53 protein-coding genes and 2 tRNA genes (1 of these 55 only partly in view) are annotated in these 56,451 nt (G+C 60.6%); 34 read left to right on the top strand and 21 right to left on the bottom strand.

Annotated elements, in window-relative coordinates; all coding sequences use genetic code 11:
* Positions 1–5 carry the 5' portion of a YkvI family membrane protein gene (locus tag ABRP66_RS07505; RefSeq protein ID WP_284783227.1) on the bottom strand. 1,354 nt of this gene lie to the left of the window's left edge, so 5 of the gene's 1,359 nt are visible here — the first part of the coding sequence; it begins with the start codon at positions 3–5; its stop codon lies off the left edge, out of view.
* Positions 6–265: 260 nt separating this feature from the next.
* The gene (locus tag ABRP66_RS07500) at positions 266–808 is read right to left on the bottom strand and encodes an RNA polymerase sigma factor (protein ID WP_284783226.1); all 543 of its coding nucleotides are present in this window, start codon (positions 806–808) and stop codon (positions 266–268) included.
* Positions 809–991: 183 nt separating this feature from the next.
* Here ABRP66_RS07500 and ABRP66_RS07495 point away from each other — a divergent pair, with 183 nt between their 5' ends.
* Positions 992–2,542: a catalase gene (locus ABRP66_RS07495; protein ID WP_284783225.1), complete on the top strand. Its 1,551-nt coding sequence runs from the start codon at positions 992–994 to the stop codon at positions 2,540–2,542.
* A 145-nt stretch (positions 2,543–2,687) separates the two neighbouring features.
* Here the strand turns inward: ABRP66_RS07495 and ABRP66_RS07490 are convergent, their stop codons facing one another.
* Positions 2,688–3,242: a hypothetical protein gene (locus ABRP66_RS07490; RefSeq protein WP_284783224.1), complete on the bottom strand. Its 555-nt coding sequence runs from the start codon at positions 3,240–3,242 to the stop codon at positions 2,688–2,690.
* Between the two features lie 84 nt (positions 3,243–3,326).
* On the opposite strand from ABRP66_RS07490, the gene ABRP66_RS07485 reads away from it, so the two are divergent.
* Entirely contained in the window at positions 3,327–4,790 is a 1,464-nt protein-coding gene (locus tag ABRP66_RS07485) for a hypothetical protein (protein WP_284783223.1), read from the top strand.
* Between the two features lie 353 nt (positions 4,791–5,143).
* Complete coding sequence (locus ABRP66_RS07480) at positions 5,144–6,508, top strand: CitMHS family transporter (RefSeq protein ID WP_284783222.1); 1,365 nt, start codon at positions 5,144–5,146, stop codon at positions 6,506–6,508.
* Between the two features lie 64 nt (positions 6,509–6,572).
* On the opposite strand, the gene ABRP66_RS07475 is transcribed toward ABRP66_RS07480, so the two are convergent.
* Positions 6,573–6,646: transfer RNA gene (locus ABRP66_RS07475), tRNA-Pro, on the bottom strand.
* A 67-nt stretch (positions 6,647–6,713) separates the two neighbouring features.
* Positions 6,714–7,601 carry a metallophosphoesterase gene (locus ABRP66_RS07470; RefSeq protein ID WP_284770738.1) on the bottom strand — a complete coding sequence of 296 codons (888 nt, stop codon included), beginning with the start codon at positions 7,599–7,601 and terminating at the stop codon, positions 6,714–6,716.
* Positions 7,602–7,644: 43 nt separating this feature from the next.
* Between ABRP66_RS07470 and ABRP66_RS07465 the strand changes: the two genes are divergently transcribed.
* Positions 7,645–8,109, top strand: a complete 465-nt coding sequence (locus tag ABRP66_RS07465; RefSeq protein ID WP_284819527.1) for a GatB/YqeY domain-containing protein — start codon at positions 7,645–7,647, stop codon at positions 8,107–8,109.
* 3 nt (positions 8,110–8,112) lie between these two features.
* Here ABRP66_RS07465 and ABRP66_RS07460 read toward each other — a convergent pair whose 3' ends face one another.
* Positions 8,113–10,584: a transglycosylase domain-containing protein gene (locus tag ABRP66_RS07460; RefSeq protein ID WP_284796623.1), complete on the bottom strand. Its 2,472-nt coding sequence runs from the start codon at positions 10,582–10,584 to the stop codon at positions 8,113–8,115.
* A 145-nt stretch (positions 10,585–10,729) separates the two neighbouring features.
* Here ABRP66_RS07460 and ABRP66_RS07455 point away from each other — a divergent pair, with 145 nt between their 5' ends.
* The 4 genes from ABRP66_RS07455 to ABRP66_RS07440 all read left to right on the top strand — a co-directional run bounded on the left by ABRP66_RS07455 (position 10,730) and on the right by ABRP66_RS07440 (position 12,607).
* Positions 10,730–11,053, top strand: coding sequence for a WhiB family transcriptional regulator (locus ABRP66_RS07455; protein WP_005276491.1), 324 nt, complete (start codon positions 10,730–10,732; stop codon positions 11,051–11,053).
* A 90-nt stretch (positions 11,054–11,143) separates the two neighbouring features.
* A complete protein-coding gene (sp36, locus tag ABRP66_RS07450; protein ID WP_126318073.1) occupies positions 11,144–11,302 on the top strand; it encodes a Sp36 family protein in 159 nt (52 codons plus the stop codon).
* Positions 11,303–11,761, top strand: coding sequence for a RidA family protein (locus tag ABRP66_RS07445; RefSeq protein ID WP_284629567.1), 459 nt, complete (start codon positions 11,303–11,305; stop codon positions 11,759–11,761).
* Between the two features lie 18 nt (positions 11,762–11,779).
* Positions 11,780–12,607, top strand: coding sequence for an MBL fold metallo-hydrolase (locus tag ABRP66_RS07440; RefSeq protein WP_284623994.1), 828 nt, complete (start codon positions 11,780–11,782; stop codon positions 12,605–12,607).
* 87 nt (positions 12,608–12,694) lie between these two features.
* On the opposite strand, the gene glxR is transcribed toward ABRP66_RS07440, so the two are convergent.
* Positions 12,695–13,378, bottom strand: a complete 684-nt coding sequence (gene glxR, locus ABRP66_RS07435) for a CRP-like cAMP-activated global transcriptional regulator GlxR (protein ID WP_005276495.1) — start codon at positions 13,376–13,378, stop codon at positions 12,695–12,697.
* A gap of 342 nt (positions 13,379–13,720) precedes the next feature.
* Between glxR and nth the strand changes: the two genes are divergently transcribed.
* From nth to ABRP66_RS07415, 4 genes are all read left to right on the top strand, one after another.
* A complete protein-coding gene (gene nth, locus ABRP66_RS07430) occupies positions 13,721–14,374 on the top strand; it encodes an endonuclease III (RefSeq protein WP_284783220.1) in 654 nt (217 codons plus the stop codon).
* Positions 14,375–14,378: 4 nt separating this feature from the next.
* Entirely contained in the window at positions 14,379–14,969 is a 591-nt protein-coding gene (locus ABRP66_RS07425) for a TlpA family protein disulfide reductase (RefSeq protein WP_284770744.1), read from the top strand.
* The gene (locus tag ABRP66_RS07420) at positions 14,966–15,667 is read left to right on the top strand and encodes an NUDIX hydrolase (RefSeq protein WP_349838532.1); all 702 of its coding nucleotides are present in this window, start codon (positions 14,966–14,968) and stop codon (positions 15,665–15,667) included. Before ABRP66_RS07425 ends, ABRP66_RS07420 begins: the two co-directional genes overlap by 4 nt.
* 62 nt (positions 15,668–15,729) lie before the next feature.
* Positions 15,730–16,926: a MarP family serine protease gene (locus ABRP66_RS07415; protein ID WP_005280895.1), complete on the top strand. Its 1,197-nt coding sequence runs from the start codon at positions 15,730–15,732 to the stop codon at positions 16,924–16,926.
* A 44-nt stretch (positions 16,927–16,970) separates the two neighbouring features.
* On the opposite strand, the gene ABRP66_RS07410 is transcribed toward ABRP66_RS07415, so the two are convergent.
* Both ABRP66_RS07410 and ABRP66_RS07405 read right to left on the bottom strand, forming a co-directional pair.
* The gene (locus ABRP66_RS07410; RefSeq protein ID WP_284785454.1) at positions 16,971–17,879 is read right to left on the bottom strand and encodes an alpha/beta fold hydrolase; all 909 of its coding nucleotides are present in this window, start codon (positions 17,877–17,879) and stop codon (positions 16,971–16,973) included.
* 78 nt (positions 17,880–17,957) lie between these two features.
* Complete coding sequence (locus tag ABRP66_RS07405) at positions 17,958–18,461, bottom strand: phage holin family protein (protein WP_410757377.1); 504 nt, start codon at positions 18,459–18,461, stop codon at positions 17,958–17,960.
* A 127-nt stretch (positions 18,462–18,588) separates the two neighbouring features.
* Between ABRP66_RS07405 and ABRP66_RS07400 the strand changes: the two genes are divergently transcribed.
* The 8 genes from ABRP66_RS07400 (at position 18,589) to ABRP66_RS07365 (ending at position 24,243) form a co-directional block, all read left to right on the top strand.
* Entirely contained in the window at positions 18,589–19,305 is a 717-nt protein-coding gene (locus ABRP66_RS07400; RefSeq protein ID WP_349838531.1) for an oxidoreductase, read from the top strand.
* Positions 19,306–19,655: 350 nt separating this feature from the next.
* Positions 19,656–20,726, top strand: coding sequence for a septum site-determining protein Ssd (gene ssd / locus ABRP66_RS07395; RefSeq protein ID WP_349838530.1), 1,071 nt, complete (start codon positions 19,656–19,658; stop codon positions 20,724–20,726).
* A complete protein-coding gene (locus tag ABRP66_RS07390) occupies positions 20,723–21,925 on the top strand; it encodes a TadA family conjugal transfer-associated ATPase (RefSeq protein ID WP_284783213.1) in 1,203 nt (400 codons plus the stop codon). The genes ssd and ABRP66_RS07390 overlap by 4 nt, the downstream gene beginning before the upstream one ends.
* On the top strand, positions 21,918–22,697 hold the full coding sequence (locus ABRP66_RS07385; protein ID WP_284785461.1) for a type II secretion system F family protein: 780 nt from the start codon (positions 21,918–21,920) through the stop codon (positions 22,695–22,697). The genes ABRP66_RS07390 and ABRP66_RS07385 overlap by 8 nt, the downstream gene beginning before the upstream one ends.
* Positions 22,694–23,317 carry a type II secretion system F family protein gene (locus ABRP66_RS07380; protein ID WP_284785463.1) on the top strand — a complete coding sequence of 208 codons (624 nt, stop codon included), beginning with the start codon at positions 22,694–22,696 and terminating at the stop codon, positions 23,315–23,317. The genes ABRP66_RS07385 and ABRP66_RS07380 overlap by 4 nt, the downstream gene beginning before the upstream one ends.
* 58 nt (positions 23,318–23,375) lie before the next feature.
* The gene (locus ABRP66_RS07375) at positions 23,376–23,579 is read left to right on the top strand and encodes a DUF4244 domain-containing protein (protein WP_005276515.1); all 204 of its coding nucleotides are present in this window, start codon (positions 23,376–23,378) and stop codon (positions 23,577–23,579) included.
* Between the two features lie 33 nt (positions 23,580–23,612).
* Complete coding sequence (locus ABRP66_RS07370) at positions 23,613–23,927, top strand: hypothetical protein (RefSeq protein WP_023016597.1); 315 nt, start codon at positions 23,613–23,615, stop codon at positions 23,925–23,927.
* Complete coding sequence (locus ABRP66_RS07365; protein ID WP_237791613.1) at positions 23,920–24,243, top strand: Rv3654c family TadE-like protein; 324 nt, start codon at positions 23,920–23,922, stop codon at positions 24,241–24,243. The genes ABRP66_RS07370 and ABRP66_RS07365 overlap by 8 nt, the downstream gene beginning before the upstream one ends.
* On the opposite strand, the gene ABRP66_RS07360 is transcribed toward ABRP66_RS07365, so the two are convergent.
* Positions 24,240–26,612, bottom strand: coding sequence for a DEAD/DEAH box helicase (locus ABRP66_RS07360; RefSeq protein ID WP_349838529.1), 2,373 nt, complete (start codon positions 26,610–26,612; stop codon positions 24,240–24,242). The genes ABRP66_RS07365 and ABRP66_RS07360 overlap by 4 nt on opposite strands.
* A gap of 182 nt (positions 26,613–26,794) precedes the next feature.
* On the opposite strand from ABRP66_RS07360, the gene ABRP66_RS07355 reads away from it, so the two are divergent.
* Positions 26,795–26,998, top strand: a complete 204-nt coding sequence (locus ABRP66_RS07355; protein ID WP_005276524.1) for a cold-shock protein — start codon at positions 26,795–26,797, stop codon at positions 26,996–26,998.
* Positions 26,999–27,021: 23 nt separating this feature from the next.
* On the opposite strand, the gene ABRP66_RS07350 is transcribed toward ABRP66_RS07355, so the two are convergent.
* The gene (locus ABRP66_RS07350) at positions 27,022–27,651 is read right to left on the bottom strand and encodes a DedA family protein (protein WP_284783204.1); all 630 of its coding nucleotides are present in this window, start codon (positions 27,649–27,651) and stop codon (positions 27,022–27,024) included.
* Between the two features lie 246 nt (positions 27,652–27,897).
* Here ABRP66_RS07350 and topA point away from each other — a divergent pair, with 246 nt between their 5' ends.
* Complete coding sequence (gene topA / locus ABRP66_RS07345) at positions 27,898–30,891, top strand: type I DNA topoisomerase (RefSeq protein ID WP_349838528.1); 2,994 nt, start codon at positions 27,898–27,900, stop codon at positions 30,889–30,891.
* 26 nt (positions 30,892–30,917) lie between these two features.
* A complete protein-coding gene (locus ABRP66_RS07340; protein ID WP_349838527.1) occupies positions 30,918–31,655 on the top strand; it encodes a hypothetical protein in 738 nt (245 codons plus the stop codon).
* On the opposite strand, the gene ABRP66_RS07335 is transcribed toward ABRP66_RS07340, so the two are convergent.
* Together ABRP66_RS07335 and ABRP66_RS07330 are read right to left on the bottom strand one after the other, a co-directional pair.
* Entirely contained in the window at positions 31,648–32,856 is a 1,209-nt protein-coding gene (locus tag ABRP66_RS07335) for a DUF418 domain-containing protein (RefSeq protein WP_349838526.1), read from the bottom strand. The genes ABRP66_RS07340 and ABRP66_RS07335 overlap by 8 nt on opposite strands.
* Positions 32,856–34,388 (bottom strand): adenylate/guanylate cyclase domain-containing protein, encoded by a 1,533-nt coding sequence (locus tag ABRP66_RS07330; RefSeq protein ID WP_349838525.1) that lies wholly within the window; start codon positions 34,386–34,388, stop codon positions 32,856–32,858. Before ABRP66_RS07330 ends, ABRP66_RS07335 begins: the two co-directional genes overlap by 1 nt.
* Positions 34,389–34,425: 37 nt before the next feature.
* Between ABRP66_RS07330 and ABRP66_RS07325 the strand changes: the two genes are divergently transcribed.
* From ABRP66_RS07325 to ABRP66_RS07315, 3 genes are all read left to right on the top strand, one after another.
* Positions 34,426–35,625 (top strand): DNA polymerase III subunit delta', encoded by a 1,200-nt coding sequence (locus tag ABRP66_RS07325; protein ID WP_284785471.1) that lies wholly within the window; start codon positions 34,426–34,428, stop codon positions 35,623–35,625.
* Positions 35,626–35,766: 141 nt separating this feature from the next.
* Positions 35,767–35,842 (top strand) — tRNA-Thr (locus tag ABRP66_RS07320).
* Between the two features lie 88 nt (positions 35,843–35,930).
* Positions 35,931–36,407, top strand: a complete 477-nt coding sequence (locus ABRP66_RS07315; RefSeq protein ID WP_284770760.1) for a hypothetical protein — start codon at positions 35,931–35,933, stop codon at positions 36,405–36,407.
* On the opposite strand, the gene ABRP66_RS07310 is transcribed toward ABRP66_RS07315, so the two are convergent.
* Positions 36,391–38,013, bottom strand: a complete 1,623-nt coding sequence (locus ABRP66_RS07310) for an AMP-binding protein (protein ID WP_296088657.1) — start codon at positions 38,011–38,013, stop codon at positions 36,391–36,393. The genes ABRP66_RS07315 and ABRP66_RS07310 overlap by 17 nt on opposite strands.
* Before the next feature lie 151 nt (positions 38,014–38,164).
* Between ABRP66_RS07310 and ABRP66_RS07305 the strand changes: the two genes are divergently transcribed.
* Genes ABRP66_RS07305 through ABRP66_RS07295 form a run of 3 tightly spaced genes read left to right on the top strand, consistent with a single transcriptional unit; the run spans position 38,165 to position 40,735 of the window.
* Positions 38,165–38,983 (top strand): GDSL-type esterase/lipase family protein, encoded by an 819-nt coding sequence (locus ABRP66_RS07305; RefSeq protein ID WP_349838524.1) that lies wholly within the window; start codon positions 38,165–38,167, stop codon positions 38,981–38,983.
* 52 nt (positions 38,984–39,035) lie between these two features.
* The gene (locus ABRP66_RS07300) at positions 39,036–40,121 is read left to right on the top strand and encodes an S-(hydroxymethyl)mycothiol dehydrogenase (protein WP_284770763.1); all 1,086 of its coding nucleotides are present in this window, start codon (positions 39,036–39,038) and stop codon (positions 40,119–40,121) included.
* A complete protein-coding gene (locus tag ABRP66_RS07295; protein ID WP_284770764.1) occupies positions 40,121–40,735 on the top strand; it encodes an MBL fold metallo-hydrolase in 615 nt (204 codons plus the stop codon). Before ABRP66_RS07300 ends, ABRP66_RS07295 begins: the two co-directional genes overlap by 1 nt.
* Here the strand turns inward: ABRP66_RS07295 and rfbA are convergent.
* From rfbA to ABRP66_RS07265, 6 genes are all read right to left on the bottom strand, one after another.
* Positions 40,732–41,580, bottom strand: a complete 849-nt coding sequence (gene rfbA, locus ABRP66_RS07290; RefSeq protein WP_284783188.1) for a glucose-1-phosphate thymidylyltransferase RfbA — start codon at positions 41,578–41,580, stop codon at positions 40,732–40,734. The genes ABRP66_RS07295 and rfbA overlap by 4 nt on opposite strands.
* 2 nt (positions 41,581–41,582) lie before the next feature.
* Positions 41,583–42,959 (bottom strand): dTDP-4-dehydrorhamnose reductase, encoded by a 1,377-nt coding sequence (rfbD, locus tag ABRP66_RS07285; protein ID WP_284770766.1) that lies wholly within the window; start codon positions 42,957–42,959, stop codon positions 41,583–41,585.
* Between the two features lie 2 nt (positions 42,960–42,961).
* Entirely contained in the window at positions 42,962–43,966 is a 1,005-nt protein-coding gene (rfbB, locus tag ABRP66_RS07280; RefSeq protein WP_284770767.1) for a dTDP-glucose 4,6-dehydratase, read from the bottom strand.
* 134 nt (positions 43,967–44,100) lie between these two features.
* The gene (locus ABRP66_RS07275) at positions 44,101–45,657 is read right to left on the bottom strand and encodes an HNH endonuclease signature motif containing protein (protein WP_284770768.1); all 1,557 of its coding nucleotides are present in this window, start codon (positions 45,655–45,657) and stop codon (positions 44,101–44,103) included.
* Positions 45,658–45,820: 163 nt separating this feature from the next.
* Positions 45,821–47,146: a M1 family metallopeptidase gene (locus ABRP66_RS07270; RefSeq protein WP_284785482.1), complete on the bottom strand. Its 1,326-nt coding sequence runs from the start codon at positions 47,144–47,146 to the stop codon at positions 45,821–45,823.
* 39 nt (positions 47,147–47,185) lie between these two features.
* Positions 47,186–48,265: an alpha/beta hydrolase gene (locus tag ABRP66_RS07265; RefSeq protein WP_284783180.1), complete on the bottom strand. Its 1,080-nt coding sequence runs from the start codon at positions 48,263–48,265 to the stop codon at positions 47,186–47,188.
* A 645-nt stretch (positions 48,266–48,910) separates the two neighbouring features.
* Here ABRP66_RS07265 and lpdA point away from each other — a divergent pair.
* Entirely contained in the window at positions 48,911–50,323 is a 1,413-nt protein-coding gene (gene lpdA / locus ABRP66_RS07260; protein ID WP_005276561.1) for a dihydrolipoyl dehydrogenase, read from the top strand.
* A gap of 91 nt (positions 50,324–50,414) precedes the next feature.
* Here the strand turns inward: lpdA and ramB are convergent, their stop codons facing one another.
* Positions 50,415–51,824 carry an acetate metabolism transcriptional regulator RamB gene (gene ramB / locus ABRP66_RS07255; RefSeq protein WP_284770771.1) on the bottom strand — a complete coding sequence of 470 codons (1,410 nt, stop codon included), beginning with the start codon at positions 51,822–51,824 and terminating at the stop codon, positions 50,415–50,417.
* A 372-nt stretch (positions 51,825–52,196) separates the two neighbouring features.
* On the opposite strand from ramB, the gene ABRP66_RS07250 reads away from it, so the two are divergent.
* The 4 genes from ABRP66_RS07250 to ABRP66_RS07235 are packed head-to-tail and all read left to right on the top strand — an operon-like array spanning position 52,197 to position 56,163.
* The gene (locus ABRP66_RS07250; protein ID WP_284770772.1) at positions 52,197–52,952 is read left to right on the top strand and encodes a succinate dehydrogenase cytochrome b subunit; all 756 of its coding nucleotides are present in this window, start codon (positions 52,197–52,199) and stop codon (positions 52,950–52,952) included.
* Positions 52,953–52,967: 15 nt separating this feature from the next.
* Entirely contained in the window at positions 52,968–54,983 is a 2,016-nt protein-coding gene (locus ABRP66_RS07245) for a fumarate reductase/succinate dehydrogenase flavoprotein subunit (protein WP_284770773.1), read from the top strand.
* Positions 54,983–55,732, top strand: a complete 750-nt coding sequence (locus ABRP66_RS07240; protein WP_284628488.1) for a succinate dehydrogenase/fumarate reductase iron-sulfur subunit — start codon at positions 54,983–54,985, stop codon at positions 55,730–55,732. The genes ABRP66_RS07245 and ABRP66_RS07240 overlap by 1 nt, the downstream gene beginning before the upstream one ends.
* 56 nt (positions 55,733–55,788) lie before the next feature.
* Positions 55,789–56,163, top strand: coding sequence for a hypothetical protein (locus ABRP66_RS07235; protein WP_005276566.1), 375 nt, complete (start codon positions 55,789–55,791; stop codon positions 56,161–56,163).
* Positions 56,164–56,451 lie beyond the last annotated feature (288 nt).

The raw sequence follows: 56,451 nt of genomic DNA, 5'->3' as shown, positions 1-56,451 counted from the left end.
ATCATGAGGGGAGAAACTCTCTTACTCACACTCGCCGGGCCCGGCTTTGGGAACGCGCGGGCCCGGATCGACGGTCGATTTATCACGTGTGTGTATCTAATAGAATCACATTTCACCCGTGACTTCACAGCTGAAATCGTGTCACTTTAGTATTTTTCTACCCCGCCCTAGGCCCGCAGGATCCCGCTGCACTGCCCTAAGTACCTGCACGTTGTTAAGTATTAGGGCGAAAGTATGCGTCCAAGCGCTCGAACATTCGGGGGTATTAATTTGCGCCCTCGATGAGGTCCTTGCGGGCGCGCGCCACGCGGGAGCGGATGGTGCCAACGCGCACCCCGGCGATCTTGGCCGCTTCCTCATAGGTATAGCCCAGTACCTGGGTGAGGATGAGGGCTTCGCGGCGGTCGGCTGGCAGGGCATCGATAAGCGCACGGGCATCGATCCAATCGCTCCAGGAACCGGAGTTTTCCGCGGCGGAGCTCATGGCGTCCTCGTATTGCGTGGCGGATTTGCGGGGCCGGGCCATATCGTGGCGGATATTATCCACCCACACGCGCCGGGCCAGCGAGAGCAGCCAGGTGCGCGCGGAAGAGCGGGCGGCAAAGCGTGGCAGGGCGCTGATGACGCGCAGGTAGGTCTCCTGGGTGAGGTCGTCGGCGATTTCGGGGCCACCCAGGTGGGCGAGGAGGCGCCAGACATCATCCTGGGTGGCCTTGATGAACTCCGTAAGCGCTGCTCGGTCGCCGCGCCCAGCCCGGAGGGCGAGCTCGGTGACGCGGGCGTCGTCTGCTGCGGAGTGGTGTGTCACCTGAATGAATCTACCAGTAGCTCCTGCATTTCTTATCCAAGGTTGCGGTGGCTGGGGCAAAAGCAAGCGGCTTATGCGCGGAAAAGGTAGCGCAGCGCCGTTATACGTAGTAAGCTATGGGTTGTCCGTGATTGATAATTGACCCCAAATTATCGACTGATTGCCAGGAGGCAAAGACATACCATGACTGATTCCACCGCTGATGACATCTTGAACAAGGGACAGCGTCCCGCAGGCAAGGGCACCACGACCCGCCCTTCCGGCCAGCCCGTTCCTTCTGAGAATACGTCCGTGACCGCCGGACCCCAGGGTCCGGTCGCGCTTAACGATATTCACCTCATTGAAAAGCTCGCCCACTTCAACCGCGAGCGCGTGCCCGAGCGTACCCCGCACGCCAAGGGCCACGGCGCCTACGGTGAGCTGCACATCACCGAAGATGTGTCCGCCTACACCAAGGCTAAGGTCTTCCAGAAGGGCACCGTCACCCCGATGATGGGCCGTTTTTCCACCGTTGCCGGCGAGCAGGGCTCCCCGGATACCTGGCGCGATGTGCACGGCTTTGCCCTCCGCTTCTACACCGAAGACGGCAACTTCGACATCGTGGGCAATAACACCCCGGTATTCTTCCTGCGCGATGGCATGAAGTTCCCGGACTTCATCCACTCCCAAAAGCGCCTGGGTTCCAATGGCCTGCGCGATGCCGATATGCAGTGGGATTTCTGGACCCGCAACCCGGAATCCGCCCACCAGGTGACCTACCTGATGGGTGACCGCGGCACCCCGAAGACCACCCGCCACCAAAATGGCTACGGTTCCCACACCTTCCAGTGGGTCAACGAAGACGGCGAGGCATTCTGGGTGAAATACCACTTCATCTCCCGCCAGGGCGTAGAGAATTTCACCGATGAAGAGGCCACCGTAGAAGCCGGCCAGAACCCGGATAGCCACCGCGCGGATCTCTACAACGCCATCGAAGAGGGCAACTACCCCATCTGGGATGTCAAGGTGCAGATCATGCCGCTTGCTGAGGCTGAAGATTACCGCTTCAACCCCTTCGATCTGACCAAGGTCTGGTCCAAGAAGGACTACCCGCTGCACGATGTGGGCTACTTCGAGCTCAACCGCAACCCGCGCAACTTCTTTGCCCAGATCGAGCAGGTTGCACTCGATCCCTCCAATATCGTGCCGGGTGTTGGCCTATCTCCGGATAAGATGCTTCAGGCCCGCGTCTTTGCCTATGCAGATCAGCAGCGCTATCGCATCGGGCCGAACTACAAGCACTTGCCGGTCAACCAGCCTCGTAATGCGGAGAAGGTCAATACCTACGAGCACGAGGGTCCAATGCAGTACTTCTACAATGCACCAGAGGATCCGGTGTACTCGCCCAACCGCCATGCGAAGGGCACGGGCGTGCTTGATGATGCCTCCGTCAACAACCGCGAGGACCTAGAGACCACCACTGCGGCGGACCTCTACGTGAACCCGGATTCCCACGGTCAGGACTTGGTCCGCGCGCCGTACGTACGCCATGCGGAAGACGATGACTTCGTCCAAGCGCGCGACCTGTACGAAAACGTCTACGACGACGGCGCCAAGGAGCGCTTGGTCACCAATATCACCAACGCGATGGCCGGCGTGTCCGAGGAAACCGAAGAGCGCGTTTACCAGTACTGGACCAACGTCCACCCGGATCTGGGCCAGCGCGTGCGCGAGGTCTTTGCCGAAAAGAAGTAGCCCGCCACTGCGGTTGTACTGCTTCTTAGAGGCATAAAACACAGGCCGCCTTCGACCAACCCCGCGTCCTCAACCCACAGCGAGTTGCTGTGAGTTGGGTGCAGCGGAGACAGTTGGTCGAAGGCGGCCTGTACGTTAGGCGGTATTAATCGCAGCGGCGCATATTGTCTGAGACAAAGCTAGGAGCGCCCTGCTTGATCCATTTGTCCACGTCATAGCATGGCTCGCTCATCCCTGAGGTGGCTTGACCGATCGCGCGGATGGCCGTCCACTCGCCATCGCTATAACGCGCCCATACGGTCCAATCTGTTTGGTCTTTGCCAAAGTGAGCCCAGGCACCGTCACAATCTATCACCACAATGTTGTCCATTTTGGGAACAATGGGAGCAAAGGACGCGGGGGAGCAATCGCCCTTGGCCTGCGTGGTGGTTGTGGTGACCGTGACTTCCTTTGGAGTGGGTTGTTGTGCCTGCGTCTTTTTGGGTGAGGTCGCAGGGGCATCGGTTGTAGTGGCTGCCGTGTCTTCCGCGGAGCTTGCAGATCCGGAACTGGATTGCGCCACGGCATCAGAAAACTGGGGCTCACTGGGGTGGGCGGAGGTATCGGCATCATCGGCGCAGGACACCAATGCCATGCACAGCGGAAACGCGGCCGCGCACGCTAGCGTGCGGGAGAACGGGGATTTCAGGGGGATAGGCATGTCTTAATAGTAGATTCTCTTTGTTATGCGTGGGGATCGGCGCGCCTGCGGAAAGGGAATGACCTGCAGCGATAGGTTACTAGCATGACCAAACGCCTTGCCTCGACCGCGCCCACCGCGTCCGCGAGCTCTTCGCGGTGGCGCACCTTCTTCCTGCTCGTATTGCTCGCCGTACCGCTTATCGTTGGTACCGCAGTGGCGGCCTGGGCGCAGTGGGAACCGGCGCATGCGTGGTCGAGCGCCGCGCAGCCTTATGGCGCACCGCAGGCGAATTCGGCATCGCCGGAGCTCAAGGAAGCCGCCGAGGCCGCCAGCCGCGCCCAAGCGCAGGCCAGCATCCTGAAATCCGGCGCGGATCGCCTGAACAAGGGCACAAGCGAGCTGGATAAGGGTGCCGGGGAATTAGGCGAGGGCGTCGAAAAGCTCGCCGGCGGCTCGCAAGAGCTGGTCTCGGGCCTTAACCAGCTGCAGTCCGGGACCAATACCCTCGGCGGAGGGGCGACGGAGCTGGCAAATACCGTCGGCGGGGCCGTCGACCAGGTCGTGGGCCTGGGGGCCGTCCAAGGCCAAATCTTGGAAGCCATCGATGGTACGGTGCGCGACCTGGAGGGAAATGATTCCAAGGAAGCGAAACAAGTCCGCTCCCAGCTGGGAGATCTGCGCAAGCAGGTGGAAAACTTCCGCCTCGATGAATCCCTGACCGGGGAGTTGAAAAAGCTGAAGGATGGCTCGCGCGATCTCTCCAATCAGCTGGCGGTAAGCGGTTATGCCTATCACGATGGCATCAACCAGGCTGTGGCAGGCGCGCAGCAGCTCAACCAGTCCATCGCGGAGCTCAATAGCCGCGTGGATGAGGCGCTCGATGGGGTGGGCCAGCTTGACGATGGCGCCGGCAAGCTCACCGGCATGGCCGAACAAAACCAATCGAACCTGGGGGAGGTGCAGCGCGCCCTGCCTCCCGCGCACGTGGCTGCAGAGGAAGATGCGCGCCAGCTGAGCCCGGTCATCGCCATGCTCATTTCCGCGCTCGTCCTCTTGGCTGGATCCGCGGCCGGGGTGGCGTGGAAATTGGGATTCCGCCCGTGGCTGATGGTTCTCGGCGGATCGCTGGCAGCGGTGGCCATCGGGGAGATCCTGCTCTTCGTCTTGTCCATCGGCCTTACCCCCATCGCCGCCGTGGCCGCCGGAGGAGCCCTGTTCTTGGGTGCCCTGTCCTCCGCGCTTATCGTGCGTGGCTTGCTCGAACTGTGTGGCATGACCGTGGGATCGATCCTCGCCGCGATCTTTGGCATTGGGCAGACCGCGTTGGTGGGGTGGCTGTGGAAATCCGCGGCCATCGCCGGGGTGGATAAGGTATGGCAGGTAGTAGCTAACCTTTTGCCGCTCAACTGGACAACGGCCGCCGTCACCGTGGCGGGCAACGATGGTGAGGCAGTGGTGCTGTGGACCGGCCTTGCCGTTTTGGGCGCTATCACTCTTGTAGGTCTGAGTGCAGTGAAATGGCTCGTGCCTGCCAGGGAGAACCCAAAAACAGCCGCTAAAGTCTGAAATTTAATACTTAAATGGCCAAAAGCTTGTATAAAGCTGGCAATGGTTTGCCAGCGCTATGGCTGGAATACGAGGAGTGTTATTCTTACTAGTGCTCACACCGCCTACTTAGGGGGTAGGCGAACGGCTTGCGCCGTTGTGAGTGATAGGGAATAGGGGCGACGCGGTGCTGTAGGGGCGCCGCGTCGTTTCCCGTTTTTACCCAAAGGTATATATTCACGGCGGGCCAGGGTTGATAAATGCGGCCCACGGCAGGAATGTGCGCTACCACACAGCAATGTTTAGCATTAGCCATACGTCTTTTGGCTAATGGCGTGCGCCATGCGGGCGCCAGTGACTTTTAAAGGAGCGCAATGCAGACCTCCCTAGGGCTGACCCTGATGGGACTGGCCATCATCTTTGTGACGGTGGGAATCCTCATCCGTGGCCGCGTTAATCCCATTATTCCCATGACCTTGGTGCCCGTCATCGGCGCTGTGATAGCCGGTTTTGGGGTAGAAGATATCGCGGATTTCTTTGGCGAAGGCTTAAGTTCTGTCATCAACGTCGTGGTGATGTTCATCTTCGCCATCATTTTCTTCGGCATTTTGCAGGATGTGGGGCTTTTTACCCCGGTGATCCGCAGCCTCATCAAGGCGACCCGTGGCAATGTCATGGCCGTGACTATAGGCACGGCCGCCATCGGCATCGTGGCGCACCTCGATGGATCGGGTTCCACGACCTTCCTTATTACGATTCCCGCATTGCTGCCGCTGTACCGGGCGCTGCACATGTCGCGTTATGTGCTGATTACCATCGTGGCCCTAGCCGCTTCGGTGATGAATATGGTCCCGTGGGGCGGACCACTGGGGCGTGCCGGTGCGGTGGTTGAGCAAGACCCGAACGATATCTGGCTGCACTTATTGCCCATCCAAGGTGTGGCAGTGGTCCTGATCTTCGCCATTGCCGCCCTGTTGGGATGGCGCGAAAAGAGCCGCTTAGCCAAGCTGCAGGAAAGCGGCGAGATTAAGGGCACCATCTCAGTGGACGTGAATTCCTTGGCGGATGATTTTTCCGCCAAGCAGGCTGAGGAACAACAAAAACTCGGGTTCAGGTACCGGAAATCCCGGTGGGTTACTATCGCGAATATCGTCGTTGCCTTCGCCGTGCTCGCCGCCCTGCTTTCGGGCTTGCTGCCACCGGCACCCGCGTTCCTTATTGCTACCACCATTGCCTTGGTAGTGAACTTCGACGGCGCGATGGAGCAGGGCGATGCCTTGCGGCGTCACGCCCCCAACGCCTTGTCCATGGCCGGAGTGATCATTGCAGCCGCGATGTTTTTGGGCGTGCTCAATGAGACCAAGATGCTAGAAGAAATCGCGCTGAGCCTGGTGAATATTCTCCCGGAAGGAGTGGCGCCGTATCTGCACGTCATCGTGGGATTCTTTGGGGTTCCGCTAGATCTGTTGACCTCCACGGATGCGTATTACTTCTCAGTACTGCCCATCGTGCAGGGCACGGTGGAATCCTTCGGCGTCAGCGGTATGGGCGCTGCGAGCGCCCTCATTATCGGCAACGTGGTGGGAACCTTCGTCTCCCCATTTTCGCCAGCACTGTGGCTGGCGCTGGGACTGGCGGACGGCCAGATGGGCAAGTACCTCAAGATAGCTTTCCCCATTGCATGGGTATTTTCCATCATTCTCGTCGCCATCGCATTCTTTACCGGCATGCTGGCTTAAGCGGGCCCTGGAATCCAGGGCTCTGTAGGCATGGAAAAAGCCCGCAGTTTCCTGCGGGCTACTGTCGGGATAACAGGATTTGAACCTGCGACCTCTTCGTCCCGAACGAAGCGCGCTACCAACCTGCGCCATATCCCGGTCACTGCTTAAAAGCAGTACTGAAATACCTTAACGCATGGTGAATGAGATCGACAAAACGGCAGGTCTAGTCCACCTCAGTGATCCTCAGCAGGGTGGCCGAGGGGCGGCAGAATAAACGCACCGGGGCGAATTTGGACGTGCCCAAGCCATTGGAGACGTGCATCTTCATAGGGCCGAAATCATGCAGGCCCTGTGCGCGCGGGCGGTCGATGCCGCAATTGGTCACGATGGCGCGCGACCCAGGAAGGCACACCTGTCCACCGTGGGTATGGCCAGAAAGGGAGAGCTGGTAACCATCGGCGGCGAACTTTTCGAGCACGCGCGGCTCGGGGGCGTGGAGCAGGGCAAGCGATAGATCGGCATCCTCGTGGGGCGGGCCGGCGATTTCGGAATAATCGTCCAAGTCGTGGTGCGGATCGTCCACTCCGGCCACGGCAAGGCGAACATTGCCCACCTTGAACTCGTGACGGGCCTGGTTGCCGTCGTACCAACCGTGCTCCACGAAGGCCGCGCGCATGCCGCGCCAAGGAAGGTCAACGTAGGAGGGCTCGCGCTTTTTCCCTAGCAGGTATTTGAAGGGGTTGACCGGGCGCGGCGCCCAATAATCATTGGTGCCGAACACGAAGACGCCAGGCCGGGCGAGCAGCGGGCCGAGCGCGCGCAGGGTATCGGGCACGGCCTGCTTATCGGAGAGGTTGTCGCCGGTATTGACCACGAGGTCTGGCTCCAGCGCATCGAGGGCGGAGACCCAGTCGATCTTGGTCTGCTGTCCCGGGATCATGTGCAGGTCAGAAATGTGCAGCAGGCGGAACTCTTCTTCGCCGCGCAGGGTGCCCTTGGGAAGGAGCGGAAGGGTAAATTCCTTGAGCTCGAATTTCGTGAGCTCGCTAAAGCCCCAAGCAGCAACACCTAGGCCTGCGGCGACGCCGCCAAGAATCCGTTGAAGTTTCACAGCTTCTACACTACCTGCCTTAAATGGACGTATATTGAAAGGCATGAGCGAGCTAAAAGATACTATCCGAGCAGATCTGAAAACGTCGATGAAGGCCAAGGAAAAGCAGCGCACCAGCGCCATTCGCGCGTTGCTCGCGGCAATCCAGGCCGAAGAAACCACTGGCTCCCGCCACGAGCTGGAGGATGAAGACATCCTCAAGGTCATCGCGCGCGAGATTAAAAAGCGCCGCGAGTCCGCAGAGGTCTATGAAGAAAATGGCCGCCCGGAATTGGCAGAGGCCGAGCTTGTCGATGTCCCCTTCTTCGAGGCCTACCAGCCGCGCCAGCTCGATGATGCGGAGCTTAAGGCTTTGGTAGAAGAAGCAATTGCTGAGGTAGAAAAAGAAAAAGGCGAAGCACCCACTATGAAGCAGATGGGTGCGGTCATGAAGGTTGCCAATGCAAAAGCCGCCGGCCAAGCCGACGGCAAGCGCCTTTCCGCGGAGGTAAAAGGCCAGCTTAACTAATCTTTAGCGGCCGAGGAGATTGCGGATATCGTTGCGGAAGTTATCGATATCTTCCTGGCGGATTCCAAAGTCCTCTGGGCTGAGGTTCAATCCGCCGCCGTTATTTCCTCCCCAGTTGCTCACGCCGGTAGTGTTCCCGCTGCCGGTGTTATTTTGTGCGCCGGTCGTATTCGCACTGCCTACGCCGCTGGAGGGGGATTGGGTGGCAGAGGTGCCATCGGAAAGCTGCAGGGTAATCTCGGCGCCGTCCTTCTTGCCATCCTTGCCGGTAATCGCGCGCACCACCCGGCCGTAGGGAACATCCCCGCCGACAACGCGGGAGGTTTTTACCACATAGCCCTTGGCCTCAAGGGTGCTGCGGGCCTGTGACTCGTTTTTCCCGCGCAAGCTGTCGAGCAACTTATCCCCGGTGGTGCCGTCATCGTATTTCTTGTTGTAGTTGGGCAGCCCGCCCTGGGTAGCTTGCGGCAGCTGCGATGCCATGGTGAAAAATGTCTGCGCGGGCTCCAAGCCACCAAAGAGGTTGCCGGAGCCGGTGCACTGGCGCACGGGTGAGGTACACAGCGGCTGGGTATCGGTGCCGTCGTTATAAATATAAGGAGCGGCGGCGAGCCCGTCGTTGAATCCCAAAAATGCCGAGGACTGGTTGGACTCGGTGGTACCGGTCTTGGCGGCGATGGGGGAGCTAAAGCCAGCAGCCAGGGCGGCATCCTTGGCGGTTCCCTGTGTGGCATCTTCAGACAGCGCATTGGCCAGGGCGTGGGCTACATCCTGGTCTACCGCCTGCTCGCACGGGGTTTCCTTAAGGTAGACCTCGTTGCCGTTCTTGTCCAGGACCTCGTCAATGGGATTGGGCTCGCACCACCGGCCATTGGAGGCAATCGTTGCGCCGACATTGGATAGTTCCAGCGGATTTACCGGGTTGGGGCCCAGGGTAAAGGAACCGGAATTGGCGTCCTTTGTGCGCTGCGCAATGGAAGTGTCCTTATCAAAGGTGCCCTTTTCGTCGTAGGAGCGCAGGCCGAGGCGCACCGCCATATCCACGATGGGTGCCACGCCAACCTGTTCGGTGAGCTTGATAAATGGCGTATTGGGCGAGTGTGCCAAGGCCTCTTGCAGTGTCATCGTGGCCTTATAATTGCCCGCGTTTTCCACACAGTAGCGGTTGGCGGGGCAGTTATCGGCGCCGCCGTGGCCAAGGCCTTCGGCCTCATAGCGGGTGGGCACATCCACCGTATTCTTAATACCGTAGCCAGCCTCGAGGGCGGCCGCGGCGGTAAAGGCCTTAAAAACCGAGCCGGCGCCATTGCCCACCAAGGAGTTGGGCTGCGGCAGCAGGGTCTCATTATTGTCCTGGTCCAGCCCGTACGCGCGGGAGGAAACCATAGCCAAGACCTTGCGGTCCGACGTACCCGGCTCAATAACGTCCATGACCTCGGCCACACCCTGGGCATCCGGGTTGGTATGCGATTGCACCGCGGATAGCGCCGTATCCTGCACCTGCGGGTCCAGCGTGGTTTTTACGGTGTATCCACCGTGGGCGAGCTGGTCTTGGTCGATGCCCTTTTCTTCGAGGTACTGTAGCACAAAGTCGCAGAAAAAGCCGCGATCACCTGCGCCGATGCAGCCATTGTCCAGGGTATTGGGCTGCTTGCCGACGCCCAATTCTTCCCCCTTATACTCATCCGCTTCCGCCTGCTCCAGGTAGCCGTTATCCACCATGGATTGGAGCACGACGTTGCGGCGGTCAAGCACCTCTTCCTCATTGGTAAAGGGGTTGAGGCGCTCCGAGGACTGCACCATGCCCGCGAGCATCGCCGCCTGCGGCACCGTGAGGTCCGCGGCGTGGCTATCAAAGTAGGTCCGCGCGGCGGCCTCCACGCCGTAGGCATGGTTACCAAAGGAGACCAGGTTGAGGTAATTGGTGAGGATTTCCTTCTTATCCAATTCCTCATTCATCTGGGTTGCCATGCGCATTTCGCGCAGCTTGCGGGTGGCGGACTGCTCGGTCGCCGCGGCCCGTTCTTCATCGGTCTGCGCGGAGACCAACAGGAGGTAGTTCTTGACGTACTGCTGGTCAATGGTGGACGCACCCTGGGAGACCCCGCCGGAGGTGAGGTTGGTCCACAGGGCGCGGAAATTGCCTTGGAGATCGACGCCGCCGTGTTCGTAGAAGCGCTCATCCTCAATGGAGACGATGGCGTTTTTCATCGCGTCCGAAATCTCATCGCCACTTACGGGGTGGCGGCGTTGGCTATAGACATAGGCCATATCTTTGCCCGAGGCGTCTTGCACCGTGGTGACGCCGGGGATATTGCCCGCTGTTAGATCTTGCAGGTCCGATTGCATGGTCTGGTTGGTGCGGGCGATCGCCACGCCGGAAATGCCCGCAAAGGGGGCGAGCGCGAGCGCGATGAGCGCGGCTACCAAGACCGTGGACAGGGCTATCTTGGACAAAGATTTGAAGACAGTCACCCCCAATACCCTACGTGGTCTGCCTAGCAATGGGGAAGGTGACCTGCACCCCCTAAAGTGTGACCTCGTAGACAATCTCGCGTTCTAGTGAATAGACTCAGGCCTCGGTACATAGTATTCCGTCTGGGAAGGAGAACACTCACCCATGACCGTTCGAGTGAAGACTGCGGGAATGTCCAATACAGCCCGAAATCCCGAGCGTGGTGAGTGGGTCACTCAAGCAAAGTGCCGCAATGAGGACCCGGACGCATTATTCGTGCGCGGCGCTGAACAGCGCAAAGCCGCCGTTATTTGCCGCCACTGCCCAGTATTAACGGAATGCCGGGCGGATGCCCTTGATAACCGCGTGGAATTTGGCGTGTGGGGCGGATTGACCGAGCGCCAGCGTCGCGCCCTCCTGCGCAAGAATCCCCACATCACGGACTGGGCTAATTACCTGGCTAAGGGCGGCGAACTCGTCGGTATTTAAGGCGGTCAGAGGGGTAATTGCCCGCCCGCCAGCGGTGACGCTCCGGAATAGGGGCGGCATAAGTCGTATTAAATCGCTAGAATGAAACCCATGACTAAATGGGAATACGCAACCGCACCAGTACTGACCCACGCCACCAAGCAGATTCTTGACTCTTGGGGCGAAGACGGATGGGAATTGGTCTCCATCACCCCTGGCCCGAACCCGGAGAACGTGGTGGCCTACTTCAAGCGCGAGGTGGCAGAGTAAATGAGCTTTTCCGCTCGCTTGAAAGAGCTAGGGGTGGAACTGCCGGGCGTCGCTAAGCCGCTGGCTTCTTATGTGCCAGCGCTGCGCGTGGGCAATCAGGTATGGACTTCTGGCCAGCTTCCCCTGGTGGAAGGCTCCCTGCCGGTGACCGGCAAGGTGGGCGCTGAGGTCACCACGGAACAGGCCCAAGAACAGGCCCGCACCGCCGTGCTCAATGCCTTGGCCGCTGTCGATGCAGAGATCGGGCTGGACAATATCTCCCGCGTGATCAAGATCGTTGGCTTCGTGGCGTCGGATCCCGGCTACGAGGATCAGCCAGCGGTGGTCAACGGGGCATCGGATTTCATCGGGGAGGTATTCGGCGAAGCTGGCACGCACGCTCGTTCTGCAGTCGGCGTTGCGGCCTTGCCAAAGAACGCCCCGGTGGAGATCGAATTGATCGTAGAGATCGCTGAGTGATCGGATAGGCTGGTAGGCATGGAGCACCCCGCATACAGTCAATTGCGTCCCGTAAGCCAATCCGTTGGCGTAGTTCTTTGTGATAATCCCAGCTATACCGCCCTCGAGGGCACGAATACCTGGATTATCAGTGCCGCTGAAGACTCTCGGTCGATCGTCGTGGACCCGGGGCCGGAGGATGAAGGCCACCTCAACGTTGTGCATCGTCATGCTGGTGAGGTGGCTTTAATTCTGCTTACCCACCGCCACGATGACCACGCCTCTGGCGCGCAACGGCTCCGGCAGATGACTGGCGCGCCCATCCGCGCCTTCGATCCCAGCTATTGCAATGGCGCGGAGGCGTTGCAGAAGGGTGAAATCCTGACCCTGGAAGGCATCACCCCGCAGCTGGAAGTCCTGCACACGCCGGGCCATACGGCGGACTCAACGTCCTTTTTCGTGTGGAGCGGGGAGGTAGAAAATTCCCGGCTAGAGGGCATTATCACCGGCGATACCATCGCGGGGCGCCACACCGTATTGCTTTCAGAAACGGACGGCGATTTGGCCGATTACCTGCACGCCTTGGACGTGCTGGAATCTCGCGGCAAGGATGTTCCGCTCTTCCCGGGCCACGGGCCGGATTTGGAGGATACCTCGCAGGTGGCGCGCAAGTATATTGACCGCCGCCACTACCGCTTGGATCAGATCCGGGAAATCCGCTCCCGGCTGGGTAATGACGTGGATCTGACCACCTTGGTCAATGAAATGTATGACGATGTGGATCCGGTGCTGCGCCATGCCGCAGAGCAGTCCACGCGCACCGCGTTGAAGTACCTCGACGGTACCGGCACCGGTACGGATAGCTAACGCGCTGCGTGCCAGGCCGCCGGCTTAAAACGCTTATTCCCTCCACCTTCGGTGCTATGCACGGAGGATGGAGGGAATTTTTTGGTTTTAGCGCGCGCGGCGGGCGAGGTGCTCGGTATCGACGATGAGCACGGACTTGCCCTCAAGGCGAATCCAGCCGCGGTGAGCGAAGGTAGCCAGGGCCTTGTTGACGGTCTCGCGGGAAGCGCCGACCAGCTGGGCAATCTCTTCCTGGGTGAGATCGTGGTTGACGCGCAGCGCGCTGCCTTCCTGAACGCCGAAGCGGTTAGCCAGCTGTAGCAGGGTCTTGGCAACGCGGCCGGGCACATCGGTGAAGATGAGGTCCGCCAGGTTGGCGTTGGTGCGGCGCAGGCGGCGGGCCAGCACGCGCAGCAGCTGCTGGGCGATGGCGGGGTGATCGCTCACCCACTTATCCAGCAGCTCGGAGTTCATGGTGGCGGCCTGGACCTCAGTCACGCAGACGGCGGACGAGGTGCGCGGGCCCGGATCGAAGATGGAGAGCTCGCCGAACATATCGGACGGGCCCATCACGGTCAGGAGGTTTTCGCGGCCATCCGGGGCGTGGCGGGCGAGCTTAATCTTGCCGGAGGTGATGATATACAAACGGTCACCGGGCTCGCCTTCATCGAAGATGGTGGTACCGCGCGGGAAGCGCACTGTCTCCATCTGCTCGAGAAGATTCTGCACTGCTACGGGATCAACGCCTTGGAAGATTCCGGCGCGGGAGAGGGTGTCCTGTACGCCTTCCACGTTTTACTCCTTGGATGTCGACTGCGATAAGTCACTAAAGTGCTTGGGCCACATCCTTTTGCGGGCTCCAGGGAGGCACGCTAATGCGGAACAAGCGGGGTCAATTTTTAGCGTACCCCATTTTACAGTGCAGTTCGTCACTTTTGGGTACTGCCCCTTGTTTCGTTCACATAACAGAAATGGGATCACTTACGCCCCTAGCTTTACAGCCAGCGGGTTTCCTGCTAATCCGCGAAGACAATCGCTTCCAGTTTTTCCATGAGGAGCGCAAAAAGGGCGATGCCAAGCGGAACGAAAATAACAAGTGAAATCATGTATTCCTATCCTACTAAGCTTGGCGGCATGAGTTCAGCATTGCCAAGCACCGCGGCCCCGAGCAAGAGAGCGCCCGTCATTAATGAGCGATTGGCACGCGAATATCCTGATGCCAGATGCGAGCTCGATTTTGACTCTCCCCTCCAGCTCTTGGTGGCCACGGTGCTCTCCGCGCAGTGCACGGATGCGCGCGTGAACTCGGTGACTCCTGAGCTTTTCCGCACCTATCCCACGGCGGCCGATTATGCGGCGGCCAGGCGGGAGGACCTTGAGGCAATCCTGCGACCGCTGGGGTTTCAGCGGGCGAAGGCGGGGCATCTTATGGGCATCGGCGAGCGCCTCGTTTCTGAATTCGACGGCGAGGTGCCACAGACCGTAAAGGAACTGACCTCCCTGCCTGGGGTGGGCCGCAAGACGGCGCTGGTGGTGCTGGGCGATGCCTTCGGGGTGCCCGGCCTTACCGTGGATACGCACTTTAGCCGGCTGATGCAGCGCCTGGAGCTGACGGGAGAGAAGACGCCGGTGAAGATAGAAAGGGACATCGCCAAGCTCATTGCAGAGGAACAGTGGACGATGTTTTCCCATCGCGTCATTTTTCACGGCCGGCGGGTCTGCCACGCCCGGAACCCGGAGTGTGGGGATTGCGTGGTGCGGGATCTGTGCCCGGCTGCATTAAGCTAGCGGTATGAAAAAATACGTCTTCGGCACCGTCATTGCGGCCATTGTCATCGCTGTCCTCGTGGTAGTGGGGGTCATGCAGCTGCGTGGGGATGACACCGGCGCGGGTGAATCGGCGCAGGCCCCTGGCATGGAATCGGGCGCGGCGGGTGACCAGGACGTAGCCGAGCGCCCAGATTGCCCCGCGGGGCCCATCGCCGGGGTGGATCTGGAATGCCTGGGCGGCGATGACGCAGGCGAAGGAGACAAGGCGGATGAGGGCATTACCATCGCCAACGTGTGGGCGTGGTGGTGCGAGCCGTGCCGCGCGGAATTGCCCCACCTGGACGAGGTAGCAGAATCCCACCCTGACTGGAAGGTCATTGGGGTGCACGCGGATAAAAACGCCGCCAACGGGGCCGCGTTCCTCAATGACGTGGGGGTAGACCTGCCGAGCTTCCAGGATCCGGATAATAGCTTCGCGGGCACGCTGGGCCTGCCAGGCGTGGTTCCCGTGACCGTCATTCTCCGCGATGGCGAAGTGATCAAACAGGCGGCCCAGCCGTTTACCTCTGCGGACGAGATTGAAAAGACGGTCAAGGAGGCGCTTGCCGGATGAGTAAAGTGTGGCCCGAATACACGCCCGAGTGGATAAAACCCGCGCTGGGCGTCGATACGAGTCAGGTGCAAGAGCTCATTGGTAAGCGGCAGGCCTCGCAGCTCAATGGCTCGGAGGAAGAGGTGCCCACCAAGCGGGAAGCCGCGGTGCTGATGCTGCTGAGCGGGAACAGCGTGGAGGATGGCGAAATTCTGCTCACGCACCGCTCGCTGTCCATGCGCTCGCACTCCGGCCAGATTGCTTTCCCGGGCGGCCGGCGGGATCCGGGCGATACGTCGCTGGTTGATACCGCGCTGCGGGAGGCATGGGAGGAAACCGACCTGCAGCGCCATACGGTCACGCCCTTAGAACAGTGGGAGCAGCTGCACATTCGCGCCACGGGAAATCCGGTAAGCCCGATTTTGGCCCACTGGAAGCAGCCGGGCGAGGTCTATCCCGCGAGCCCGGCGGAGACCGATGATGTGTTCTTCGTCCCGATTAGGGAGCTCATTGACCCCCGCAACCGCCTGCTGGTGGGCTTCAAGCAATGGCAAGGGCCGGCGTTTTATGCCAATGACTACGTGATTTGGGGGTTTACTGCCGGGGTGCTGGCAGCATTATTGGATCATTCTGGGTGGAGCGTACCGTGGGATAACAATTCGGTCATAGACCTGCGTGACACCCTCAAAAAGTCCCGCAATAATGAGAAGATGTCCTAATTGCCCGCGCGCTTAAGGCGCCGGGGGACGCACGAGATTTCGATAGAGAAAGAACCAAAGCCATGACTGCTGCGCTCATTGTTGACGGCCTGATTGTGCTTGCCGTGTTAGCAGCATTGCTCAGTGGTTGGCGCAATGGTGCGCTCGCCGCGGTGCTCTCCGCCATCGGCGTGGGCGCGGGCCTCGTGGTGGGCATCGCCGTAGCCCCCAGCGTATTGCGCACAGTGGACGAGCCTTCGCTGCGCCTGCTCCTGCTCGTGGGCATCCTGGTTTTGCTGGTGGGCATCGGGCAAATCATCGGTTCCTCCTTGGGCACGAGCGTGCGCGATCGCATGAAGGCGCGCAGCACCCAGCGGGTAGATTCGCTATTCGGCGCGGTCTTCCAGTCCTTCATCGCGCTTATCGTCATCTGGATGATTTCCATTCCCGTGGCCACCAATCTGGGCGGTTCCGCGGGGCAGGGGCTGCGCGATTCCCGAATCCTGAGCAACCTCAACGCGGCCGCCCCGCCGCGCCTAGCTTCCCTTCCCAATGGCGTGGCGGCGTTGCTCAATGAATCGGGCCTTCCGCCGCTGGTTTCGCCGTGGGAAAAGTCCATCAGCGGCGAGGACGTCGAGGACCCGGCACCAGACGTGCAGGACCCGGAGCTGGTGCGCAGCATCCGTCCATCCATCATTCACGTGCTTGGCGATGCCGAAGAGTGCTCCCGCCGCCTCTTGGGCTCCGGTTTTGTGGTGGCCGATGACTATGTGGTGACCAATGCCCACGTGGTGGCCGGCACCCAAACGGTGAGGCTGGATACGAAGCTAGGCCTGAAGGACGCCACGGTGGTCTATTACAACCCAGAGGTCGATATCGCCGTCTTGCGCGCGCCGGATCTGGGCATCCAACCCCTGCCGTGGGCGCAGCAGCCGGCCCAGACCGGCGACGATGCCATGGTCATGGGCTTCCCACACTCCGGCCCCTTTAACGCGGAAATGGCCCGGGTGCGCGATCGTATCACCATCGCCGGGCCAGATATCTACTCCCAAGGCAGGGTAGAGCGCGATTCCTATACGGTGCGCGGCAATATCCAACAGGGCAATTCCGGCGGCCCCCTGGTCAATACCGCGGGCGAGGTCTTGGGCGTTATCTTCGGCGCCTCAGTAGACGATTCTGAGACCGGATACGCGCTGACCGCAGACGAGGTCATCGGCCACATTGGGGATGTCACCCAATTGCAGCGCCCGGTAGAAACCGGCGAGTGCGTGGCGCACTAGCATTCGCATTAGAGATCCGCGTGGGGAATGTCTCCCCACGCGCCCTACGCGTCGAGCCAGCGGCGCAGCTCGTCGACGAACTCCTCAGGGGCCTCGAGGAAGGGCAGGTTCTTGGCACCTGGGATCGAGGTGGCGCTAAACCCCGCGCGGGCGCGCAGGGCCGCCCGCTGGATGACGGGGTTCCAAAGGCGCTGTTGGGCGTGGATGAAAAGGACGGGGCGCTTGACGGCTAATTCGGACCAGTTCAAGGGCACCACGGCGGTGCGCATCCGGTGATTCCACAGGATTCCGCGGCGCACCTTGCCAATCTGGGAGGCGCGCAGGCGCAGGGCAAGGATGGACTCTAGGGTGGCATCGGCAAGCGCGGGCCCCGTATCCAGGCTGAGCTCCTTGCGGTAGGCCCGGGGGCTGAGCAGCAGGGTATTCGCGCGGGTGACCTTTGGTAGGTGGCAGAGGAGGGAACGCAGGATCATCCACCCAAAGTCCCAAGGGCGCGCGGCGATGGCGCGGCGGATATCAACTGGGTGCGCGGCCGAGACCGAAACCAAGCCGCGCACGCGATTGGGACGCTCGGCGGCCAGGCACCAGGCCACCGCGCCACCGGTATCGGCGCCGACGATATAGGCATCATCGTGGCCCAATGCCTGGATGAGGCCATCCAGATCCCCGACCAAGGTGCGGATATCCTGGCCGGGATCGATGGGCGGCTTATCGGACATGCCAAAGCCGCGCATATCCACCGCGGCGACGTGGTACCCGCTCTGGGCGAGGGGCCCAATGACCTCCTGGAAATCGAACCAGCCGCCGAATGCGCCGTGAATAAAAACAACGAGGGGATCGGCGCTATCGCCCGCTATGGCCACGTGCAGGCGGATGCCCCGGGTGTGGACAAACTCGTGCGCAAAGGGTCCTTCCAGCTCAACCGTGGAGGGGGGAAGTGGTGCAAAGGCCATGGAGGACAAGGCGCCTTTCTATGTGTACAGAAAATCCGCCCCAGGAAAGGCTGAGGCGGATCTAATGGTGCGTGCGGTTTAGGTGTACAGGCCGTGAGTGTCCTTCCGGTCCAGCGACTTCTGCGCCTTACCCGGAATCAGGTTCTTGAGTTCCTTGGTGGAATCTATGGTCTTCTGCGGGGCCTTAACCTTTTTGACATTCTTAACGCCGAGCAGAGCGAGGACACCGGCCGCCACGATCATCACGAGGAAGACGATCAAGAAGGCAGCCCAGCGCTCCAGCCAGAGGGCGAGGAGCTCAGCGAGGAAGAAGAAAAAGAAGAAAGAGCTGTACAGCGCGATGGTACCGGCTGCACCGAAGAAGCCGGCGCCGATGCCGCCCTTCTTGGCGGACTGCGCCAGCTCCGTCTTGGCCAGCTCTACCTCAGAGCGCACGAGCTGGGACATCTGCTCGGTGGCATTGGAGACCAACTTGCCGATGGAGGTTTCGGAGGACGATGCATCTACATCGCTCAAAGGAATCGAATTAACCTTTGGTGCGAATTGATCGGTGCCGTCAGTAAATAGTCCATCGTTGCTCACGATTAATTCTCCTCGTTTTTCATCTAAACCTTGTAACGGCCCCAATGATAATAGAAACAGTGCGGTTTTATGGTGCCGCGCCAGTCACAGGGGGTCTTCGGGGCTCGGGGCGTCTAGGGCTATCCTAATGTATATGCCAGAAAATGACGCGTTATCCCCGCTATTTCGCCTCCCGGGGGTGAAAGAAGGTGCGGAAAAAGCAGCGGCGGCCATCGCGCGCGCCCACCGCAGGCCGGCCGGGCTGCGCAGGTATGAGGTCATCTCCGCGGAGTCCTTGATGCGCGGGGCGCGCGCCAGCGTGGCCTTGGATGGGCACGCCATCCCCCCGCACCCTGGCCCGGGCGATGTGGAAAGTGGTCCGCTCGCAGGCGCGGTCAGCGCGTATTCCGTAGCAGCGCCTGAGGTGGTGGATTCTACTGTCCGTTCCTTTGCCCGCGCGCCGCTGCAGGTGCTCGCGCGCATCGACGTCGCCGCCGGCGGAAACGGGATTCCCAGCGGCGATAGCGCGCGCTTGCAGGGCTTAGCGCGTCTGATTGCGCAGGGCAGTGGCCCCGCATTCCGCGACCTTTTGCCGAGCGTCGTGCATGCCGAAATCGCGGCCGGTGAATTCTTTGGCCCGCGCAGCGGCGTGGTGGCGCGGATTGCCGCCCGCCTGGCCGCCATACACACCGGCTTCGATCCCCGCGGGTTCGCCGTGCCAGAGGTGTATTTCCACCGCCAATCCAAGGCCTACCGCGAGTGCCGCGCGAATTACCGCGACAAGCCTGGTGAGGTGGTGCTTTTTCACCTTTCCGCCTGGGAGGTAGGTGGCAAAGAAGCCGATGCCATCGCCCGCGCCGCTTAACCGTACGCCCGTCCCCGGTAGGCAGTGAACATCCATTCGGTGCAGGTCAGGGCCGTGCAGGTAGATAGTTTTTCTTAGCTGTTGTGATCGGGTAATGAACGTGTCATAATAATCGGTGCAAGGCCCCGATGTACTGTGCGGCCTGCCCCGGCTCGCCCCCCGAGGCCGGGTTACTGACGGCCCGCGCGTACCCCCCGATGCGCGGGCCGTCACCTATATCTACGGTTATCCACAAGACTTTGTTGAAAATGTAACTAACCGAGCGCTAAGTGGTAGCTTTCGCGCATTTATCCACAGGCGGGAAGTTCCATCCCTAGTGCAGGTGGCGCGGGTGCTTCAGGCTAGGGGGCATGAATACAGCACACTCTCGCTCCACCATCGTCGTCGCCATTGGCGAGGAAGCCTTGCGCGCCGAGGCGGTCCACGCAGCCGCCGCGACCAGCCACGAGGTTATTACGGTGACCGATCCCCGCGATATTCCGCGCAGCCTCGCCGGGGCCTATACGGTCTTGGTCGATGCGCTCATGGCGCGCGTTATCGCCTCGGCACAAGCCGCACAGACCACGCCCGTCCCGGTGCTTTTTCTCGCCGCGGATCCGGGGCCCATCGATTATGAGGCAGCACTTGCCTGCCATGCGGACCGCGCCTTTATTATCCCCGCGGAAATTAAAGACCTGCTGGCGGCTATTGCACAGGCCGCGCACCCACCGGAGGACCACCTCGGTAGCGCCACCATCGCGGTGGTGGGCGCCAGCGGTGGGGTAGGAGCCTCTACCTTTGCAGCGGCCCTGGCGCGTTCCCACTGCATGGCGGGTGAGCAGGCGCGGGCGCTGCTTATCGATGCCACCGCGCACTCCGGCGGCCTCGATCTCCTCCTCGGCGTGGAAACGGCGCCGGGTGCCCGCTGGCCGGAGCTCAATATTGGCGATGGCAGCATCGATGCCGCCGATCTCTACCGCGCCTTGCCCTCTACCTCCGATGGCATAGCGGTGCTATCCGCAGCGCGCAGTACGGTCAAAGATACCTTCACGCTAGATGCCACGCTCTTGGCGGCGGTGACGTCTGCGGCGCACGCGGGCGAGGGCCTGTGCGTTGTGGATTGCACGGCGGAAAACATCCCGGCTGCCTGCACGCACGTGGTGCTGGTGGTGGCCGCGGAGGTGCGATCGGCAGCGGCGGCCGCACAACTTATCCTGCGACTGGATGAGGCGCGGCGCGACATCGTGGTGGTCCTGCGCCAACGGCAGTGGGCGGCTCTCAGCGCACCCGAGGTAGAAGACATTATCCACCACCGAGTCAGTGCCCAATTGCCCAGCGTGCGCGGGCTCACCCGCAGCATAGAGATCGGTGGACTCCCAGCCCGGCTTCCCGCGGCGCTCGCCAAAACCGTCCGTGCGGTGCGCGAGGAGGTAGGGGTATGAGCGCAGCGATGGATAGCTCGGCCGAGACCATGGAAAAGACCATGGAGAAGATGCAGCGGGTCATTGCCGCCGAGCCGGATCTGGTGCACGACGCCCCTAGCTTGGCCCGGCGGATCCGCGAGGAAGCAGGGGTTATCAGTGATGTCGCCGTGGTGGATCTGCTCCGGCGCTTGCGCCAAGATGCCACCGGCATGGGGCCACTGGATGCCTTATTGGCCCGGCAGGGCGTGACCGATGTCGTGGTCAACGGGCCTGAACACGTCTTTATGGACCGAGGAGAGGGGCTAGAGCGCAGCGATATCACCTTTCGCAACGATGGGGAGGTGCGCCAGCTTGCCTCTCGGTTGGCCGCGGCATCGGGCACGCGGCTTGATGATGCCCAGCCTTTTGCCGATGGCCGCGTCACGCGCCCCGATGGCGTCGTGCTCCGCGTGCATGCCCTTTTAAGCCCACCCGCAGTGGGCGGAACGTGCATTAGCCTGCGCGTATTGCGGCAGGCGCAGACCACCCTGCCGCAGTTGGTGGCCAATGGCACCGTGCCGGAGGACATCGGCCAGCTGCTTGCCGCGATGGTGGACAAGCGATTGTCCTTCCTCGTTATCGGAGGTACCGGTTCTGGCAAGACGACGCTGCTCTCGGCGCTATTGGGAACCGTATCCGAGCGCGAGCGCATCGTGGTCATCGAAGATACGGCGGAGCTATCACCCCACCACCCGCATTGCGTGAGCATCGTCTCGCGCCGGGCAAACGCTGAAGGCAGCGGGGAAATCACCATGGCGCAATTGCTGCGGCAAGCGCTGCGCATGCGCCCAGACCGCATCGTCGTCGGTGAGATTCGCGGCCCAGAGGTAGTCGATCTCCTCGCCGCGCTGAATACGGGCCACGATGGCGGTGCGGGTACCTTGCACGCCAATTCCCTCTTTGAGGTACCCGCCCGCATGGAGGCCCTCGGCGCACTCGGCGGCCTGGACCGCAGCGCCCTGCACTCGCAATTGGCGGCTGCCGTCAACGTGGTGCTCACCATGGAGCGCACGCCACATGGCCGGCGCCTGGCTCATATCGGCGTCTTAGAGGGCAATCCGGTCACCCCGCGCATTGTCTGGAGTGCAACCAAGGGGCCCGCGCCTGGCTTTGCGGGATTCTCGGCCGCGCTGTTGGAGGAACAGCGCGAAGAAGCAGGAGGTCAGGCGGATGCTTAGCTTCTTATTGCTCGCCGCAGCCCTCTTGCTGTCTGCGCCCTCGAGCGCATCCCGCATTGCTGGCAAGGACAGCCGGATAAAGGCCAGCTCCTTGGTCATTTTGGGTGCCGTATTCTGCGGCAGCTTGGTCTTCTTCTCGGTCGGGCGGATAAGTATTGCGGTCGCGGCATCGATAATTGCCTGGTGCGTGTCGTGGTATATCAAGGACATCATGGCCGCCCGCACGCGCCGGCGCAGCCGCGAAGCCCTAGCCGGATACTTCGGGGTCGTCACCGCTGACCTGCGCGCCGGGGCAACCCTTGCAAGCGCGCTATCGCGCGGGGCTGATTCCCTTCCCTCGACGACGCCCCGGGATATGAGCGCGGCCTTAGAATCCACCGCTACCGCGGCGGCGCGCGGTGCACCCCCGCACGTGGCGCTCTCTGGCTCCCATGCGGATGCAGAACTTACCCGGCTGGGCCACCTGCTCGAATTATCCACACAGCACGGCATCGCGGTGGCAAGCCTCTTTGAGCAGGCCCAAAGCAGGATGGATGCCCTGCGCCGCCACCACCAATCCACCGCGGCCGGGCTGCAAGGACCCCAAGCTACAGCCACGGTCTTGGCCTGCCTTCCCATCGCGGGCATCGCCATGGGCGGGGCGATGGGTGCTAATTCGCTTGGCTTCTTGCTCGGCGGCGGATTGGGCGGAATCCTGCTGGTCATCGGGGTGGGGCTTGCCTGCGGCGGCTTTGCCTGGTCCCGCGTCATCATCAGGAAGGCGGCACCATGATGGCCTTTATTTGCTTAGCGCTGGCCGTGCTCGTTGGGCTGCCGGCCACCAAGGGGCGGCTGGGACCTTCTACGGCACAAAACACAGCGCAGCACACGGCGAAGACCCCGCGCGCCGGCCCAAGAAAGCTCAATGGCGCAACAGTGCGCGGGGGATTGATGAGCAAACTCCAGCCCTCTAGCACCGTGGATCCACTCCTCGTGGCCGGGGATATCGAACTTTTCGCAGCTTGCCTGAGTGCGGGCCTGACGGTGCACGCCGCTGCTACGGCGGTCGCGCGTACGGCAGAGGCCGATACCCAGCACTTGTGGGAGACGGTATCCGCGCTCCTGGGAGTTGGCGTGCCCACGGAATCTGCATGGGACCACATGAAGGGCCATGCGGGACTAGAGGACGTGGCGGGGCTTGTCATCTTATCGGGCCAATCCGGCGCCACCATAGCCGCCGGATGCACGCGAATCTGTACTTCTTTGCGCGCCGAAGCATCTGCTCACGCTACGGCTAAAGCAGAGCGCGCAGGAGTATTCATTGCCCTCCCGCTGGCGGTGTGCTTCCTGCCAGCATTCATCGTTCTAGGCCTCGCGCCCGTAGTGATCAGCTTGGGCGCGCAGCTTTTCTAGATGCACCATTTTTCACTTCTACTCAACCACCACACCTTATAAGAAAGGACTTCCCATTATGTCTGCACTATTTATTAAGTACTCCCAGCTCACCCGCGCCCTCGTCCGCAACGATGAGGGGATGAGCACCATTGAATACGCCATGGGATCGCTTGCGGCTGCGGCACTTGCCGGCGTGCTGTACATGGTCATTAACGGCGGCGGCGTGGTCGATGCCATCGAGGGAATCATCACCGATGCGCTGTCGAATACCCCGAGCTAACCGGGCGCACTAGAACACAAGAAAGGAGGAATCATGCGCACGGTAGTCGATGACGATGGTTCCGTGACCATCGAAGCCGCCCTGGCATTAAGCTCCCTCGTCCTCGTGGCGGCGGGCATTATCGGTGCGATCGCGACGATGGCGTCCTATATCGCGGCGGTGGACATGGCGGGCGCGGCGGCTAGGTCGCACGCCATCGGCGTCGAGTACCAACCGGCCCGCGAGGATGCCCGGGTAAGCGTGCAGGAAAGCGCGGGGCTTATCAGGGCATCGGTAAGCGTCGATGCTCCCATCGGCACCATGAGCGCGGAAGCGGTCTTTCCCGCGGAGGTGGCCGGCAATGACTAGCAAACTCCGCGGTGAGGACGGGTACGCCACCATCGCCGCCACCGGAATCATCGTCGCCATCATCAGCTTATTGCTGGTCATCGCGGCGGTGGGGTCTCGCGTGACCGCGCGCCACGAAGCGCAGGTAGCCGCGGACCTTGCCGCCGTGGCCGGCGCGTGGGCCTTGGCCACCGGCAAGGATGCGTGTGCGGCCGCAGAAAGCACCGCGCGGGATAACGGCGCGAGCCTCGAGGAATGCACCGACAATGCGCCCGATATCATCGCCGTTGCCGCGGTGCGCGGCCAGAGCGCCACGGCCAAGGCGGGCCCTGTTTAAACCGCGGACTCCTGCGTCATGGTGACGAGCTCGCCGAGCAGCTTGATGGCACCGTCCTTGCTTAGTGGGTTATTGCCGTTGCCGCACTTGGGCGATTGCACGCACGATGGGCACCCGGCCTCGCAGGGGCAGGAGCGCACCGCCTCAAAGGTGGCCGCGATCCACTCGGGGAAGCGGCGAAAGCCTTCTTCGGCAAACCCGGCGCCGCCGGGGTGGCCGTCGTAGACAAAGACGGTGGGAAGCTGCGTATCCGCGTGCAATGCGGTGGATACGCTGCCGATATCCCAGCGGTCGCAGGTAGCGATAAGCGGCAACAGCCCAATGGCGGCGTGTTCGGCCGCATGGAGGGTGCCGGGGATATCGGCGGCGGTAATGCCCATCGCAGAAAGCGCCAGCGGGTCGATGGTATAAGCCACGGCGCGGGTGGTCAGCCGCTGTTCGGGGAGATCGAGGGGGATATCGTCGCCGATGGTGCCATTGGCAAGCCGCACCTGGTACCCGGTGACGCGGTCGGTGACCTCGACCTCCACGTCCGCCACCCACAGGCCCGGGGAATAATTGACCAGGTTATCGGCCTCGCGCACGATGCGAATATCCGTAGTAGAGCGCGGGGTGGTCGAATACTCGGGGGTCTCCGGGCGGGCGAGTGCCACATAATCGGATAGGAGGAGCTCCTCGATGACAAAACTTTCGCCCTGGTGCAGGTAGACCGCGCCGGGGTGGACCTGGCTGGTCGCGCGCGCTGCATCGATGGTGCCCAGTAGCCGCCCATCGGAGGCATCCACGATCATGACCTCCTCGCCCGCCCCGCCGCGCAGCGATACCGCCGAGTGGGCGGTCTCCGGGGAGAGCTCTTCCGCGCTGGAGGCGGGAATGGGTACGGCAAACCACCCGCGCTCGCGGCGGCGCACGAGGCCCTGCTCTGCAAGCTGGTGGATGACATCGCTGGCACCCCACTCAGCAATGGTGGCATCATTCAGCGGCTTTTCCACCGCCGCGCAGTAGAGATGGCCAAAGAGGATATAGGGGTTCGTGGGGTTGAACACGCTCGCTTCCACCGGCTTGCCCAAGAGCGCATCGGGGTGGTGCACCAGGAAAGTATCCATGGGCTCATCGCGGGCGACGAGCACCACGAGCGAGCCTTGCCCGCGCCGGCCCGCGCGCCCGGCTTGCTGCCAAAAACTGGCCACCGTGCCAGGAAATCCGGCGGTGACCACGGCATCGAGCCCGCCAACGTCGATGCCCAGCTCGAGGGCGGAGGTGGTGGCGACGCCTAATAGGGAGGCATCGTCAAGCGCCTGCTCCAACCGGCGGCGGTCCTCGGCCAGGTAGCCGGCGCGGTAGGCGGCGATGCGCTGCGCGAAATCCGGCCGGCCCAAACTGCCGGAAAGGGTCTCGGCGGCTACCATCGCCACGACCTCGGCGGAGCGGCGGGAGCGCACAAAGGTCATGGTCCGGGCGCCTTCCGCGATGAAGGTTGCCATCATCTCGGCGGCCTCCGTGGTGGCCGCGCGCCGCACGGGGGCGCCGTGCTCGCCCTCTGCGCCCTCCAAGAACCCAGGCTCCCAGAGCGCGACCGTGCGCGCGCCGGTGGGGGCGGAATCCTCAGTAATCGCGTGCGCCGGGCGGCCGGTGAGGCGTTCGGCATGCCGGGCCGGGTCATTCATGGTTGCGGAGGCATAAATGATGGTGGGACGCGATCCATAATGCCGGCACAGGCGGAGCAAGCGGCGCAGAACCAGGGCCACATTGGCGCCGAATACGCCCCGGTAGGAATGGCATTCATCGATGACGATGAACTCCAGGTGGCGCAGCACCCGCGCCCACCGCGCGTGCGCGGCCAGCATGGACATGTGCACCATATCGGGATTGGAAAACACCAGGCGCGAATGCTCGCGCACGCCCGCCCGCGACTCCTGGGGCGTATCGCCGTCGTAGGGCGCGGGCACCACGTTCTTGAGCTCCGGAATCCCGCGGCACAGCTCAAGCGCGGACTGCAGCTGGTCCGATCCGAGGGCCTTGGTGGGGGTGAGGTAGAGCGCGCACGCGGTCTGATCCTTTGCCAGCCGGGTGAGGATGGGCAGCTGGTAGCCCAAAGACTTTCCGGACGAGGTGCCGGTGGAAATTACTGCGTCACGGCCCTGCCACGCGCATTCGGCGAGCTCGGCCTGGTGCGCATAGAGCTTGCCGATGCCCCCATCTACCACCTGCTCCTTCAACCCCGGCAGCACCCACTCTGGCCATTCGGCGTAGCGCGCCCGCTTTGCCGGGAGCGTGGTGTGAAACGTCAGGGTGGACTCAGAAAGGCGCCGTTGAATGAGGTCTAGGAGCTCTTCACCAATGGGGTTGTTGCCCGCCGGGTGAGACAATTTTTTTACCCCCTTGTGAGTTAAATCTATCGCTTTGGCGTGGAACGTGTCACACTGTTGACAGGCCAATGTTGTCTTGGTGCGGTTTTATACTTCACGGTACTGCTCGAGGACCCATTTACCGAATAACTACCGGCGCGGCAATGCGCGCTACCTCTTTAAGAAAAGGAACTCAGTTCACCATGACACAAGGAACCGTTAAGTGGTTTAACTCCGAAAAGGGATACGGCTTCATCGAGCGCGAGGACGGCGGCGGAGACATCTTCGTGCACTACTCCGAGATTCAGGGCAGCGGTTTCCGCACCTTGGAAGAAAACCAGAAGGTCAGCTTCGAGGTTGGATCCGGTCCGAAGGGCGACCAGGCGCAGGCCGTTTCCATTCTCTAACGCCCTCTAGGGTTTTAAGCGCCCTAGGGCGTTTCGGCGTAGCCGCGGCGGGTATCCCACCACTCCGTGATGCTGTTTTGGGCTTTTTGTAGTCCGAAGCCGATGAATACGGCGGCGATAATGCTGATAACCATCGCAAACAGTGGGGTATCGGAGAACGCCATGCCGCCCACATAACCAATGGCCAAGGCTTGGAATACCCAGAGCATCACGCCAATGGTGTCGAAGAAGAGGAAGACCGGCCAGGGAAAGCGCATTGACCCTAGCAAAATGGTCATAAAGAGCCTGGCCGAGGGGATAAAGCGGGCAATGATAATGGCCGCGCCACCGCCGCGGCGTACATTGCGTTTTACCCAGGTGAGGGCCTCGTAGGCCTTCGTTCCTTTTTGAATGCGGTTAAGCAATGGCATAAACCGCGTGCCCAGTAAGAAACACAGGTTATCACCCAACATGGCTGCTACCAGCGCCACAAAGAACATGGTGGGTAGGTGTGGAAATCCCTGCGAACCGGCCCAAGCGCCGACCATATTCAGCGGGATTTCAGAGGGGAGTACTGGAAAGAAACAGTCCCCGAAAATGAGCAGGCCCACGATTGGATAAACCCACTCCGTGCCCATGATGGCTTCAATCCACATCGTTACTGTGTCAACCATCTAATCCTCCACGGGGTGTGTTGTGGGTGTGCTATCGTCCCCAACAATGCTTTCACAGCTGCTGGACTTTCTAAAAAGGTCAGTATAGACCGGTTCGGTGGGGGTGCGAAGCGCCCCCTACAAAGCCTTTTGGTGTTACCGAGTATATGGTGCGAAGAACGGTATAAACCACCTGTGTACGCTAAGGGCGATTGCTGAAAGCGCACAAATTTTAATGTTCGCATCATCGAAAGGGATGAAGTCGAAGTGGCAGAAGCGGCCGAGCCGGGCAAAACTTTAGTGATTGTGGAGTCGGCAACTAAGGCGAAGAAGATCCAGCCGTACCTGGGAGATAACTACATCGTGGAGGCCTCCGTAGGGCATATCCGCGATCTCCCGCGGGGCGCTGCCGACGTGCCGGCGAAGTTCAAGAAAGAATCTTGGGCCCGCTTGGGTGTTAACCCGGAAGATGATTTCGCCCCGCTCTACGTCGTCAGCCCGGATAAAAAGAAGAAGGTCGCTGACCTCAAATCCAAGCTGAAGCAGTGCGATAACCTTTTGCTGGCAACAGACCCGGACCGCGAAGGCGAGGCCATTGCTTGGCACCTATTGGAGGTTTTAAAGCCCAAGGTGCCGGTGCGCCGCATGGTCTTTAATGAGATCACAAAGTCCGCCATCTTGGAGGCGGCGGAAAACACCCGCGACTTGGACTATGACCTTATTGATGCCCAAGAAACCCGCCGCATCCTCGACCGCCTCTACGGCTACGAAGTCTCGCCCGTGCTGTGGAAGAAGGTCATGCCGCGGCTTTCGGCCGGGCGCGTGCAGTCGGTGGCCACGCGGGTCATCGTCGAGCGCGAGCGCGAGCGCATGGCGTTTATCTCCGCCGATTACTGGGATTTGCTCGCCACCCTGGACGCGGGGGCGGGCAGCGGCGAGGGCCCGTCGGCCTTTGACGCGCGCCTGACCGCCGTTAATGGCAAGCGCGTGGCTGTGGGCCGTGATTTCGACGATCGCGGAAACGTGAAGACCAAGGACGTCATCGTCATCACCCAGCCGCAGGCGGAGGCCTTGGAAAAGGCCCTGCAGGGCGCGGGCATGACCGTGTCCGGGGTAGAACACAAGCCCTATACCCGCAAGCCTTATGCGCCGTTTATGACCTCGACGCTGCAGCAGGAGGCGGGCCGGCGCCTGCACTTTACCTCTGAGCGTACGATGCGCATTGCACAGCGCCTTTACGAAAACGGCCACATTACGTATATGCGTACGGACTCCTCTTCGCTGTCTAAGCAGGGTTTGAACGCCGCGCGCAGCTCCGCCACCAGCATTTATGGCGAAGAATACGTCTCGGATTCCCCGCGCGTTTATGACCGCCGCGTCAAAAACTCGCAGGAAGCGCACGAGGCGATCCGCCCCGCCGGTGAGTCCTTTGCCACCCCGGGCCAGCTGTCTAGCCAGCTGGATGCGGAGGAATTTAAGCTCTATGACCTGATTTGGAAGCGCACCGTGGCCTCGCAGATGGCCGATGCTAAGGGCACCTCCATGAAGGTGGCCGTGGCTGGCACCGCGACCACGGATAACGGCACCTATGACGTCGAGTTCTCCGCAACCGGCCGCACCATTACCTTCCCGGGTTTCTTGAAGGCTTACGGCGCCGACGAGGATACGAGCAAGAAGAGCGAGAACCGCCTGCCGCACCTGGAGGAGGGCCGCGATCTGAAGGCCGAAGAGGTATCGGCAGAAGGCCACTCCACCAACCCGCCGGCGCGCTATACAGAAGCGAGCCTGGTGAAAAAGATGGAAGACTTGGGCATCGGGCGCCCGTCGACGTATGCCTCCATCATCAAGACCATCCAAGACCGCGGTTACGTGGTCTCGCGCGGCAACGCCCTAGTGCCTTCGTGGGTAGCCTTCGCCGTCGTGGGCCTCTTGGAAGAAAACTTCACCGAGCTGGTGGATTATGACTTCACCTCGTCCATGGAAGATGAGCTGGACTCGATTGCCACCGGAACGGAGGATGGCACGGACTGGCTGAACGGCTTTTACTTTGGCAACGCTGAGGCCAACGAGCACAAGGCGGCCTCCATCGCGCGGCATGGCGGGCTGAAATCGCTTATCGATGTCAACCTCGAGGCCATCGATGCCCGCAAGGTCAACTCGCTGAAGCTCTATACCGATTCGGAGGGCCGCGAGGTCTTCGTGCGCGTCGGCCGCTACGGGCCCTATATCGAGCGCGCGATCGGCACCAACGAGGACGGCAGCGTGGAATATCAGCGCGCCAACCTCTCTGAAACCGTGACCCCGGACGGGCTGAATGAACAGCTGGCGGAAAAGCTCTTCGCCACCTCGCAGGGCGGGCGCCAGCTGGGCGAGAATCCCGAAAACGGCCGCATGGTGGTGGCGAAGGAAGGCCGCTTTGGCCCCTATGTCACCGAGGTCGTCCGCGATGATGAGCGGGAAAAGGCCGAGGCGGAGGCCTTGGAGATCGTCGCGAAGGAGCGCGCAGAAGAGGATAAGCAGCGCGCCGAGGAAGGCAAGCGCGCCAAGAATTGGGAGACCAAGACGGCCGCGAAGCAAAAGGAAAAGCGCATCAATGACTACATTGATGAGAAGCTGAAGCCGGGCACGGCCTCGCTCTTTAGCTCGATGGAGCCGCTGACCGTCACGCTGGAACAGGCCCTTGAGCTGCTGTCCCTGCCGCGCGAGGTGGGCGTGGACGACGGGGAGATGATCACTGCCCAAAACGGCCGCTACGGCCCCTACCTGAAGAAGGGATCGGATTCGCGCTCGCTGGCTAAGGAAGAGCAGATCTTTAGCATCACCTTGGATGAGGCCCACCGCATTTATGCGGAGCCGAAGCGCCGTGGCCGCGCGGCCGCACAGCCGCCGCTCAAGCAACTCGGCGATAATGACGTCTCGGGCAAGCCTATGACCGTTAAGGATGGCCGCTTCGGCCCGTACGTTACGGACGGCACCACCAATGCGTCCCTGCGCCGCGGCGACGATCCGGAGCAGCTTACCGATGCCCGCGCCAACGAGCTCCTTTCCGAGCGCCGCGCCAAAGAGGCCTCTGGGGAGACGAAGAAGAAGTCTTCTAAGAAGAGCACAAAGAAGTCGACCAAGAAATCGACGAAGAAGGCGACCAAGAAGTCCAGCAAGAAGGCCACTAAGAAGGGCGCGAAGAAGGCGGCTAAGAAATCCAGCTCGAAGCCTTCGCCCGGCACGAAGAACGTGGTGAAGGCCGGCTCGCGGAAGAAATAAGCGAAGAAATTAGTAAGGTGGCGGGCATGAATGATTTTCTTGCCCGCACCGAGGAAGGCGCCGCGGCCTTGACCCGCGCGGTGTCCGAAACCTTTGCCGATGTCACCGACCCAGCCCGGCGCACGCCGCGGGGCTGGCGGCGTTTCGCGTACCTGGCGCTTGGTGAATCCACGGTATGGGCCCGCCTCTTTGGCTGGAAGAAGGCCCACACCATCACAAGCGCGCCGCTTTTGCCCCTTTTGGCGGCGGAGGCGCAAAACCCCACCCTGAGCCCCGCACTGCTGGTCGGCGCGGTGGGCCAGGTGGAAAAGTCGCGCCGCTTGCACCGCCCCTCCCTCCTTGGGGTGGCAGGCGTTACCGCTAGCCACGCGGCGTATTCGTGGGTGCTTTATCGGCGCGGCGCGCGCAACGATGCCCGCGGTTGGGGCCTGCGCGCCATGGCGTGGGCGGCGGCGCTCGTCGCCACGCGCAAGCAGCCCACTCGGACCGCGGTAGCGGTGGGCGGCGCGGCGGTGCTGACCACCTCGGCGCTGGCGGGCGATCCGCGCCTGCGCACCGATGCGACGAAGGGCTTGAGCCACGGCGCCAATCTCTTGGTCGCGGCGGAAGGCCTGACTGCGCTGCGAGCGCGAATAGCAGCAGCCGGGTCTCAGAAGGACAAGAAACATGCCAAGCCCTCGAAGGCGGCCAGAGCAGTGGGCGCGGCGGAGGCTGGTGCCTTGGCCCTCGGGCACTTCCTGCTAGTCGATGCCCTGTCTAGGTAAGGCCCTGCCTAGGCAAGCTCCGCTCCGGCTGCATGCTCGGGCCATAAGACAGCCGGCGGTGCACCACCTCGAAGGGCCCGCGCAGGCCCAGCGCTTCGAGCACGCACGCGCCAATCACGGTGACCAGCCACACGCCGCAGGCGAGCCCGGCTTGGCCGAAGGCTCCTAAGTCGTGGCCGTAGTCCAGCGTGAAGGGGTGCACGATAAGGAAAAACAGCATCGACTGGCCCACATAACCACTCATGGATCGTTTCCCCAGCGCGACGAAGGGCCACAAGAGCGCGGGCACGGAGGCACCGGCGGCTAGGCGCTCTTGCACGGGCTGCAAGATAAGGGCGAGCCCGGCGAGGATTCCCGGCCCGGTTAGCACGCCGAGGGTGGAATTGGCGCTACTGGCCGCGCTTGCCCAGCGCTGATCGATGACCCCGAGGGTGCCCAAGGACCACAGCGTGCCAATGACCAGCGTGACGGCGGCGGCGATGGCCACCCAGCGCAGGAGTTGGGGGCGGTGAGAGGGGACATCGGCAAGCACGCCCTCGCGCGCCCACACAAAGCCCACCAGCATTACTGGTAGGTACATCAGCACGATGAGCGGGGCGGAGATGATCTGCGCGCCTAGGGTGAGAAGCTGGCTGAGCAGCAGGTCACCGTAGGAATTTACCGTGCCAATGGCATCGACAGGGATATCGAGCCCGCCGTCAACCGCGGAGAAAATAAACGCGGCGATGCCGAGCACCGTCAGCACCCCAAGAGCGATATAAGAAATCTTGCGCAGCGTAGAATTATGCAGCGTGAGCAGCAGGGCAATGACTATGCCCGCTACGCCGTAGACAAACATGATATCGCCCCAAAACAGCAGCACCATGTGCACCGCGCCTAAAAGCGCGAGGAAGCCATAGCGCTTGGCGATGACCCTCCTCGCTTCTCCCAGCGGAAATCCCCGCCGCCACAGGCTCATCGCAATAAGCCCCACGCCGAAGCCCAGCAGGGTAGAAAACATGGGCAGGCCGCGGTTGTGCACGAAGAAAGCACCGAAGACGACGGCGATTTTATCGAGCACACTGTCATCGAGGATGCCGCCGAAATACGCGCCCGGGCGATTCTCGGTGATGATCCACGCGGTGGTCATATTCGCTATCGCGATGCCTAAAAGCGCCATTCCGCGCGCCGCGTCGGGCACGATGAGGCGGGTGCTGGCCATTAGATTTCGCACCTTTCTGCCAGGCTGGCGCGGATGGGGCGCGCCAGCTGGGTCATGCGGCGGCGCCCGCGCAGCTCGATGGATTTCATGACGGTCCAGCGGGCCTGCTCGGCCTCGTTGGCGGTCTTTAAGGTAGCAGCGTTGGTCAGGACCTGGCCGGGGGTGTCCTTGGCCATTTCGGTCAGGCGGGCGGCCTCGTTAACGGCATCGCCGATGACGGTGTACTCGAAGCGATCCGCGCCGCCGATGTGGCCTGCCACCACGTGGCCGGAGGCGACGCCGATGCCGGCCTGCAGCTCGAGCCCGCGCAATTCCCCGCGCAGCTCGCGGGCGGCCTGCAGCGCCATCGAAGTCGAGTCGTACACGTTGAGCGGCGCGCCAAAGACGGCGAGGGCGGCATCGCCTTGGAACTTATTGATGATGCCCTTATTGCGGTGCACCACCGTCACGACGTGCTCGAAGAATTTATTGAGCTCCGTGACCACTTCTTCGGGGGAGTGGTTGACCGCGAAGGTGGTGGAACCGATGACATCGATGAACAGCACCGCGACCTTCCGATCCTCCCCGCCCAATTCGGGGCGCTCATCAAGGGCGCGCTGGGCCACCTCGGTGCCCACGTAGCGGCCGAAGATATCGCGGACGCGTTGGCGCTCGCGCAGCCCGCGCATCATCTCATTAAATCCCGCCTGCAGGACGCCGAGCTCGGATCCATCGTAGATATCGACCTCGGCATCGGACTCGCCGCGGCGCACGCGGTTGATCGCATCCTGCAATTCCACGATGGGATCGACCACGCTCATGATGGCGAAGCTGGTGCCGATAAACCCAGTGGCCAAGGCCGTGAGGGCCAGTGCCACGATGGCCGGGATGATTTCGCTGGTATCGCCGGAGAAGAGCCCGGTGTGCTGCCCCAGCAGCACCAACACGATGCCGAGTAGCGGCACCCCGGAGGTCATCAGCCAGGTCGAAAAGAGGCGATACTTGATGGGCGGTTCGACGGTGGAATCTTCAAAGCGGCGGGCGACGGCCTGCGCGGCGACGGGCCGCACGAGGCGCTCTGCCTGCAGGTAGGTCAAGATGATGACCACTAGGCCCGCCAGGGTGGTGGAGACCCCCACGACGAGTCCGAGACGCCCGGACTGCCCGCTGGAGATAACCACCGTCAGGATAATGCCGATGAGCCAGACCGCGGCCGCGACCAGGGATTGGTACACAGGGATGCGCAGTACGAGGGTGCGCACCATATTTGGATCGTGCGCATCGGGATTGCGCTGCCAGTCCAGCACGGGGCGGAAGAGCAGCAGGGTAGCGGCGATGCCGATGATGACGGCAAAGATGAGGTAGACCGCCGCCACGCCCTTGAGGTTGGGCAGCTCGGCGGCAAAGTCCTCGATTTCCGGCATGGGCAGGAAATAGAGGATGAAGGTCATGATCGCGATGGCGCCGATGAGATTGGCGCCCAAGACCAAGGCAGCGTATACCGGCCATTGGGTTCCCATAAGCCAACGAGCGCCACGCAATAGTCTGTTCATAACTACTTACTGTAGTAAGACCAGTAGGCTAGAGCGAGTGAATACGGGAAGCGTTGCGCAACGATTGGCAGATACCCCAGGTGTGGCCCGCACTATCTTGGGTGCCGCGCGGGCGGCGCGGGGGATGCCGGGGGCAGATCCGCGGGCGATGAGCCATTCCTGGCTCTTTACCGGCCCGCCCGGTTCGGGGCGTTCCTTGGCCGCAATCGATTTCGCGGCCGCGCTCATGTGCACGGATCCGGAGGAACCGGGCTGCGGAAAATGCGAGGCCTGCCGCGCCGTGCTAGGCACCAAGCAGCACACGGACCTGGTCTTGGTGGACCCGCAGGAGGTCATCATCCCGGTGGATACGGTGCGAGAGGTCATTGGGCGCGCCGCGAGCCTGCCCACGGTCGCCCCGTGGCGCGTGGTGATCTTCAATAACGCGGATCGCCTCAACAATAACGGCGCCAACGCGCTGCTCAAGACGGTGGAGGAGCCGCCGGAGCGCACCGTGATTATCATGTGCGCGCCTTCCGATGCCCCCGAGGATTTCTCCCAGACCCTGCGCTCGCGCTGCCGGCACCTGTACATCCCCTCGCCGTCGGTGGACAATATCGTTGCCCAGCTGGTGAGCGAAGGCGCCTCGGATCACGATGCCCGCCTCGCCGCCGTCACTTCCCTGCGCCACGTGGGCAGGGCGCGCCACTTGGTGGCAGAGCCGACGGTGCAAAAACGCCGCGCTGTGGCCATCAACCTGGCCGAGGACATCTTCCACGAATCCCAGGGCTTTCAGGCGGTGACCTCGCTTCTCAAGCTGGTGGATGCGGACGCGAAGGAATCGCACAAGGAGGAAGAAGAAGCGGAGCTGGCCAAGCTGGAAAATACCTTTGGCGTGGGCGCGAAGGGCAAGGGCGCGGCGAAGGCGCAGCGTGATGCCCGCTCCGCCATCAAGGACCTACAAGAACAGCACAAGAAGCGGGCGAAGCGACGGGTCATCGATAACCTCGACCTAGTGCTCGTCGATCTCTCCGGAATTTACCGCGACGCGCTGATGACAAAGGTGGGCGCGCAGGTGGAGATGACCCACCCGGATTTCGCGGGGCTATCTGGCGAGCTGGCGCAGCGGGTGAACGAGGAGGGCCTCTTGGAGTGCCAGTCCGCCATTTCTTATTGCCGCGAGCAGCTGACCCAGAACGTAGGTACGCAGATTGCCTTCGACGGCTTGGTGGGCAGGCTGCGGCGGGCCTGCCTTTAGCGCTGGGGGCTGTCTAGTACCGGGACCGTCGCTAGTATCGGGCCGGAGTTTAACACCGGCCCGCCAAAAACCAGGCCTAGGCACCGATTTCTTTTCCGCGCCACCCCTGCGATAGAATCGCCAGTGCTGCTTAAGTAGCGCGCCGCCTTAGCTCAGTCGGTAGAGCATTTCACTCGTAATGAAAAGGTCGCGAGTTCGATTCTCGCAGGCGGCTCCATTTTTATCTGTGCGGGTTTCTTCCTTAATGTAAACTCTCTTTCAATTGAAGCAGGCCATATGGCCTTGATGAGGGAGCAGACGATACATTGCTTATTGCTACCGTCGCAGCAGAAATTCTCTTTTGGGCGTGCCTCATTCTGGGTGGTGTTCTCCGCTACATCGTTAAGGCCCCAAGAATTGGACTGGCATTTTTTATCGCTACGCCAATTATTGACATAGTCCTGTTAATTTTCTCATTTTTCACCATGCATAATGATGGCGAAGCGGGATTCATGCACGGTTTCGCAGCTTTTTATATCGCATTTTCGCTGGTCTTTGGCGGCGATATCATACGCGCAGTTGATCGGAAACTCAGCGGGAAGTCGAAAACCGAGTCTGGGAATCAGTCCGATAATAATTTAAGAAAATCCGTATATGCCAGTGCGGTGACGGCTGCGATCCTTATAGTTAGCATCGCGGTGGTAGGGCTAGACGGCAGCTTCTGGTTGATTTATTGGCTTGTTGCCGTGCTCTTTACCCCACCGATGTGGTGGGGCATTGAAAAATTTAGTCGCCGTGCTTAAGCAGGCGCGGAACCACCTTGCCGGTGGCATTGCGCGGCAGCTTGGATAGGAAATGCACGTCGCGGGGCACGGAGTGCTCGGCGAGCTTATCGTGCACCCAGGCGCGGATGGCATCGGCAGTCAGATCGCGGCCGGCGGCATCGGCAGTAGGCACCGCCCAGACGGCGATGCGGCTGAAGGTCTCGCTATCCTCCACGCCACACGCATGCACCTCATCGATGCCGGGCATGGCTTCGAGCACCTCGGTCACGGACTGGGGGTGGACATTCTCGCCGCCCACGATGATCATGTCATCGGCCCGGCCCACGACGTGGAGGAAGCCCTGCTTGTCGATGTACCCCAGATCGCCGATCGACAGCAACCCATCGACCCGATTGAGCTTGAGCTTGGGGTTGGTATAGCCGGTCATGGCGGTGGAATTGGTGAGGTAGATTTCGCCCACCTCGCCGCGGGGAACGGGGTGGCCCTCCTTATCGAGGATGCGCAGCTTGGTGCCATTGGCCACCTTGCCCACCACATCGGGGTTTTCTGCGACCTGTTCCATCGTGGCCGTTGAGGCAAGCGCCAGCTCCGTGGAACCATAAACATTGCAGAGGATGGGGCCGAAGCGCGCATTAGTGTCCTTGACCACCTGCGGGGTAAGGGCATTGCCGGCAGAGGCTATGAAGTTCAGGCTCGAGGTATCGAAAGCGCCCTCGGGATCGTGATCCACCAAGCGCTTGAAAAAGATGGGGGAGGAGAGCATGCCGTCGAGGCGGTAGCGTTGGACATCATCAAGCACCTGCTCCGGTTCAAAAACGCGGCGGGTGACGATGGTATTGCGCAGCCCCAAGGCGATATTGATGCAGGCCCAGCCCCAGGTGTGGAAGATGGAGGCCGTCATCTGCACGCGCTGATCGGCGCGCCACGGGATATTGCCCACGATGGAGGCGAGTACGACCGGCAAGGTCGGCTCGGGGCGCACGATGCCCTTGGGGATGCCGGTCGTGCCGGAGGACATCAGCACGATGGGGCCGTGCTTGGGAAAGGCGGGCAGCACGATATCCATGGGATTCTTCACGATCTTATCGAGCGTGGGTAGATCGCTCGCCCCCGTATCGTGGGCGATAATGACCGGAATATCGAGGTTGGGATCGACGCGATCGATGAATTCATCATCGATGACGAGGACGTTAATGCCATTTTCTTCGATGCAGCCGGCGAGCTGCTCTGGGGAAGAACCGACATTGAGTAGGTAGATCCCGGCACCGGCGTAGCCCTTGGCGCCCAAAGGAATGATGATGCCGCGGCCGTTGCGGGCCATGACGCCGAGCCGGATTTCCGGCAGCTCCAAGGACTCTAGGTAGCGGGCGAAATTCTGCGCGTGGGATCGCAGCTGGCGGTAGGTGAGGGTGCCATCGTCATCGATAAGCGCGAGGCGATCGGGGCAGGTTAAATAGGCCTGCTCGATTTCGCGCGCCGTGGTGAAGCGGTAACGCGCGAGGTTGGGCAGGAGCTTGAGCTGCCCGCCAAGCCCGCCTTGCCGGGTGATAAGCCCTGACTTGAAGAGGGCAGGAAAGAACTGGCTGAGCGCGGAGGCGTGGAAGGGAACATCAGACAATTTCATGGAAGAGAAAGCTCCGAAAAGAGAAGATAACGAAAATATAACTACGAACGATATCGTCAGAAGAAAAGATAGTGTTGCTTTTAACTCGAAAAATGTTACCAGAGTGACTAATATACACTTAAGTTACAAGGTGTGAAGAAAAGGTCTCTCAATGAAATCTATAAAACTCAAGGCATTTTCGGTCGTCGCTTCCGCGATTGCGGTGGTGGGCGTGGCGGTAGCGGCGCCGCAGGCTAGCGCGGCAGAGCGCAATCTCGTTTCCTTCGGTGACTCGGTCATGGCGGATCCGAACGGCGGGGAATACTTGAAGGACCGCTTCAATCCAACGCGGGTAATCGGGGAAAACTGCCCCACCTCCTTCAACTATGCGAAGCGGGCCGGCGCCAAGATGGGGCTGCCGGTGCGCGATTTCTCCTGCTCCGGTGCGGTGTCGATGTCCAATGGCCCGCAGATCTGGCAGCAGGTGGATGCCGCCATCGGATCGGGCGCGCTGACCCCAGATACCGCGCGCGTACTGATTACCACCGGCTTCAACGACACCTATAACCACCGCGAACTGAACATGGATCAGATTCGCCGGGAATTTACGGACCGCACCGCCCCGCAGATTGAACGGATTAAGCACGCCGCACCGAATGCCCGCATCCAGATCGTGGGCTACCCCACCATCGGTTCGGGGCCGCACTACTGCCTTGTTCACGTTGGCCCGACGCCGCTGGATTCGACCTTCCTGCCCATGGTTCAGGACTACGAAAACAAGGCGCAGTGGATGCAGGTTGATCTGGCGGCCCGCACGGGCGTGCAATTCCTGGACATGAAGCCATCGACCCGCAATAACGGCATGTGCGCCAATGCGAATGACCGCATGTGGGCAGGTCTCGTGGACTTTACGGCGGGCGCGGGCAACTTGCCCATCCACATGAACCAGCGCGGCCACGAGCACGCGGCCAACGTGATTGCGGCTTCCTAGCAACCATTTTCATTACCGCGGCCATATTGAAAATGTAGGTATGGTTGTGGACATGACTGTAAAAGCTGTTATTGCCCGCTCTAAAGGCGCGGAAGTTGAGACCGTAAATATCGTCGTTCCCGAGCCCGGCCCCAATGACGTCATCGTGCGGGTGCAGGCCTGCGGTGTATGCCACACAGACTTGGCCTACCGCGATGGTGACATCGAGGACGCTTTCCCCTTCCTGCTGGGCCACGAGGCGGCAGGCGTGGTGGAGACCGTAGGTTCTGCGGTCACCCACGTGGAGGAGGGCGATTTCGTCGTCCTGAACTGGCGCGCAGTATGCGGCGAGTGTCGCGCTTGCAAGAAGGGCGAGCCCAAGTACTGCTTCAATACCCACAACGCTTCCAAGGCCATGACCTTGGAGGACGGCACCGAGCTCACCCCTGCGCTGGGCATCGGTTCTTTCGCGGAGAAGACCTTGGTCCACGAGGGCCAGTGCACCAAGGTTGATGAGATGGATCCTGCCGCTGCTGGCCTGTTGGGCTGCGGCATCATGGCTGGCCTGGGCGCTTCCGTCAACACCGGCGATATCCAGCTGGGCGAGTCCGTAGCCATCTTCGGCTGCGGCGGTGTCGGTGTGGCAGCGATTGCTGGTGCGAAGCTGGCGGGCGCGGCGAAGATCATCGCCGTAGACATTGATGAGTCCAAGCTGGAGACGGCGCGCGAGTTCGGTGCCACCGACACCATTTGCTCGAAGGGCATGTCGGAGCAGGAGGTTATCGATGCGGTGCGCGATCTCACGGGCGGCTTCGGCACGGATGTTTCCATCGACGCGGTGGGCATCCAGCCGACGTGGCGCCAGGCCTTCTACTCCCGCGATCACGCCGGCCGCATGGTGATGGTGGGCGTGCCTAACCTGACCGACCACGTGGACATCCCGGCCATCGACCTTTACGGCCGCGGCGGTTCCATCAAGCCGGCTTGGTACGGCGACTGCTTGCCGGAGCGTGACTTCCCCGCATACGTTGCCCTGCACAAGGCCGGCAACTTCCCGCTGGATAAGTTTGTTTCTGAGCGCATCGCGCTTGACGATGTCGAGTCTGCCTTCCAAACTATGAAGGACGGCAAGGTACTACGTTCGGTGGTGGAATTTTAATGCAGATTGAAAGCACGGTAACTTCCGGAAAGTTCCGTTTGGACGGCGGCGAATGGGACGTGGACAATAACGTCTACGTGCTTGGCGATGCCTCCAGTGTCTACATCGTCGACCCTTCCCACGACCTCGATGCCGTGGCAGAGTTGGTGGGCGATCGCAAGGTTGAGGGCATCATCTTGACCCACGGCCACAACGATCACTGCGAGCTCGCGCCGGAAGCAGCAAAGCGCTTTGATGCGGATGTCTACATGCACCCGGACGATGACATGCTGTGGCAAGAGGCCAATGGCGATGCCCACTACATCGACCTAGCCGATAACGGCCAGTTCGACATCAACGGTGAGAAGATCACTGTCTACCACACCCCGGGCCACTCGCCGGGCTGTGTTGTCCTCTACGTCGATGGCACGCTTTTGTCTGGCGATACCCTGTTTAACGGCGGCCCTGGCGCAACGGGGCGCAAGTACTCGGACTTCGATGTGATCATCGAATCCCTGCGCAACGTCGTATTCAATTTGCCGGATGATACGAAGGTCTTGCCGGGCCACGGCGATGCCACGACGGTGGGCGCGGAAGCGGCGCGCATCGACGAGTACATCGAGCGTGGCTACTAAAAATCGCGCAAGTACTCTCCGTAGCCGGATTTGAGGAGGGGCTGGGCTAGCGCTTCCAGCTCCGCCTGGGAAATGAATCCGGCTTCGTAGGCCGCTACCTCGGGGGAACCGATGATGATGCCCGTTCTTTTCTGCATCACCTCTACGTAGGCGGCGGCCTCGCTCATGGAATCGACGGTGCCGGTATCCAGCCAAACACTACCGCGGTGGAGGCGCTGCACACTTAGCGCGCCGCGGCGCAGGTAGGCCTCGTTGATGGAGGTAATCTCGAGCTCCCCGCGATCGCTTGGCGTGATGGACTTAGCGATATCGATGACAGAATTATCGTAGAAATACAGCCCGACGACGGCATGATTAGATCGCGGCTCGGCCGGCTTTTCTTCAATGCTGAGCGCTTGGCCCGCCTGGTCGAATTCGACGACGCCGTAGCGCTGTGGATCCGATACCTCATAGGCAAAGATGATGCCGCCCTCTGGATTGCGGCACTGGCTTAGTTCCCCGCCGAAGCCGTGGAAGATATTATCGCCGAGGACCAGCGCAACGCTGTCATCACCAATGAAATCCTCCCCGATCAAAAAGGCCTGCGCCAACCCTTCTGGGCGGGCCTGCACGGCGTAATCGATCATCAACCCGAGCTGGGATCCATCCCCAAAGAGCCTTTGAAAGGCCCCAGCGTCTTCTGGGGTGGTGATGATGAGGATCTCCCGAATGCCAGCTTGGATGAGCGTAGTCAACGGATAGTAGATCATCGGCTTGTCATAGATGGGCAAGAGCTGCTTAGAGATGCCCTTAGTGATGGGATAAAGCCGCGTTCCGGATCCGCCGGCAAGGATAATGCCTTTCATCGTTACTCCTCGCTGGCCTTGCTGGGTTCGCTGGGGTACAGTGCGAGATACAAGGCCAGGGCGGCCCGCCAATTTTGCGGCGAAAATCCCGTGGCCTCGATTTTATCTAGGGCAAGCGTTGATTCTTTGGGCCGTGGTGCCTCGGGGCCGGCGATTTCCCGATACTGTTCGGTGCTTACCGGCGTGACCTCTGATGGGTCATGGCCCAAGCCGATGAATACGGACATCGCCATTTCATCGCGCCCGACGGTATCGCCGGAATTGGAGATATTATAAATCCCGTACTCGGGCCGGGTGCGCAAGAGATGCGCTATGCCCTTGGCCAAATCCTCAGCGAAGGTGGGGCGCCCGCGCTGGTCATGAATGACCTTCGGCTCCTTATCCGCTTCGGCGAAGCGGCGCATGGTGGCGATGAAATTCGGGCCATCGCCAAACACCCACGAGGTGCGCACAACATAATGCTGCGGTGCAGTCTGAGCGGCGGTTTCACCAGCAGCCTTCGACGCCCCGTAGGCGGATAGGGGCGAGGGGATCTCGTCTTCAGTGTGCAGCTCATTGGATCCATCGAAGATGTAGTCGCTGGATACGTGTACGAAGGTCAGCTGGTTTTCGGCAGCGATGCGGGCGAGTTTGGCTGGCGCCTCGGCGTTTACGGCCCAGGCGGCGGCGCGATCGTCCTCGGCGCCATTGACGTCGTTGTAGGCGGCGCAGTTGATGATGGCTTCGTATTGTTTCCACTGGCGCTGCGGGGGATTGGTGATGTCGAACTCCGTGCGGGTACAGAACTCGGCATTCTTGAGGACCCGTTTCAGCGCCCGGCCAAGCTGACCATTCGCACCGGTCACGAGGATTTTGCGGGGTGGCATGGGCTCTACATCTGCAAGCGCTGGCAGTTGCTTGTCTTTTTCTGAAACCTCGCGTGGTTCGAGGGGCCACTCCACAGCGTCGAGGTTGGTTCCGGTATAGCGTGCCTCGGGGGACCAATGCTCGTTAACCAGGTAGGAGTAGGAAGTTTCCTCGAGGGCTTGAAAACCATTGGCAACCCCGCGGGGCACAAATACGGCGGTCTCTGGCCCCACTTCATGGGTGACAATTTCGCCGAAGGTTGCGGAACCTTCCCGTAGATCGCACCAGGCACCAAAGATCTTGCCGTGCGCGACGGAGATGAGCTTGTCCCAAGGCTCAGCGTGCAGCCCGCGCGTGGCACCGGTGCGGTTATAAGAAATATTATTTTGCACCGGCTGGAACGAAGCCAGATCTGGTGCGGCCTTAGCAAGCTTTTCGCGCTGCCAGTTCTCCTTGAACCAGCCACGGTTATCTCCGTGTACGTCCAACTCAATGATGCTTAGGCCTTCAATGGCGGTGTTGTGTACCTGCATAATTACTGTCCTTGCTCTTTATAGCGGGCTTCTACAGAATCCTTTTGTGAGCGCCACCAAGTTTCGTTATCGCGATACCAGGCGATGGCATCTTCTAGTCCCGCCCGGATATCGGTATAACGGGGCTGCCAATCCAATTCGCGGCGCAGCTTGGAAGCATCCATGGCATAGCGCTGGTCGTGGCCGGGGCGGTCAGCTACGTGCTCGTACAGAGCCCGACCTCCTTGGGTATGTCCCATGATTTCGCAGATCATCTCGATGATGCGCTTATTATCGATGTCCGGCTGGTCAGCGCCGATATTATACGTCTCACCAATTCGCCCTTCCTCGATGATTTTTAGCACTGCCGCGTTGTGATCGTCGACGTGGATCCAGTCGCGCACCTGCTCACCCGTGCCATAGAGCTTAGGCGTATGCCCGGAAAGGATATTGGTGATTTGGCGCGGAATGAACTTTTCGATGTGTTGGTAAGGCCCATAATTATTCGAGCAATTAGAAATGGTGGCGCGCAGGCCAAAGGATCGGACCCATGCCCGCACGAGGTGATCGGAGCTCGCCTTGGTGGCCGAATAAGGGCTGGAGGGCGCATAGGCGGTTTCCTCAGTGAACTTGGTATGCGCCCCAATTTCTAAGTCCCCGAAGACCTCATCGGTAGAAACGTGGTGAAAGTGAACATCGCATGCCCGGCACGCCTCCAGAAGGGTATAGGTACCCACCACATTGGTCTGGATAAACGGGGAGGGATCCCGCAGGGAATTATCATTATGGGACTCGGCGGCGAAGTGCACGACGATATCCGCCTTGGCGACGAGCGGATTCACCACCGTAGCATCCGCGATATCGCCCTCCACTAATTCCACATCGATCCCCGCAAGATTATCCCGGTTGCCGGCATAGGTCAGCTTATCCAGAACAGTGATGCGGGTATCTGGGCGCACCTTGGCCATGAGGCGCACGAAATTGGCGCCGATGAAGCCGGCGCCGCCAGTAACGAGCATGGTGTGCATGAGTCTCCAGTGTAGGGCAGTCCGTAAAAGCTCTGCGCGTGGACAGTCCCAAAATGCTTGTACACGCACTTCTAGGCCGCACGACATGATCGTACGGCCCGAAAGCACGGTAGAGGGTGGGTAGTAGGGCATGGTCACGCTGCGCCGGGAGGTGGCGGACTAGGTGGTGAGTTCGTCCCGGAAGTGGATGGCGAATCGGCCGGGAAACTGGGTGGTGAATCCACCGGTTCATGAGGCTGAGCAGGCGGGTCGGTGAGCTTGCGCGCCGGGGCTTGCTCCGCAGCGGGGGAGTCATTGAGCTCTACCGAGGGGGAAAGACCTCCGGTATGCGCCGAGCGATAACCCACCCGGCCCGTTTCCGGGTCTCTTTCCGCATGCCCCATGCCATTACGGCCATCGCGGTTATCGTTATTGTCCACGTGATGTCGGCGGCATAACAGGGTCAGGTTCCGGAGGTCTGTAGCTCCCCCGTGGGACCACGCCTGCAGGTGGTGAACATCGCAGTCTTGCCACGGCCGGTTGCAGTCTGGGTGGGTGCATACGATTTCACTGGCGGCGAGCGCCAGCTTTTGCCACAGCGAAGCGGTGCGCTTGGTGCGCCCGAGCTCGAGCGGGAAGCCCTTGTCATCAACGGCGCAGAAAAAGTCGTGCTGCGCGGCGCCCAAGCGGAGAAGATCGAGCGGGGATAGGTCGATTCCCACGCTCGTGGTAAAGCGGGTGTCACTGCTCATCGCTTGTAGCTCTTCAAGAGTGGTGGCGACGAAGAAGGAACCGAGACCGTCCGATTTCTTTTGGCCTGCGGACAAGTAGCTCCCCAGTGCCGCAGTCAACTGATCTGCCATGCGCTGGGCATAGGTGCGCGTATCGTCTTCGGGACTCAGGCTTTCGCTGCCCTTATTCTTGGCAGGGGCGAAAGCGCTGGCCAAGACAGCGGCGGCGGAGGCATCGAGGTAACCGGAGATGTGCACGCCACCGTCTGCATCTTGGTTAGAAATGCTGAACCGGCGCTTGCGGGTAGCCGCGTGTGGGTCGCGCTTCCCAGAGGGATCGACGGCATGCTTATTCGCCTTGCGGATAGCCTGCCGCAGCCAATCGCGCAGGGACTCATAGGAGCGGCGTTTAGCCTCCTCTAGAGCCTTATTGCGCAGCTCCCGCGGCCCAGGAACCGCGAACTTATTGAGGTTACGCAGCTCCCGTTCGATGAGGTTGAGGATGCGCTCTGGGATAGGGTCTTCCTCGAAGAGCTTCTTGCGGCGCTGTTCTTCCGCGCGGCGCTCACGTTCGGCGCGGCGGCGCGCTTCCTCCTCGGCTTTCTTTTGCGCGGCCGCGTCTGCCTCGTCGTCTGCTGGCGGGGGAGTAGGTTCAGGATCCTCGATGGGTGCAAAGAGGTTCTTGCCGTTGCGCAGGCGTGCGGCGGCTTCGGACTCCGTGAGGCCAAGGCGGGCGACTAAATAGTCCTTAGCCTTAGAGGAGCCGACCCGCCTGCCGGCATCATCGCGCTCTGCAATAAAGGCAAAGGCGGCATCGATAGTGGATTTATTGCCCAGCGCCCGTTCTAAATGCTCGAAGTTAGGGTGGAGCAATTCGAAGGAGAGATCGTCCGGATTCTGCATAAGGTTGCGCAGGCGCGTAAGCCCCGCAGCCACATCAGAAATCGCTGAATTGATTTCTGTATGCTTAGCAGTTTCCATGGTTCCCTCCTTCCTGTTTCGCTTTCATGTTCTATTCTAGGTCAATAAAACACCAGCGCAACCGCAAGAAAGGAATTGGTCAATAGACTGTACATTCCCCACTAGAATGGGCTCAGCCACAACCAAACACGCCCAAAACGCACCTAAAACGCAACCAAAACCACTAGTCCGGAAACTTGGGCAACGCGGTTTCATCGAGCCATGCGGCAACGGTGGCATCGAAAAGAGCTGCGTCCGGCGCAGCCTCCCGGAAGGACGAGAGAAGATCGGAGGGCTGAACCACGGAGTGTTGATGCTGGGTGAGGTAGGAGGTGAGGGCGGGGAAGAAGGCATCGCCAAGCAGCCGGTGAATGGCGTGCACCGCGAGGGCCCCGCGCTTGTACACGCGGTCATCGAACATATCGCGCGCACCGGGATCAGAAACCTTGATGTCTTGGCGCTTGCGCATCAGAACTTGGTAATGCGAGCGCGCCGCCTCGCGCGCGGAGGAGGCACCCTTGTGCTCACCCCACAACCACTCGCTGTAGCAGGCAAAACCCTCATTGAGCCAAATATCCTTCCATGCAGAAAGGCCAACGGAATTGCCAAACCATTGGTGGGAAAGCTCGTGTGCGATGAGTCGCTCGAAGGCGTGATCGCCTTTCACATGGTTGGAACCAAAAATGGACAGGCCCTGGGCCTCGAGGGGGATTTCCAGCTCATCCTCGGTAATGACGACCTGATAGGCGGGGAAAGGATAAGGCCCGTAGATAGAGGAGAAGAAATCCACCATCTCTTGCTGCCGGGAGAATTCTTCGCGCACGCGCTCGCGCAAGAACGCCGGCGCCCACGCCTGGGTATCAGCTCCCAGCGAATAAGAAGAAAACTCGCCTACCTGCACCGTTGCGAGGTACGTGGCCATGGGGTGGCGTGTGCGGTAGTGCCACCGAGTGGTGGAACCGCCGGCCTTGCGGGAGACCAATTCGCCATTGGAAATGACGGTAAAGGGGCTATCGGCGGTGATGATGATGTCATACGTCGCCTTCTCTGAAGGCGTGTCATCGCACGGGAACCAGCTGGGCGCGCCATTGGGCTGGCTGGCCACCAAAGAGCCGGATTCGGTTTCCTCCCAGCCAATTTCGCCCCACGTGGTGCGGATGGGGCGCGGGCTGCCGCCATAGCGAATGTGCAGCTCAAACTCAATCCCGCCAGGAATCTCGTCTGCAAAACGCAGACGCAGCTTCCCCGAAGATTGGCGGAATTTAGCCACCCGCGGCGCGTGCTTGGCGGTCACTCGCCGGGCCACCATCGCCCCGCCGAGGTCCAATGTTAAGGAGGTCAGCTCTTCCACCGCGCGCACGCTTAAAATGGCCTCACCCTGCAACAGGTTTGGCTCCACGCGGTAGTTCAAGTCCAGCGTGTAGTGGGTGACTTCAAAACCAAGGTTGAAGTCCACGCCGGTATAAGGATCAGTATGCGCACGCGAAAAGGCGGTAGGAAGCAATGTCATAATATTGCGATCCTACCGCCCGTCAGGCAAAGCCTAAATTTAGCTATTGAATGCCTTCTCGAATACTTGCCAAGAATCCTTCAGATCCTGGTTCCAGTGCGGCCACGAGTGGGTTCCGGTATTGCGGAAGTTAAAGGTGGCTGGCACGCCGGCCTGGTCAAGCTTGGCCTTGAAATTGTGGGTGCAGTAATTTACCCCGGCCTCGATGGCTCCGCCTTCAATCTGCAGGGTGGCGGATCCCTGCGCTGCCTGTAGCGGATTGTAGCCCTTGGATTGGATATAGGAGAACGTATCTTCCTCGCCGGCCAAGCCAGAACCGGAAGAAATGTATAGCTCGGTACCGCGTAGCTTCTCAGCGTTCATCATGGCGTCGTTGTAACGGTTGGTCTCGGAGCCGTACGGACCCCACATTTGATCCACGCTGCCGCCGCCGCGGTTGACCGTCAACTCTACGCCCTTGCGTTCCAGTGGGTAAGCGGTAGCGGCACAACCGGCGTAGGAGCCCACTGCATCGTAGAAGCCCTGGTTGTGTTGGGCTAGCAGCAGGGAAGAGGTGGCGGACATGGACATGCCGGCAATGGCGCGGTGGTTATCCGCGTTGATGTGCTTTTCAATGGCACCCGGCAGCTCCTTGGTAAGGAAGGTTTCCCACTTTTGCGGTCCCTGCAGGAATTCTGAATTCGGCTCAGAGATCCAGTCGGTGTAGTAGGAGAACGCACCGGCCTGCGGGACTACGACGTTCACGTCCTTTTCGTGGTAGAAATCAACGGCATCAGAAAGCTTTAGCCAGTCCATGTCTTGCTCTGCTCCGCCTGCGCCATTGAGCAGGTAAATGGTTGGGCGGTTTTCGCTCTTGGCGCGGATGACGGCTAGCGGAATCTTCCGGTCATTCATTGCCGGCGAGGTTGCCTCGAGCGTTTCAACGCGCGCGTCGTCCTTGTACTTCTTGTACCAGGACTTACCCTCGATCTCCGGGGTAGGTTCCAGCGGGGAAATCGTGGACTGTGCGGCATCGCCCGCTACCTGCTGCGGGGTGAGCTCGGCTGCGCCCGCCACGGGGGCATAAGCTAAGCCCGTGCAAACCGCAGCTGCCGCGAGGATAGAATTAAGACGCTTCATGGTGCTTCTTTCCAGTGGGGAGTGGACTCGATAACTATACTTCGGCCGCGAAAAATCGGCATGTTGAGGGAAGTATATTCAGTATTCCTACATGTAGACCTAACCATTAATACTGCCCAATAAATGCTTGCCGGTAAAGACTTTCACTGATGTGGGGGAGTAGCGGGGGTAGGCATACCTTCATTGCCTTTTCCGCTATCAATGATAAGTAACGCTGTGACAACTGAGGTTTCTATGTCATAATTTCCCAATGAAGCACAGCGTGACGTGGTTGGCGCCTGTAATAACATCAGTAGCGGCTGCGTTAGTGCTTTTAGTGTGAAAAGCTAAGCAGCGAGATTGTGTACTCGCGCCCCATCAAGAGAAAGAACAGCAATGAACCTTTTTGATTCCGCCCTCGTGTCCTTCAATGAATTCATTGGGCCATTCATCCACTCTGCAATGGATGCATATTCCACGCTGCTAGCATCCTTGGGCGTGATTTAAGTCCACGAATGCTTAAGGGCCCTGCGGAGGTGCATCTGCTGCTTGCCGATGCCCCCTTTGCAGGGCCCTTTCCTTCTCCTCACCGCCGCATGGGGTGGGGTGCCCCCAAGTGTGACCAATTACGCGACATTGAGGACAAAGTTACGTATCCTGTAGGGCGTGACTAACGAACATTATGACGTAGTAGTACTCGGTGCGGGCCCTGGCGGCTACGTTGCCGCCATCCGCGCAGCTCAGCTTGGAAAGAAAGTCGCTGTTATTGAAAAGCAGTACTGGGGCGGAGTCTGCCTCAACGTAGGCTGTATTCCCTCCAAGTCGCTGCTGAAGAATGCAGAAGTCGCCCACACCTTCAACCACGAGGCGAAGGCTTTTGGCATCTCCGGCGATGTTTCCTTTGATTTCGGTGTAGCCCACAAGCGTTCCCGCAAGGTTTCTTCGGGCATCGTCAAGGGCGTTCACTACCTGATGAAGAAGAACAAGATCACCGAGATCAACGGTCTGGGTTCCTTCAAGGACGATAAGACCATTGAGATTACTGAGGGCGATGATGAGGGTAAGACCGTTACCTTTGATGACTGCATCATCGCTACCGGTTCCGTGGTCAAGTCCCTGCCTGGAGTTGAGCTCGGCGGCAATATCGTCTCCTATGAAGAGCAGATCCTGAACGAGGAAGCACCGAAGTCCATGGTCATCGTGGGCGCCGGCGCCATCGGCATGGAGTTTGCTTACGTGCTGGCCAATTACGGTGTGGACGTTACCATCGTGGAGTTTATGGACCGCGTCCTGCCGAACGAGGACAAGGACGTATCCAAGGAGATTGCCAAGCAGTATAAGAAGCTCGGCGTTAAACTCCTGACCGGTTACAAGACCACCTCTGTGAAGGACAACGGCGACGATGTCACCGTTGAGGTGGAATCCAAGGACGGTTCCAAGCAGGACACCCTGACCGTGGATCGCGCCATGATCTCCATCGGCTTCGCCCCACGCGTTGAGGGCTTTGGCCTTGAGAACACTGGCGTTGAGCTGACTGAGCGCGGTGCCATCGACATCGATGACCGTATGCGTACCAACGTTGACCACATTTACGCCATCGGTGACGTCACCGCGAAGCTGCAGCTGGCACACGTGGCAGAGGCACAGGGCGTCGTGGCGGCAGAAACCATTGCTGATGCAGAAACCCAGCTCTTGGGTGACTACAACAACATGCCGCGCGCTACCTTCTGTAACCCGCAGGTCGCATCCTTTGGCTACACCGAAGAGGCAGCCAAGGAGAAGTTCCCGGATAAGGACATCAAGGTTGCTACCTTCCCGTTCTCCGCAAACGGTAAGGCAGCCGGCCTGAATGAGACCGCTGGCTTTGTCAAGCTTATTGCTGACGGCGAGTTCGGCGAGCTCATCGGTGGACACATGGTGGGCTCTAACGTTTCGGAGCTCTTGCCTGAGCTGACCTTGGCGCAGCGTTTCGACCTGACCACTGAGGAAATCGGCCGCAACGTACACACCCACCCGACCTTGTCTGAGGCCATGAAGGAAGCCGCCGAGGGCATCAGCGGCCACATGATCAACCTCTAAACAAGCGCCCCTATACCGCATAACGGCACCGCAGCGTTCTCCAGAAAGGAGGACCGCGGTGCCGTTTCGCTGTGTGCGGCTAAAAGCCCAGCTAGTAAGGCGCGACCGCCGAGCGGTGGATATCGATATCGATCGCCTCGTTGATGGGCGGGAAAGCGCGCTGCGAGCAGTTTTCCCGGGCGCAGGTCCGACACCCTGGACCGATGGGGGTGGCTGCGTGGAGATTGGTGAGGTCAAGGCCCTCCGCATAGACCGTGCGGTCGGCATGGCGGGCCTCGCAGCCTAAGCCAATGGCGAAGAGCTTATTAGTATCGCCATAGCGTCCTTGGTGGTGCTGCACGGCGCGGGAAATCCACAGGTAGTTGCGGCCATCGGGCATCTGCGCGAGCTGGCGCGAAATGACCCCCGGGCGGGTGAAGGTCTCGTAGATATTCCACAGTGGGCAGGTGCCGCCGTTATTGGAAAAGTGCACGCCGGTGGCGGATTGCCGCTTGGACATATTGCCTGCACGATCCACGCGCACGAAGGTAAAGGGAATGCCGCGCAGGTTATCGCGCTGTAGGGTGGAGAGCCGGGATGCGACTGTCTCATATCCCACGCCGAAGACCTGGCACAGATACTCCACGTCGTAGCCGGCGCGCTCGGCTTCGCTGTGCATCATGGCATAGGGCATGAGCGTGGCGGCGGCGAAGTAGCTGGCCAGGCCGCGTTGCGCCAGGCTGCGGGAGGCATCAGAGGTAAAGGGCTCATCGGCCACCAGCGCGGAGATCTGGTCTTGGGCCTCGAGCAGGCCGAGCTCGGCGGCCATGCGGAAGGCGCGTTGGCCCTCGCTCAGGCGCGAGGCGAGCGTGAACTGCCCGCTCTCGCGGTCAAAGCGGTGCAGCGTGCCATCCATCTGCGCCGTCAGCTCGATTTCTACGCCGTGTTCCTCGCGCAGCCGGTTTGCCAGCGCCTGCTCGGTATCGCGAATGCCGAACCCAGAAACGGCGAGTTCACCGGCAAGTTCCTCCGCGCGGTGATCCAGCCCGTCCAGGTAATTCTGACGGGCGTAGAAGAAGTCGCGCACCTCATCGTGTGGCATGGATAAGGCAGCTGCGCTTTCCGATGTCCTCCTCGTATCCGTAGCCAGCGACAGCTTATCGCGCACATTGCGATAGCGACGGTGTACATCGACAAGCGTGCGGGCAACGGTGGGGTGGTTATACACCAGCTCCGAAAGCTCCTGCAGTTCCACTGGGGAAGGGCACAGTTCCTTGTCTTGGATGACGTCCTGGATCTCTGCGAGGAGGCGGGAATCATCATCGCGGGAGAAAAACGTGGCATCGACGCCAAAGACCTCGGTAATGCGCAGGAGAACCGGCACGGTCAGCGGGCGGACGTCGTGTTCAATCTGGTTGACGTAACTGGCGGAAAGGCCGAGGGTGCCAGCTAGGGAGGCTTGGCTGAGATCGCGTTCACGGCGAAGCTGGCGAAGGCGAGAGCCCACATACGTCTTACTCATGCGCCAAAGATTACTAGTAGAAAGCGCGCGTGTGCATCTTTATGGCGAAAATTTTGTGAAGACTCTTCGCTACCTGGACACCGGGTTTGTGGGGTTTCATGCGAAAGTTTGACACATAAAGGGGTGGGTTAATCACTCGCGTAACACGGAGTGGTGAAGCTCACAGTTTGGTTCATAAATATGAAACATCTGTATTGCGTAAATGAAGGTGGCCAAGGTGACAGCGTTTTCGCATTCTTGTTCTCAGGATACCCTTACCTAAAAGATCTCACCGCCTGATCGTGCCTGCGAACCAGGAGCGAATGGCTGCTCGAAAATAACTAGTAACCAGCGGTTAAGCCCGGTTAAGGTAAGTACGACTATGGAGGTGTCATGACTTTAAGAAATCCGGACCGTGAGGCAATTGCTCACGGCCACATCACTAATGAACCAATTCGTCAGAATTCCGGAACGCCATCGTGGGTACTGAAGCTCATCATGGCCGTCACCGGTTTGCTCTTTGCGCTTTTCGTGGTCGGCCACATGGCCGGCAACCTGAAGCTGTACATGCCGGCACACAACGGTGAGCCCGCACTGGATGAGTACGGCGAGTTCCTGCGCTCGATGGGTGAACCGCTGCTGCCGCACGGCTCTGCCCTGTGGATCATCCGCATCGTGCTGATCGTGGCAATCCTTGCCCACATCTACGGTGCCTTTACCTTGGCTTCCCGCTCCAAGGCATCCCGCGGCAAGTTCAAGCGCACCAACCTGATGGGTGGCCTGGATTCCTTCGCCACCAAGTCCATGCTGGTGACCGGTGTAGTGCTGCTGCTCTTCATCATCTTCCACCTGCTGGACCTCACCTTGGGCGTACAGCCGATGGCCCCAGAGGGCTTCGTTGAAGGCTCTGTCAAGGCCAATATGATCGAAACCTTTAGCCGTTGGCCGGTCACAATCTTCTACGTGCTGGCAATGTGCTGCCTCTTCCTGCACCTGACCCACGGCATCCGCCTCGCCGCATCTGACCTGGGTATCACCGGTGCAAAATGGCGTCAGACCTTCTTGGTCTTGGCGTACATCATCCCGGCCGTTGTATGCATCGGCAACATCGTTATGCCTTTGTCCGTTGCCCTGGGCTTGGTCAGCTAAAGGAGATAGGAACCCATGACTACTACTGAACTCAAGCGTGAACACCCCAACTTCTCGCACCCAAAGTCCAGCGTTGAGGGCGTCTCCGCTGGTAATATCCTGGAATCCCAGGAACCGCACGGCGTGCCGATGAAGGATATGTGGGCTCACCACGTTGACCACATGAACCTGGTCTCCCCACTGAACCGCCGCAAGTTCGAGGTCCTCGTTGTAGGTACCGGCTTGTCCGCGGGTGCTGCTGCGGCAGCCCTTGGTGAATTGGGCTACGGCGTCAAGGTCTTTACCTACCACGACTCCCCGCGCCGCGCGCACTCCATTGCTGCGCAGGGTGGTGTCAACGCCTCCCGCGCCAAGAAGGTGGATAACGACTCCGCTTACCGCCACACCAAGGACACCGTGAAGGGCGGCGACTACCGTTGCCGCGAGTCCGACTGCTGGCGCCTGGCTAACGAGTCCGTTCGCGTTATTGACCACATGAACGCCATCGGCGCCCCGTTCGCCCGTGAGTACGGCGGCACCCTGGCCACCCGTTCCTTCGGTGGTGTGCAGGTCTCCCGTACCTACTACACCCGTGGCCAAACAGGTCAGCAGCTGCAGTTGTCCACGACCTCTGCACTGTACCGTCAGATCGGCCTGGGCAATGTGGAGCTTTTTGCCCACAACGATATGCAGGACATCATCACCTACGAGGAAAACGGCAAGAAGCGCGCGGGCGGCATCGTTACCCGCAACCTGATTACCGGTGAGCTCAAGGCCTTCACGGGCCACGCCGTCATCCTGGGTACCGGTGGTTACGGCAACGTTTACCACATGTCCACCCTGGCAAAGAACTCCAACGCCAGCGCCATGATGCGTGCTTATGACAAGGGCGCTTACCTGGCTTCCCCGGCGTTCGTGCAGTTCCACCCGACGGGCCTGCCGGTCAACTCCGATTGGCAGTCCAAGACCATTTTGATGTCGGAGTCCCTGCGTAACGATGGCCGCATCTGGTCGCCCAAGGAAGAGGGCGATGACCGCGACCCCAACACCATTCCGGATGAAGAGCGCGACTACTTCTTGGAGCGCCGCTACCCGGCCTTCGGTAACTTGGTCCCCCGCGACGTTGCCTCCCGTGCAATCTCGCAGCAGATTAACAAGGGCCTGGGCGTTGGACCGCTGAAGAACTCGGTCTACCTTGACTTCCGTGACGCAATCGAGCGTCTGGGTAAGGATAAGATCCGCGAGCGTTACTCCAACCTCATTCAGATGTATGAAGAGGCCATTGGTGAGTCCGCGTACGAGACCCCAATGCGCATCGCTCCTACCTGCCACTTCACCATGGGCGGCCTGTGGACCGACTTCAACGAGATGACCTCTATTGACGGCCTCTTCGCCGCCGGTGAGTGCTCCTGGACCTACCACGGCGCTAACCGCCTGGGCGCTAACTCCCTGCTTTCGGCTTCCGTTGACGGCTGGTTCACCTTGCCGTTTACCATCCCGAACTACTTGGCTGACCACCTCAACGAGGACAAGCTGGCCGAGGATTCCGCTGAGGCACAGGAAGCCGTGCAGAAGTCCCAGGAGCGCATCGATAAGCTGATGCAGGTCCACGGCGATGACCCGCACGGTCCGTCCCACTACCACCGCCAGCTGGGTGATCTGCTGTACTTCGGCTGCGGTGTGTCCCGTAACGTCGAGGACCTGAAGGACACCATCGAGAAGATCCGCGCCCTGCGCGATGACTTCTGGAAGAACGTCCGCATCCCTGGTGAGGCGAATGACATGAACCAAGTCCTGGAATACGGCCTGCGCGTTGCCGATTACCTGGACCTGGGTGAGCTCATGTGCATCGACGCCCTTGACCGCGATGAGTCTTGCGGCGCTCACTTCCGCGAAGATCACCTTTCTGAAGAAGGCGAAGCCGAGCGTGACGATGAGAACTGGTGCTTCGTTTCCGCCTGGGAGCCGGGCGAGAACAAGAACGAGTTCATCCGCCACGCAGAACCCCTGTACTTTGACTCGATCCCGCTGATGACAAGGAACTACAAGTAATGAAATTGACACTTGAGATCTGGCGTCAAGCCGGACCCACCCAGGAAGGTAAATTCGAAACCGTCCGGGTGGATGATGCCTCCGAGCAGATGTCCATTCTGGAGCTATTGGACCACGTCAACGAAGGCTACATTGAGCGCGGCGAAGAGCCCTTCGCTTTCGCCTCTGACTGCCGCGAGGGCATCTGCGGTACCTGTGGTTTGACCGTCAACGGTCGCCCACACGGCCCTGGTCAGAACACCCCTGCCTGCCAGCAGCGCCTGTTCAACTTCAACGATGGCGACACCATCCAGCTGGAGCCCTTCCGCTCCGCTGCGTACCCCGTCATCAAGGACATGGTGGTTGACCGCTCCGCACTGGACCACGTGATGGAGCAGGGCGGTTACGTATCCATGGATGCCGGCACCGCACCGGATGCCGATACCATGCACATCAACCACGAGACCGCCGAGTACTCGCTGGACCACGCCGCCTGCATTGGTTGCGGTGCCTGCGTTGCTGCCTGCCCGAACGGTGCGGCACACCTGTTCACCGGTGCCAAGCTGGTTCACCTGTCCATGATGCCGCTGGGCAAAGAAGAGCGCGGCAGCCGTGCTCGCAACATGGTTGCTGATTTGGAATCCAACTTCGGCCACTGCTCCCTCTACGGTGAGTGCGCCGATGTCTGCCCGGCTGGCGTCCCACTGACTGCAGTATCTGCCGTTACCCGCGAACGTGCACGTGCTGCTTTCCGTGGCAAGGACGACTAAGCTAGAGTTATTCCGTAGGAATACTAGGAACGAGAGAAAGACAGAAAGACTCCGCCATGAGCGATAACACCCACGTAGTTGCTGACTACCAGAGCGAAACGTATCCGGAGTTCTCCGGCAAGATTCAGGACAACTACATCGAAGGCTACGACCCAGTATCCTTCGCAGCTCCTCACTCTTCCCTTCTCCGCACCTCCACGTGGGTCGGCATGGGCTTGATCCTGTCTTGCCTGCCAGCAGCCGGCATCCTCATCTGGGGCCTCGGCGTGTGGGACACCCCGCTGGGCACCGCAGGTGAAGGCAACTACGGTCTGACCATCGCCATCGGCGTCATTTCCCTGGTTGTGGTGGCCATCGCCGCCGCCGGCACCATTCACTATGGGCGCCGCTACTACCGCCAGTACCGCAAGGAAACCGGCCGAGTTAACTAGTATTCGCTCTTAAAGCACCTCCAGCCCCGCCTCCAACAGCATTGAGAACATGCCAGGAGGCGGGGCTGTTCCTGTTTTGACGGGGAGCATGCGCTTTCCGATGCCCCTAGCTTCCCCACACCCCGGATCCGCTCGAGCTTGAACCGGGCCCCTGTTTGGTGGACACCTGATATCTAGCCCAGTCGCGCTGGAAAGAAAGGTAATCTACTATCATGTCCAGGTACTGAGAACAGTTCAAACGCGATGCCGTGGCCCTCTATGAGAACAATGAGGACCTCTCGCTGAACA

Source organism: Corynebacterium sp. KPL2680 (assembly GCF_040225675.1).
GTDB lineage: Bacteria > Actinomycetota > Actinomycetes > Mycobacteriales > Mycobacteriaceae > Corynebacterium > Corynebacterium rhinophilum.
Note: the sequence above shows the minus strand (reverse complement) of the source record. Positions and strands in the feature narration are given on the sequence as shown.

Excerpts from the sequence above, each read along its gene's own strand:
- ABRP66_RS07495 (WP_284783225.1), top strand. The coding sequence starts at position 992 with ATGACTGATTCCACCGCTGATGACATCTTGAACAAGGGACAGCGTCCC.
- ABRP66_RS07490 (WP_284783224.1), bottom strand. The coding sequence starts at position 3,242 with ATGCCTATCCCCCTGAAATCCCCGTTCTCCCGCACGCTAGCGTGCGCG.
- ABRP66_RS07485 (WP_284783223.1), top strand. The coding sequence starts at position 3,327 with ATGACCAAACGCCTTGCCTCGACCGCGCCCACCGCGTCCGCGAGCTCT.
- ABRP66_RS07480 (WP_284783222.1), top strand. The coding sequence starts at position 5,144 with ATGCAGACCTCCCTAGGGCTGACCCTGATGGGACTGGCCATCATCTTT.
- ABRP66_RS07465 (WP_284819527.1), top strand. The coding sequence starts at position 7,645 with ATGAGCGAGCTAAAAGATACTATCCGAGCAGATCTGAAAACGTCGATG.
- ABRP66_RS07455 (WP_005276491.1), top strand. The coding sequence starts at position 10,730 with ATGACCGTTCGAGTGAAGACTGCGGGAATGTCCAATACAGCCCGAAAT.
- sp36 (WP_126318073.1), top strand. The coding sequence starts at position 11,144 with ATGACTAAATGGGAATACGCAACCGCACCAGTACTGACCCACGCCACC.
- ABRP66_RS07445 (WP_284629567.1), top strand. The coding sequence starts at position 11,303 with ATGAGCTTTTCCGCTCGCTTGAAAGAGCTAGGGGTGGAACTGCCGGGC.
- ABRP66_RS07440 (WP_284623994.1), top strand. The coding sequence starts at position 11,780 with ATGGAGCACCCCGCATACAGTCAATTGCGTCCCGTAAGCCAATCCGTT.
- nth (WP_284783220.1), top strand. The coding sequence starts at position 13,721 with ATGAGTTCAGCATTGCCAAGCACCGCGGCCCCGAGCAAGAGAGCGCCC.
- ABRP66_RS07425 (WP_284770744.1), top strand. The coding sequence starts at position 14,379 with ATGAAAAAATACGTCTTCGGCACCGTCATTGCGGCCATTGTCATCGCT.
- ABRP66_RS07420 (WP_349838532.1), top strand. The coding sequence starts at position 14,966 with ATGAGTAAAGTGTGGCCCGAATACACGCCCGAGTGGATAAAACCCGCG.
- ABRP66_RS07415 (WP_005280895.1), top strand. The coding sequence starts at position 15,730 with ATGACTGCTGCGCTCATTGTTGACGGCCTGATTGTGCTTGCCGTGTTA.
- ABRP66_RS07410 (WP_284785454.1), bottom strand. The coding sequence starts at position 17,879 with ATGGCCTTTGCACCACTTCCCCCCTCCACGGTTGAGCTGGAAGGACCC.
- ABRP66_RS07400 (WP_349838531.1), top strand. The coding sequence starts at position 18,589 with ATGTATATGCCAGAAAATGACGCGTTATCCCCGCTATTTCGCCTCCCG.
- ssd (WP_349838530.1), top strand. The coding sequence starts at position 19,656 with ATGAATACAGCACACTCTCGCTCCACCATCGTCGTCGCCATTGGCGAG.
- ABRP66_RS07390 (WP_284783213.1), top strand. The coding sequence starts at position 20,723 with ATGAGCGCAGCGATGGATAGCTCGGCCGAGACCATGGAAAAGACCATG.
- ABRP66_RS07385 (WP_284785461.1), top strand. The coding sequence starts at position 21,918 with ATGCTTAGCTTCTTATTGCTCGCCGCAGCCCTCTTGCTGTCTGCGCCC.
- ABRP66_RS07380 (WP_284785463.1), top strand. The coding sequence starts at position 22,694 with ATGATGGCCTTTATTTGCTTAGCGCTGGCCGTGCTCGTTGGGCTGCCG.
- ABRP66_RS07375 (WP_005276515.1), top strand. The coding sequence starts at position 23,376 with ATGTCTGCACTATTTATTAAGTACTCCCAGCTCACCCGCGCCCTCGTC.
- ABRP66_RS07370 (WP_023016597.1), top strand. The coding sequence starts at position 23,613 with ATGCGCACGGTAGTCGATGACGATGGTTCCGTGACCATCGAAGCCGCC.
- ABRP66_RS07365 (WP_237791613.1), top strand. The coding sequence starts at position 23,920 with ATGACTAGCAAACTCCGCGGTGAGGACGGGTACGCCACCATCGCCGCC.
- ABRP66_RS07355 (WP_005276524.1), top strand. The coding sequence starts at position 26,795 with ATGACACAAGGAACCGTTAAGTGGTTTAACTCCGAAAAGGGATACGGC.
- ABRP66_RS07350 (WP_284783204.1), bottom strand. The coding sequence starts at position 27,651 with ATGGTTGACACAGTAACGATGTGGATTGAAGCCATCATGGGCACGGAG.
- ABRP66_RS07340 (WP_349838527.1), top strand. The coding sequence starts at position 30,918 with ATGAATGATTTTCTTGCCCGCACCGAGGAAGGCGCCGCGGCCTTGACC.
- ABRP66_RS07335 (WP_349838526.1), bottom strand. The coding sequence starts at position 32,856 with ATGGCCAGCACCCGCCTCATCGTGCCCGACGCGGCGCGCGGAATGGCG.
- ABRP66_RS07330 (WP_349838525.1), bottom strand. The coding sequence starts at position 34,388 with ATGAACAGACTATTGCGTGGCGCTCGTTGGCTTATGGGAACCCAATGG.
- ABRP66_RS07310 (WP_296088657.1), bottom strand. The coding sequence starts at position 38,013 with ATGAAATTGTCTGATGTTCCCTTCCACGCCTCCGCGCTCAGCCAGTTC.
- ABRP66_RS07305 (WP_349838524.1), top strand. The coding sequence starts at position 38,165 with ATGAAATCTATAAAACTCAAGGCATTTTCGGTCGTCGCTTCCGCGATT.
- ABRP66_RS07300 (WP_284770763.1), top strand. The coding sequence starts at position 39,036 with ATGACTGTAAAAGCTGTTATTGCCCGCTCTAAAGGCGCGGAAGTTGAG.
- ABRP66_RS07295 (WP_284770764.1), top strand. The coding sequence starts at position 40,121 with ATGCAGATTGAAAGCACGGTAACTTCCGGAAAGTTCCGTTTGGACGGC.
- rfbA (WP_284783188.1), bottom strand. The coding sequence starts at position 41,580 with ATGAAAGGCATTATCCTTGCCGGCGGATCCGGAACGCGGCTTTATCCC.
- rfbD (WP_284770766.1), bottom strand. The coding sequence starts at position 42,959 with ATGCAGGTACACAACACCGCCATTGAAGGCCTAAGCATCATTGAGTTG.
- rfbB (WP_284770767.1), bottom strand. The coding sequence starts at position 43,966 with ATGCACACCATGCTCGTTACTGGCGGCGCCGGCTTCATCGGCGCCAAT.
- ABRP66_RS07275 (WP_284770768.1), bottom strand. The coding sequence starts at position 45,657 with ATGGAAACTGCTAAGCATACAGAAATCAATTCAGCGATTTCTGATGTG.
- ABRP66_RS07270 (WP_284785482.1), bottom strand. The coding sequence starts at position 47,146 with ATGACATTGCTTCCTACCGCCTTTTCGCGTGCGCATACTGATCCTTAT.
- ABRP66_RS07265 (WP_284783180.1), bottom strand. The coding sequence starts at position 48,265 with ATGAAGCGTCTTAATTCTATCCTCGCGGCAGCTGCGGTTTGCACGGGC.
- ramB (WP_284770771.1), bottom strand. The coding sequence starts at position 51,824 with ATGAGTAAGACGTATGTGGGCTCTCGCCTTCGCCAGCTTCGCCGTGAA.
- ABRP66_RS07250 (WP_284770772.1), top strand. The coding sequence starts at position 52,197 with ATGACTTTAAGAAATCCGGACCGTGAGGCAATTGCTCACGGCCACATC.
- ABRP66_RS07245 (WP_284770773.1), top strand. The coding sequence starts at position 52,968 with ATGACTACTACTGAACTCAAGCGTGAACACCCCAACTTCTCGCACCCA.
- ABRP66_RS07240 (WP_284628488.1), top strand. The coding sequence starts at position 54,983 with ATGAAATTGACACTTGAGATCTGGCGTCAAGCCGGACCCACCCAGGAA.
- ABRP66_RS07235 (WP_005276566.1), top strand. The coding sequence starts at position 55,789 with ATGAGCGATAACACCCACGTAGTTGCTGACTACCAGAGCGAAACGTAT.